The following is a 55,946-nucleotide window of genomic DNA, read 5'->3' as shown; positions in this document are numbered from 1 at the left end:
GGGGCCGGAGCGCACGTTCAGCCGGACGCCGGGTGCGACCGGGTAGCGCTTGACCGTGAAGGTCTCCACGGCCTCGGTCCCGGCCTGTTCGCCCTGCACTTCTTCAACAGCCATGGAGTTCTCCCCCGTTGACGCACGTCTGACGCACGTGTGGTGAAAGCGGCGTGACTTGCCGCGCGCAGGCTAGCAAGCCATGGCTGGATCGCACGCATCATCGACTAGGCTCCGAGCGTCGCGCGTGCGCACCATCAGACGGGGGTGGGAGATGCCACCGCTGCGCAGTACCGGGTCGTTCCCGGAAGCGGAGCATCCGGAGTATGCCGGGCAGTACCGCCTCGAGGCCTGCCTCGGCAACGGCGGCATGGGCGTCGTCCACCTCGCAACCTCCGCTTCGGGCCTGCGGCTCGCGGTCAAGGTCATCCACGCCGAGCACGCCTCGGACCCCGAGTTCAGAGCGCGTTTCCGTCAGGAGGTCGCCGCCGCGCGCCGGGTCAGCGGCGCCTTCACGGCACCGGTCGTGGACGCCGACCCCGAGGCCGAACGCCCCTGGATGGCCACGCTGTTCATCGACGGTCCCACGCTGTCGGACCGGGTCAAGCGGAACGGCCCCCTGGATGCGTCGGAGCTGCGCAGGGCCGGCGCGGGACTCGCCGAGGCGCTGCGCGACATCCATCGCGCCGGCGTGGTGCACCGGGACCTGAAACCCAGCAATGTGCTGCTGGCCCCGGATGGACCGAAAGTCATCGACTTCGGGATCTCCCGTCCGGCGGACAGCGATCTGCGCACGGAGACCGGCAAGCTGATCGGGACGCCGCCGTTCATGGCTCCCGAGCAGTTCCAGCGCCCGCGCGAGGTCGGGCCCGAGGCCGATGTGTTCGCCCTGGGCGCCGTGCTCGTGCACGCGGCGACCGGGCGCGGCCCGTTCGACTCCGACAGCCCCTACCTCGTGGCGTACCAGGTCGTGCACAACGAGCCCGATCTTGCGGGCGTGCCGGAGGATCTCGTACCGCTGCTGCGCAGGTGCCTGGCCAAGGACCCGCGCGAGCGGCCCACGCCGTACGAGCTGATGGTGGCGCTGCGCGCGTCGTCGCCGTCGTCCGGGTGCGACACCCAGGCCTACATACCGGCGCAGCGCGGACCGGAGCAGCGCGGACCGCGGCTCCCCGCGGCGGAGGATCCCGCCGGCGCCGGCGGGAAGGCCGGCGCGAGGCGCCGCGGCCGGGCCCGGTGGGCGGCGGTCGCCGCCGCCCTCGCCGTGCTGGCCACCGGTGCGGTCGTGGCTGTCGCGGCCCTGTCGGACGACCGGGGGCCGGACCGCGCGGCACCGCGCGCCGGGCAGTCCTTCCGCCCCTGGAGCGTGGCCCTGCACCGCGGCGACGGCGAGAACCGGACCCCTGTGTGCACCGGGGCCGGCCCTGCACTCTTCTGCACGGCTCCCGGCAGCGGGGCGGTCCGGCTCGACCCGGCCGACGGCAGCACCGACTGGTCCGCGCCCGTCGCGGAGCCCCGGACGGCCCGGGGACAGGGCGACACGGGTCGGGAGCCCGTGATCGCCGGTGGCCTGCTGCACGTCGTCACGGCGGGCGGCGACCGCTACGAGGCGCTCGACCCCGCGACCGGCGCGGTGCGGTGGGGCCTCGACATCTCCGCGTACGCCACGGTGCGCCCCCTCGGGGACATCGTGCTGCTGGTCGCCGAGGGCGGGCAGGTGCGGGCCGTCGACGCCGCGACGGGCGCGGACCGGTGGCGCAAGCGGCTCGGCGGGCCGGGCACGCAGTGGGTCCGGGCCGCGGGCGGCGAGGGTCCCGCGTTCGACGTGACGCTGTCCGCGGACGGAACGGCCACACGCGTCGGCGCGATCGATCCGACGAGCGGCCGGCGGCTGTGGAGCGAGCGGCTCCAGGGGTCGCTGACCCCGGCGGGGGCCGTGGACGGTTCGCTGTATCTGCTCTCGTCCGACGCGGACGGGTTCACCGACGCCGTGGTCCGTGTGGACACGGCGTCCAAGGACCGCGCCGTCGGCCGTGTCCCGCTGGCCGCCCCGGTCGACCAGGCGCAGGCCGCCGTCGCCGGGTCGGTCGTCTACCTGTCGGGTGCGGGCGGTTCGCTCCTCGCCGTCGACACGTCCCGGTCGCCCGGGGACGCGCAGCTGTGGCGCCTGGAGACGGCGGTGACCCACCTGTCCCGGCCGGCGGCCGACGACCGCTCCGTGTACGTGTCGGCCGGTGACGGGCGGCTGCTCGCCGTCGACGTCGCCCGCGGCACGCTGACCGGCCAGACCAGGCCCCGGATGGACGACGGACGGTTCACCTACGCGGCCATGCTGCCCGCCCCCGTCACAGCGCCCGGCACCGTCTTCGCCACCGCCCCCGACGGGTCCGTCTTCGCCGTCGACGCGAAGGACCCGGCGCGCTGGTGAGCGCGCCGGGTCTCCGGTGACTGCGATACGGGCGGGTCAGCCCAGCTTGGAGACGTCCCGCACCGCGCCCTTGTCCGCGCTCGTCGCCATGGCCGCGTAGGCGCGCAGCGCCGCCGAGACCTTGCGCTCGCGGGACTTCGGGGCGTACGCGCCGCCCAGCGCCTGCTCGCGGCGGGCCAGTTCGGCCTCGTCGACCAGCAGCTCGATGGAGCGGCCCGGGATGTCGATGCGGATGCGGTCGCCGTCCTCGACGAGGGCGATGGTGCCGCCGGACGCGGCCTCCGGGGAGGCGTGGCCGATCGACAGGCCGGACGTGCCGCCGGAGAAGCGGCCGTCGGTGATCAGGGCGCAGGTCTTGCCGAGCCCTCGGCCCTTCAGGAAGGACGTCGGATAGAGCATCTCCTGCATGCCGGGGCCGCCCTTGGGGCCCTCGTAGCGGATGACGACCACGTCGCCGTCCGTGACCTGCTTGTTGAGAATCTTCTCGACGGCCTCCTCCTGCGACTCGCAGACGACCGCAGGGCCCTCGAAGGTCCAGATGGACTCGTCGACGCCTGCCGTCTTCACGACGCAGCCGTCGACGGCCAGGTTGCCCTTCAGCACCGCCAGGCCGCCGTCCTTGGAGTACGCGTGCTCGACGGAGCGGATGCAGCCGCCCTCGGCGTCCGTGTCGAGGCTGTCCCAGCGCTCGGACTGGGAGAAGGCCTCGGCGGAGCGGACGCAGCCGGGGGCCGCGTGCCACAGCTCGACGGCCTCGGCGGACGGGGAGCCGCCGCGCACGTCCCAGGTCTTGAGCCAGTCGGCGAGGGACGGGCTGTGGACGGAGTACACGTCCTCGTTCAGCAGCCCGGCGCGGTGCAGCTCGCCCAGCAGGGCGGGGATGCCGCCGGCGCGGTGCACGTCCTCCATGTAGTACGTGCGGTCCTTCGCGACGTTGGGCGCGACCTTCGCCAGGCAGGGGACCCGGCGCGAGACGGTGTCGATCTCGTCCAGGCCGAAGGGGGCGCCCGCCTCCTGGGCCGCTGCCAGCAGGTGCAGGATCGTGTTGGTCGAGCCGCCCATCGCGATGTCCAGGGCCATCGCGTTCTCGAAGGCCGCGAACGAGGCGACGGAGCGGGGCAGGACCGTCTCGTCGTCCTGCTCGTAGTAGCGGCGGGTGATGTCCATGACGGTGCGGGCCGCGCGCTCGTACAGGCCCTTGCGGGCGGTGTGCGTGGCGAGCACCGAGCCGTTGCCGGGCAGGGAGAGCCCGATGGCCTCGGTCAGGCAGTTCATCGAGTTGGCGGTGAACATGCCGGAACAGGAGCCGCAGGTCGGGCAGGCGTTCTCCTCGATGCGGAGGATGTCCTCGTCCGAGATCTTGTCGTTCACCGCGTCCGAGATCGCGTCGACCAGGTCGAGCGTGCGGACGGTGCCGTCGACGAGCGTCGCGCGGCCGGACTCCATGGGGCCGCCGGAGACGAAGACCGTCGGGATGTTGAGGCGCAGGGCGGCCATCAGCATGCCGGGCGTGATCTTGTCGCAGTTGGAGATGCAGATCAGGGCATCGGCGCAGTGCGCCTCGACCATGTACTCCACGGAGTCGGCGATCAGGTCGCGCGAGGGCAGCGAGTAGAGCATGCCGCCGTGGCCCATGGCGATGCCGTCGTCGACGGCGATCGTGTTGAACTCGCGCGGGATGCCGCCCGCCTCCCTGATCGCCTCGGAGACGATCCGGCCGACCGGCTGCAGGTGGGTGTGGCCCGGCACGAACTCCGTGAAGGAGTTGGCGACGGCAATGATCGGCTTGCGGCCGATGTCCGCGCCCGGTACACCGGAGGCCCGCATAAGGGCGCGGGCGCCCGCCATGTTGCGGCCGTGGGTGACAGTGCGGGACCTCAGCTCGGGCATCGTCGCTCGCTCCTCGTCGTGATGGGTGTACCTGTCTCGAGCGTACGCCGCGGCTCCAAGATCTGGACAGCTTGTCCGGAATGCGGGACACGCGGCTCAGTCCTCGGTCGGCTCGGTGTCCTGCTCCGCGCAGAGATCGTCTCCTGGCCCGCTCAGACGCCGGGCGGGCCGGGGTCCGTGAGGTAGCGCTGCAGGGTGGGTGCGACCATCCGCACGATCTCCTCCGTGTCCACCGAGGCCAGCGGCTCGGCCTTGATCACGTAACGCAGGATCGCGATACCGATCATGTGGGACGCGGCGAGCTCGGCGCGGAAGGTGGGGTCCGGTACGTCGAGGTCGCCCGCGACCCGCTCCAGCAGCCGCCGCAGGACGAACCCGCGCAGCACCTTCGCCGCGGCCTCGTGGGTCAGCGCGGAACGGAGGATGGCGAGCAGCGGGGCGCGGGTCGCCGGGTTCTCCCAGACGCCGATGAGGTAGCGGGCGAGCCGCTCGCCGATGCCCTCGGTGCCCGCGCCGAGGATCACGGGGATGGCCAGCGCGGGCTCGAAGGAGACCTCGATCGCCGCGGCGAAGACGTCGTCCTTGGTGCCGAAGTAGTGGTGCACGAGCGCCGCGTCGACCCCGGCCGCCCGCGCGATGCCGCGCATCGTCGTCTTGTCGTAGCCGCGCTCGGCGAACTCGGTGCGCGCCGCCTCGAGGATCCGCTCGCGCGCGCCGGGCCCCTCGTCGGCCGCCTTGCGGGCCGGCCGCCCGCGCCGCCGGGGTGCCGCGTCGGTCATCGGGCCCTGCCGGTCATCACGTCGTACCCGTCATCGCGTCGTATGCGTCATCGCGTGGTACCGGTCCCGCCGCGGACGCGCGACGAGGCCGCCGAGGCCAGGTGCAGTCGCGTGAAGGCCAGCGCCTCCGCCAGGTCGGCCTCGCGTTCGGCGGCGGACATGGCGCGCCGCGTGTTGACCTCGATGACGACGTGGCCGTCGAAGCCGTTGCCGGCCAGGCGCTCCAGCAGTTCGGCGCAGGGCTGGTCGCCACGGCCGGGCACCAGGTGCTCGTCCTTGGCGGACCCCTTGCCGTCGGCCAGGTGCACGTGGCCGAGCCGGTCGCCCATCCGGTCCACCATCGCCATCGTGTCGGTCCGCGAGGTCGCCGTGTGCGACAGGTCGATGGTGAAGTGCCGGTAGTCGTCCTTGGTGACGTCCCAGTCGGGGGCGTACGCGAGCATCTCCCGGTCCCGGTAGCGCCAGGGGTACATGTTCTCCACGGCGAACCGGACGTCCGTCTCGTCCGCCATGCGCCAGATGCCGCGGACGAAGTCGCGCGCGTACTGCCGCTGCCAGCGGAACGGCGGGTGCACGACCACCGTGGAGGCCCCCAGTTTCTCCGCGGCGGCCTGCGCCCGCTGGAGCTTGACCCACGGATCGGTGGACCAGACCCGCTGGGTGATCAGCAGGCACGGGGCGTGGACGGCGTGGATGGGGACCTGGTGGTAGTCGGAGAGCCTGCGCAGCGCCTCGATGTCCTGGCTGACGGGGTCCGTCCAGACCATGATCTCGACCCCGTCGTAGCCGAGGCGCGCGGCGACCTCGAAGGCGGTCGCCGTCGACTCCGGATAGACGGAAGCCGTCGACAGGACAACCTTCGCATCCGGGATGCGCACCACTGGTTCTGCCACGGAGACAGCCTAAAGGCACGCGCTAGGCGGTCGGCAGATGGTCGAGGCGCCGCAGGATGACGCCCTCGCGCAGCGCCCAGGGACAGATCTCCAGTTCCTCGGCGTCGAACAGGTCCATCGCACCCTCCGCGACCAGGGCTCCTGCCAGCAGCTGACGGGCCCGGCCCGGGGAGACGCCGGGCAGGCCGGCGCGCTGCTCCACGGTCATGGCGGCGAGCTTGGGCACCCAGCCGACGAGTGACGCACGACTCAGCACCCGCTGGACGTACAGGCCCTCGGCGGAGCGGGCCGCACCCGCGATACGGGCCAGCTGCTTGAAGGTCTTGGAGGTGGCGACGATGTGGTCAGGCGGGCCCAGCCGGCTGAATTCGCCGACGACGCGGGCGATCTCGGCGCGCACATGACGCCGCAGCGACTTCACGTCCTGGGGGTCAGGCGGGTCGCCCGGCAGCAGTCCCGCGGTCAGCCGGCTCGCGCCGAGCGGCAGGGAGACGGCGGCGTCGGGCTCCTCGTCGATGCCGAACGCGATCTCCAGCGAGCCGCCGCCGATGTCCAGGACCAGCAGCTTCCCGGCCGACCAGCCGAACCAGCGGCGGGCCGCGAGGAACGTGAGACGCGCCTCCTCCTCACCGGTGAGGACCGTCAGCTCGACCCCCGTATCGGCCTTGACGCGGGACAGGACCTTGTCCGCGTTGGTCGCCTCGCGCACGGCGGAGGTGGCGAAGGAGAGGACCTCTTCGCAGCCCTTGTCCTCGGCGGCCTGCAACGCGTCGGCAACGGTGTGGACCAGCCGCTCGATGCCCTCCTCGCCGATGGCGCCACCCTCGTCGAGCAGCTCGGCGAGACGCAGCTCCGCCTTGTGGGAGTGCGCGGGAAGGGGGCGGGCGCCGGGGTGGGCGTCCACCGCCAGGAGGTGCACCGTGTTCGAACCGACGTCGAGGACTCCGAGTCTCATGGAGGGAACGCTACTGCGGTCGCCCGCATACGCTGGAGCCGTGCCAAAGACGAAAAAGGCGAAGCAGGGCAAAGCAGTGCCCGTCACGAGGTCCGAGCGGCCCGACAACCCCGACAAGCGCTCAGCCAAGAAGAGCGAGCCCGACGAGAAGGGCCTGGACTTCCCCCGGGCCTGGGTGGAGTTCCCGGACCCCGCCGACGACGAACAGGTCTTCCGGTGCGACCTGACGTGGCTCACCTCACGCTGGAGCTGCATCTTCGGCAGCGGGTGCCAGGGAATCCAGGCCGGGCGGGCGGATGACGGCTGCTGCACGCTGGGCGCGCACTTCTCCGACGAGGAGGACGAACAGCGCGTGGCGCAGCACGTGGCACGCCTGACGCCGGACCTGTGGCAGTTCCACGACGTCGGCACCCGGACCGGCTGGGTGCAGCAGGACGAGGACGGTGAGCGCCAGACGCGCCGCTGGGAGGGCTCCTGCATCTTCCAGAACCGTCCGGGCTTCGCGGGCGGCGCTGGCTGCTCGCTGCACATCCTCGCGCTGCGCGAGGGCCGGGAGCCGCTGGAGACCAAGCCGGACGTGTGCTGGCAGCTGCCGGTGCGGCGTACGTACGAATGGGTCGACCGGCCGGACGACACCCGCGTGCTGCAGGTGTCGATCGGCGAGTACGACCGCCGGGGCTGGGGCCCGGGCGGGCACGACCTGCACTGGTGGTGCACGTCGGCGACGTCGGCGCACGGCGCGGGCGAGCCTGTGTACGTGACCTACCGCCCGGAGTTGACGGAGCTGATGGGCAAGGCGGCGTACGACGTGCTCGTGGAGCTGTGCGAGGCGCGTATGGCGTCGTCGCTTCCGCTGGTGGCGCCGCACCCGGCGGACCCGAAGCCCCGCTGACGGGCTGGCCACCGGCCGGACCGCGGCCCGGCAGGCCCGCCCGGCACGCCCCTCGTGCGGGGAATGCCGGGCGGACGCCACGGTGAGCGTGTCGGCCGGGTCAGTCCGAGGGCGGCGGGGGCGCCGGCTCGGTCGGCGGTTCCGACGCGGGCGGTGACGTGGGCGGGTCGGCCGGGGCGGGCGAGGACGGCGGCGGCGAGGTCGGCGGCGTCGGGTCCGGCGAGGACGGCGGCGGGCTGGAGGGCGGTGTGCTCGACGGCGGTGCGGGAATCGGGTCGGGCCGGGAGGGCGGCGGGCCGGCCTCCCCGCGGCCGCGGATCGCCACGACCGCGCCGGCCGGCTCGATGCCGACCTGCGCGCGCCAGTAGCCGGACGGTTCCCGCGAGGAGTCGACGGTGATGTAGAGAGTGATCGTTTCGCCGGGGTACAGGGTTCCGGACGAGCGCGTGGTGCGCAGCCAGGGCACGTCCGTCCACAGCGACCAGTCGACCGGGGCGCCGCCGGACGCGATGAGCGTGATGACGGTGGTGTCCCCGGCGGGCTGCGCCTCGACGGTGAGCCTGCCCGGGCCCCGCCCGGGAGCGGAGGGCGGGACGGGGGTGCCCGTGCTGATCACCTCGACGGAGACGTCGGGCGTGTGCCGGTCGGCCGTGAAACGGGGGTCGGGCTTCGTGCTCGCGTTGCCCGCGTTCTCGTAGTGGCCGTACGGATCGCCCTCGCCCGCGCCGTCCCGGTCGCCGGCGCTGATGACCGGCCCGCGATGACCCTCACCGGTCAACGGCGCCCCCCGGTACGCAGCCCACAGGGCGAGCACCGGCGCGGCCACGACCGTGGCCACGACCGTGGTCGTCACCGCGCGGGCGCGCATCCGGTCGCGCCGGGCGGCGTGGTCCTTGGGGTCGAGCGGGAAGCCCCCCGGGCCGAAGCGGGGGCCGCCGGCCCGGGCGCGCGGGACGTGCCGCATCGCGACGTACACGGCGGCGCGCGGCGCCTCGACCAGGGGCAGCGCGGCCGGTGTGACGGCCGAGCCGGGCCAGGGCCCCCGCGCGCCGGCGCGCTCGGCGGCTCTGCGGCAGCGGGGGCAGTCGTCCACGTGGCGCACGAGCTCGCGGCGCAGCGCGGCCGAGAGCAGGACGCGGCTGTCGCCGGTGAGCCGGGAGACCGCCGGGCAGTTGCCGGTCTCGACGACGGCGAGCGCGGCCCGGGTGCGCTCCACCTCGCAGGCCGCCGCTGCCAGCAGCTCGCGGGCCGCGACCTCGCCGAGACCGAGGACCGAGGCGACGGCGGCCGGGCCGAGGCCGTGCCGCACGGCCAGTTCGAGGGCCTCGCGCTGCTCGGGGGTGGTGCCGGCGGCCTCGGGCCAGGCCAGCAGGGCCAGTTCGGCGCGGCGGCGCTCGGCGGCCTCGGGGGCGACGCCTGGCGCGGGATCGTCGCCCGCGGGGGGCCGTCCGGTGTGGGCGCCCTGGCGCCTGCGGCGCTGCTCGCCGAGCCGGCGCAGACAGGCCCAGCGCGCGAGCGCGTACATCCAGGCCCTCCGCTCGGACTCGCCGGACGGGCAGCGGCCGTGGTGCCGTTCGGCGATGGCGAGGACGTCACCGAGGACCGCCGTCGCCGCGTCGTGGTCGCACAGCACGGAGAGGCAGTAGGTGAACAGGCCGTCGAGATGCGGCTCGTAGCGCGCGGGCGGTCGCTCGGCGGACGGACGGGGCGCGCGACGGTGCGCGCGGTGTGCGCCGGTGATGTGGGTAGGGGGCTCCAGCCTGCTGCTCGTCACTCCGTGACCGTAGGGGCAGCACCGGACCCCGTTCGTACCGCTTGAGCACTTTTACTCCCTACGGGTGAACCGTTTCTTGAAGGAGGACAGGGGGACAGATTCCGCGCCCGGGGGCACGCGCCGTTTCGCGCCGTGCGCCGGGCAGCGCGCCCTCCACGAGCGGGCGCCGGGCAGAGCTGTCAGTGGGCCCCGCTACGGTTTGCGCATGGCTGCCCGTACGAAATCCGCGAAGGACCGGCCGTCCTACCGCTGCACCGAATGCGGCTGGACCACCGCGAAGTGGCTCGGTCGCTGCCCCGAGTGCCAGGCGTGGGGCACGGTCGAGGAGTACGGCGCGCCCGCCGTCCGCACCACGGCCGCCGGCCGGGTCTCCACCGCCGCGCTGCCCATCGGTCAGGTCGACGGCCGGCAGGCGGCCGCGCGCACCACGGGCGTGGACGAGCTCGACCGGGTCCTCGGCGGCGGTCTCGTGCCGGGTGCGGTCGTGCTGCTCGCGGGCGAGCCGGGCGTCGGCAAGTCGACGCTGCTGCTCGACGTCGCGGCCAAGGCGGCGAGCGACGACCACCGCACGCTGTACGTGACGGGCGAGGAGTCCGCGAGTCAGGTCAGGCTGCGGGCCGACCGGATCAGAGCCCTGCACGACCACCTCTATCTGGCGGCGGAGACGGACCTGTCGGCGGTCCTCGGCCATCTGGACGCGGTCAAGCCTTCCCTGCTGATCCTCGACTCCGTGCAGACGGTGGCCTCCCCCGAGATCGACGGCGCGCCCGGCGGCATGGCCCAGGTCCGCGAGGTCGCCGGCGCCCTGATCCGCGCCTCCAAGGAGCGCGGCATGTCCACGCTGCTGGTGGGCCATGTGACGAAGGACGGCGCGATCGCGGGTCCCCGGCTGCTGGAGCATCTCGTCGATGTGGTGCTCCACTTCGAGGGCGACCGGCACGCCCGCCTGCGCCTCGTGCGCGGCGTGAAGAACAGGTACGGGGCGACGGACGAGGTCGGCTGCTTCGAGCTGCACGACGAGGGCATCACCGGCCTGGCCGATCCCTCGGGCCTCTTCCTCACCCGCCGCGACGAGCCCGTTCCCGGCACCTGCCTGACGGTCACGCTGGAAGGCCGCCGTCCGCTCGTCGCCGAGGTGCAGGCCCTGACCGTCGACTCGCAGATCCCCTCTCCCCGGCGCACTACCTCCGGTCTGGAGACCTCGCGGGTGTCGATGATGCTCGCGGTCCTGGAGCAGCGGGGCCGGATCTCGGCGCTCGGCAAGCGCGACATCTACAGCGCGACGGTCGGCGGCGTGAAGCTCTCCGAGCCCGCCGCCGACCTCGCGATCGCCCTCGCGCTGGCGTCGGCGGCGAGCGACACCCCGCTGCCGAAGAACCTGGTCGCGATCGGCGAGGTGGGACTCGCCGGCGAGGTCAGACGGGTGACGGGCGTCCAGCGGCGGCTCGCCGAGGCGCACCGTCTCGGCTTCACCCACGCCCTTGTTCCCTGCGACCCGGGCAAGATCCCGGCGGGCATGAGGGTCACGGAGGTCGCCGACATGGGGGATGCTCTGCGGGTGCTCCCGCGCGTCCGCCGGAAGGCTCCGGACGGCGCCTGAGGCGTACGCCCCCCAGGACGACGAGGCCCGCCGGTAGACTTTGCCCTGGTCTCGCCCACCCGTACGAGCCGGAGGAGTGCAGTGGCAGCCAAGGACGGGGCAGCAGCACCCGGAAAGTCCGGCCAAGGCACGGGCAACGAAGCGCTGATCCGCGCCGCCCTGAGCGCGGTCGCCCCGGGCACCGCCCTGCGCGACGGCCTGGAGCGCATCCTGAGGGGGAACACCGGTGGACTGATCGTTCTCGGCATGGACAAGACCGTCGAGTCGATGTGCACCGGCGGCTTCGTGCTGGACGTGGAGTTCACCGCGACCCGGCTGCGCGAGCTGTGCAAGCTGGACGGCGCGCTGATCCTCGACAAGGACATCTCCAAGATCCACCGGGCCGGTGTCCAGCTGGTCCCGGACGCCTCCATCCCGACCGAGGAGACCGGCACCCGGCACCGCACCGCGGACCGGGTCTCGCGCCAGTGCGGCTTCCCCGTGGTGTCCGTGTCCCAGTCGATGCGGCTGATCGCGCTCTACGTGGACGGTGAGCGCCGTGTCCTGGAGGAGTCCGCCGCGATCCTGTCGCGGGCCAACCAGGCGCTGGCCACCCTGGAGCGCTACAAGCTCCGCCTCGACGAGGTCGCGGGCACGCTGTCCGCGCTGGAGATCGAGGACCTCGTCACCGTCCGGGACGTCACGGCGGTCGCGCAGCGCCTGGAGATGGTGCGCCGGATCGCCACCGAGATCGCCGAGTACGTGGTGGAGCTGGGCACCGACGGCCGCCTCCTCGCGCTCCAGCTCGACGAGCTGATCGCGGGCGTGGAGCCGGAGCGCGAGCTGGTCGTCCGCGACTACGTGCCCGAGCCGACGGCCAAGCGCTCGCGCACGGTGGACGAGGCGCTGGCGGAGCTGGACGCCCTCACCCACACCGAGCTGCTCGAACTGCCTGTCGTGGCACGGGCCCTGGGTTACAGCGGCTCACCCGAGACCCTGGACTCCGCGGTCTCGCCGCGGGGTTACCGCCTGCTGGCGAAGGTCCCCCGGCTGCCGGGCGCGATCATCGAGCGGCTCGTGGAGCACTTCGGCGGGTTGCAGAAGCTGCTGGCCGCCAGCGTGGACGACCTCCAGGCCGTGGACGGCGTCGGCGAGGCACGGGCGCGCAGCGTGCGCGAGGGCCTGTCGCGGCTCGCGGAGTCGTCGATCCTCGAGCGGTACGTCTGAGACCTGTACGGGCGAGGGGCCTCACGACCTGGTCGTGAGGCCCCTCGCCCGTGTCCCGGTGGCTCTGCGGCCGGCCGGTTCGGTCCTTGTCGAGTCAGTCCTTGTCGAGGCGGAACGACGCGGGCAGCACCGTCTCGCCCGGGAACGTCACCTCGACCAGGTAGGTGCCCGGAGCCGCGCCGCCCGGTGACGTCGTCGGGCACTGCGGCGCGCTGCGCTTCCTGTCCCACTCGACGGTGTGCGTGATCGTCCCGTTGCCGGGGACGCTGAGGAACCGGGCCGGGGCCGTGCGCGGGCAGTGGCCCGAGGACCACACGTCCTTGTCCTCGCTGTCGGTGACGGTGAACACCGCGGCCTTCGGTCCGAAGTCCGCCTTGCACGTCGTGGGCGACGAGTTGGCGACGACGAGCCTGAACACGGGCTTCTCGCCCGGCGCATAGGAGACCTTCGTGGTGCTCAGGGTCAACCGCAGTGCGCTTGGCGCACAGTTGGGGAGTGCCGAACCGGCCGGGACCTGCACGCCGGGGGCACCTCCCGAGGTGCCGCCCGTGGCGCCGGGACCGCTCGTGGTGGCGCCGTCCCCGCCGCTCGCGCCGCCGGGGCTCGTGGCACCGTCGCCGGAGCCGCCCGCACCGCCGGAACCGCTCGCACCGTCGCCCGACTCGTCACGCCCGCCGGGCTGTTGGCTGATCGCGGGGCCGGAATGGTCGGGTCCGGGAGTGATCGAGTGTGCGGGGGCCGGGCCCTTGCCGTCCGCGGTGTTCTTGCCGTCGTCGTCCCCGCCGGACGTGACGGCCCACACGATCAGCACCGCGAGCAGCGCGACCAGTGACGCCGCGACTGCCCTCCGTCGCCAGTAGATGGAGGAGGGAAGCGGCCCGATCGGATTGCGCAGAGATCCCACGGACCGAACTCTACGAGAGATCGCGGCCAACTCCGGCCCCACCCGCCGCCTCGGGCAGAAGTTCTGCTGATCATCATCACGGACCACGTCCCGAAAGGCCGTTGCGGTCGCCGGGGCCGCTCCGGACGATCGCGATGGGTGACCGGACCGCCTGGGACGATACGGTCCGTGACCATGGACAGCAGCATCACCCGCGGTCTCTACCGCGACATCACCGACTTCGCCCACACCACGCCCTCCTGGGTGCGGCACCTCGCCGAACTCTGGACGGAAGCGGGGCTGTTGCTCTTCGGTGTGCTGTTCCTCCTCGCCTGGTGGCGCTCGCGCACCGGTGACCTGCGCGCGACAGCCCTCGCCGTCCTCGCACCGCTGGTGACGGCGGCCGGCTACGTGGTCAGTGAATCCCTCAAGTCCCTGGTGGACGAGGAGCGTCCGTGCCGCACGGTCACGGAGGCCGCCGCGCCGCTGGTGCCCTGTCCGCCGTACGGTGACTGGTCCTTCCCGAGCAACCACTCGGCCATCGCCGGGGCCGCGGCCGTGGCGCTCGTGATCGCGTGGCCGCGGATCGCGGTTCTGACGGTGCCGATGGCGCTGCTGATGGCCTTCTCCCGGGTCTTCGTCGGGGTGCACTACCCGCACGACGTGCTGACGGGCCTGGTGGTCGGCGCGCTCGTCGCAGCGGTCTGCTCGGTGGCACTGCTGCGCCCGGCCCGGTCGCTGCTCGGCGCCATGCGCGCGAGCCGGACCGGAATCGTGGGCTGGGTCACCGGCCCCGGCCCCGCCCCGCGGCCCGCCGATGAGACGGCCCACGCCGCCCGGGTGCCGTGACGCGGGGCGGGCGACCGGGCGGGCGGCCCCCCGCTCCCGCACATGGGCTTGGCACCCGCTCGCCGCGGACGACCCCTGCTCCCAGCACACAGGCCCGGCGCACGCGCGCCACAGGTGCCCCGGCTCCCGCGCACGGGTTGGCGCCGCTCGCCGCGGATGCCCCCGCTCCCGCGCACGGGCCGGGCGCACGCGCCACGGCGGCCCTCAGCCCCCGCTCACGCGCCACGGGCGCCGCGGGTCCCGCACGGGCCCGGCACCCGCTCGCCACGGCCGCCCCCACTCCCGCGCACGGCCCGGCACCCGCGCGCCACGGATGCCCCCGCTCCCCCGCACAGGCCCGGAGCACACGCGCCACGGGCGCCGCGGCTCCCGCACGGGCCCGGCACCCGCTCGCCACGGCCGCCCCCACTCCCGCGCACGGCCCGGCACCCGCGCGCCACGGCCGCCCCCGCTCCCCCGCACAGGCCCGGCGCACGCGCGCCACGGGCGCCGCGGGTCCCGCGCAGCCCGGCCCAAACGCGCGCCGTGGCCGCCCGGCCCGCACGCCCTCGCACGGCCCCGGCGCCGCCGCGCGGCCCCGCCCGGGGCGGGGTGCATGCGGCACACGGCCGCCGGGGCGTGCCAGGATCGTGCGTGCCATGACTGTCACTCATGATTCCCAGACGCCCGACGCCCTCGACCCCGAAGCCCTCCACGTCCCCGTCATCGCCTGGTTCGACCAGCACGCCCGCGACCTTCCCTGGCGCCGCCCGGAGGCCGGCGCGTGGGGCGTGATGGTCAGCGAGTTCATGCTGCAGCAGACCCCGGTCTCCCGGGTGCTCCCGGTGTACGAGGAGTGGCTGGCCCGCTGGCCGCGCCCGGCCGACCTCGCGGCGGAGGCTCCCGGCGAGGCCGTCCGCGCCTGGGGGCGGCTCGGCTACCCGCGCCGCGCGCTGCGGCTGCACGGCGCCGCACAGGCCATAACGGAGCGGCACGGCGGCGAGGTGCCGCGCCTCCACGCGCAGCTCCTCGCCCTGCCGGGCATCGGTGAATACACGGCGGCGGCGGTGGCCTCCTTCGCGTACGGCCAGCGGCACGCGGTGCTGGACACCAACGTGCGGCGGGTCTTCGCCCGCGCCGCGACCGGCGTCCAGTACCCGCCGAACGCGACGACCGCGGCCGAACGCCGCCTGGCCCGTGCTCTGCTCCCCGACGAGGAGAGCACCGCGGCCCGATGGGCGGCGGCGTCCATGGAGCTCGGCGCGCTGGTGTGCACCGCACGGAACGAGGACTGCGGCCGCTGTCCGATCGCCGCGCGGTGCGCCTGGCGGCTCGCGGGCAAGCCCGCGCACGACGGTCCCGCGCGCCGCGGGCAGACGTACGCCGGCACGGACCGGCAGGTACGCGGCCGGCTGCTGGCGGTCCTGCGCGAGGCCACGGCACCCGTACCGCAGTCGGCGCTGGACGCGGTCTGGGACGAACCCGTGCAGCGGGGCCGGGCACTCGACGGGCTGGTCGCCGACGGGCTCGTCGAGCCTCTGGACGGCGGCTTCTACCGGCTCCCCCTCGGCTGAACCAAGGGAACTACCCCGTCTCCACCGCATCTCAAACATCGGCTGTTACAGAACCGATGGACGGCCGTGCGCCGCCCGACGGCTGCTTCGCACAGCGCCGTGACAACCGCTCCGTAACTTCTGTCCCGCAACGACACACGGGGTTTCACGGGGACGGAGGCGGTTGGAATGGCGCACGGCGAGGTGCTGGAATTCGAGGAGTACGTACGCACCCGGCAGGAGGCGCTGCTGCGCAGCGCCCGGCGTCTCGTCCCCGACCCCGTCGAGGCCCAGGACCTCCTGCAGACCGCGCTGGTGCGCACGTACGGCCGCTGGGACGGAATCGCGGACAAGTCGCTCGCGGACGCGTACCTTCGCCGCGTGATGATCAATACGCGCACCGAGTGGTGGCGTGCCCGCAAGCTCGAAGAGGTCCCCACCGAGCAGCTCCCGGACGCGAGCGTCGACGACGGCAGCGAGCAGCGCGCGAACCGCGCCCTGCTGATGGACGTCCTCAAGGTGCTGGCCCCCAAGCAGCGCAGCGTGGTCGTGCTGCGGCACTGGGAGCAGATGAGCACCGAGGAGACCGCTGCCGCGCTGGGAATGTCGCCGGGTACGGTGAAGAGCACGCTGCACCGGGCGCTCGCCAAGCTCCGCCAGGAGCTTCAGTCGCGGGACCTCGACGCCCGCGCCCTGGAGCGCGACGAGTCGCGGCGTACCCACCAGCAGGGCGAACGGGAGCGGGAGCGGTGCGCGGCCTGACAGGCAGAGGCAGCGGGACACGGGTGGCGGGCAGCACGGCGACGGCCGGGCTGGTCGCCTTCGCCCTGTTGGCGGCCGGCTGTTCCACCGGGGGCTCGGGGCTGCAGGACGAGGGGGCCGCCCCGTCCGACCACGCGGCGAAGGCCACGCCCTCCCCGGCGGCGTCCGGGAGCGCCGGGCAGTTCGCGAAAGCGGTCGACGCGGTGGAGCTGCTCAAGAACGACCCGAAGGTCAGCGCCCGGGTCAAGGCGGACCTGCGGCCGTGCGCCAGGGACTCGTACCCCGTGGACACCTCGTACGGGGTCATCACCGGCAGCTCCGCGCCCGATGTCGTGGTGAACGTGATGACCTGCGCCGACGCCGTCGGACTCGGCACCTACGTGTACCGGCAGAACGGCGACGCGTACGAGAACGTCTTCGCGGTCGAGGAGCCCGCCGTGTACTCGGCGATCGACCGGGGCGACCTCGTGGTGACCAAGCAGGTGTACGCCAAGGGCGATCCGGTGGCCGAGCCGTCCGGCGAGGAGGTCACCACCTACCGCTGGTCCGGCGGGAAGTTCACCCAGCAGTTCTGGGTGCGCAACGAGTACAGCAGGTCGGTCGGCGAGGGCGAGGTCGTGGCCACGGACGCCCCCGCCCCGGGCGACAACTGACCACCCCGCCCGCTGAGACGTGCCCGCAGAGAAACGAACCCGAACGAGAGCTGAGAGCTGACGGATGGCCGAGACCCATGTCCTGTTCGTCGAAGACGACGATGTCATCCGCGAGGCCACCCAGCTCGCGCTGGAGCGCGTCGGCTTCACGGTCACGGCCGTGCCCGACGGGCTCCAGGGCCTGGAGGCGTTCCGGGCCGACCGGCCGGACATCGCGCTGCTCGACGTGATGGTGCCGGGCCTGGACGGCGTCAGCCTGTGCCGGCGCATCCGCGACGAGTCGACCGTCCCCGTGATCATGCTGTCGGCGCGCGCGGACTCCATCGACGTGGTGCTCGGCCTGGAGGCCGGCGCCGACGACTATGTGACGAAGCCCTTCGACGGCGCGGTGCTCGTGGCGCGCATCCGCGCGGTGCTGCGCCGCTTCGGACACGCCGGCGGCGGTGCGGCCGACACGTCCGCCGGGCAGCAGGAGCAGGGCAGCGTGCTCGTCTTCGGGGACCTGCAGATAGACACCGAGGGCATGGAGGTCCGCAGGGGCGGCAAGCAGGTCGGGCTGACCCCCACGGAGATGCGGCTGCTGCTGGAGTTCTCGTCGGCACCCGGCACGGTGCTCTCGCGCGACAAGCTGCTGGAGCGGGTCTGGGACTACGGCTGGGGCGGTGACACCCGCGTCGTGGACGTCCATGTGCAGCGGCTGCGGACCAAGATCGGCCAGGACCGCATCGAGACGGTCCGCGGCTTCGGTTACAAGCTGAGGGCGTGACACAGGCCGTATGAGCTCCGGACAGGACCCCGTCGGATGAGACGTCCCTCCCTGCGCACCGGGACCCTGCGCACCGGCGTCCGGTGGAAGATCAGCATCGCCATCGCCGCCGTCGGCGCGCTCATCGCCATGGCGCTGAGCCTCGTCGTGCACAACGCGGCGCGCGTCTCCATGCTCGACAACGCCCGTGACGTCCAGATGGACCGCATCCTGCTCGCCCAGCGCTGGTACGAGACCTCCAAGAACCGCGACCCGCGCTTCAACAGCAAGATCAACGACTCGGCCCTCCCCGACGAGCTGCAGAAACTGGTGCGCGAGAACCGGCGCGGCAGTTACGTCGACGACAGCGGCGAGACGCCGGAGATCTGGGCCGCCGTACCGCTGGCCAACGGTGACGTGCTGTCCCTGCACACCGAGTTCGCCGGCCGCAGCGCCACCGTGATGAAGGACCTCGACCGGGCGCTGATCATCGGCTCCGTGTCCGTCGTGCTGTGCGGCTCCGCGCTCGGCGTGCTCATCGGCGGTCAGCTCTCGCGCCGGCTGCGCAAGGCGGCCGCGGCCGCGGGAAACGTGGCGCAGGGCAACACCGACGTACGGGTGAGGGACGCCATCGGCGGGGTCGTACGCGACGAGACGGACGAGCTGGCCCGCGCCGTGGACGCCCTGACCGACGCGCTGCAGTCCCGCATCGAGGCGGAACGCCGGGTCACGGCGGACATCGCGCACGAGCTGCGCACGCCCGTGACGGGTCTGCTGACCGCGGCGGAGCTGCTGCCGCCCGGCCGCCCCACCGAGCTCGTCCGGGACAGGGCGCAGGCGATGCGCACACTGGTGGAGGACGTGCTGGAGGTGGCGCGGCTCGACAGCGCGTCGGAGCGGGCCGAGCTCCAGGAGATCCAGCTCGGGGAGTTCGTCGGCCGGCGGGTGGCCGCGCTGCACCCCGAGGCGGAGATCCGGGTCGTCCACGAGTCCTGGGTGAACACCGACCCGCGGCGCCTGGAGCGCATCCTGGGCAATCTGCTGACCAATGCCATGAAGTACGGCAAGGGCCCCGTCGAGGTGACCGTCGAGGGCCGTGTGGTGCGCGTACGGGACCACGGGCCCGGGTTCCCCGAGGCGCTGCTGCGCGAGGGGCCGAGCCGTTTCCGTACGGGCGCGAGCGACCGGGCGGGCACGGGCCACGGCCTGGGCCTGACGATCGCGGTCGGCCAGGCGCGGGTGCTGGGCGCCCGCCTGACCTTCCGCAACGCGGCCCCGGAGGGCTCGACGCCGCTGGGCGCTTCGGGCGGGGCGATCGCGGTGCTCTGGCTGCCGGAACACGCCCCGACGAACACGGGCAGTTTCCCGATGCTCCCCCTGGACGACTGACCTGCACGGATGGGCCGGGCGGGCACGCGGCGGACTCCCGGGGCCCCTGACGACGCCGAGGGCGACCCCGAGGAGCAGCGTGATGCCGCCCTCGAGGTCGCCCTCGATCCGATCGTCCCAGCCGCGCCATGCCCGGGGCCGAGCCCTTCGGGGGTGCGTCAGATGGTGACGCCGACGGTGCGCAGGAAGGACACCGGGTTGAGCGCCGAGCCGTAGTTCGGGGTCGTACGGATCTCGAAGTGCAGGTGGGGGCCGGACGAGTTTCCGGTGTTGCCGGACTTCGCGATCGTCTGGCCGGCCTTCACGGTCGAGCCGATGGAGACGTTGATCGTCGACAGGTGGGCGTACTGCGAGTACTTGCCGTTGGCGTGCTTGATCACGACGGCGTTGCCGTACGCGGGGCCGTCGCCGCCACCGTTCGGGCCGGCCTTGACGACCGTACCGGCGCCGGCGGCCTTGACCGGGGTGCCGACCGGAACGGCGAAGTCCTGGCCGGAGTGCTTGGCGGACCACATGGCGCCGCCCTGGGCGAAGCTCGCGGTCAGCGTGTACTTGGCGACGGGCTTGACCCACGCGGCCGGCTTCTTGGGCGCCTTCTTGGCCGTGGCCTTCTTCGCGGCCTCGGCCTTGGCCGTCGCGGCCTTCGCCTTCAGCTGCGCGGCGACTCCAGCCTGGGCGTCGGCCTGGGCGGCCACGGCGGACGCGGCGTCCACGACCGCCGGCTTGGCGGACTTGCCCGCATCGGCGGAGGCGACACCCGCACCGGCTCCGACGACCATCACGGCGCCCATTCCGGCGGCCACGACGGCGCCACGGGTACGGAGCACGGACGGGCGGAGACGGTTGATCACGGTGCGCTTCGACATACGGGAGAACCTCCGGGCATGAATGGACCCGGCGTGCTCGCCGGGCTGGCTCCACATTGGTAACCCGGCCCCTCAAGTCGCCTCAAATGCCTCAACTACGACATCACGTCGTAGCGAAGACCGTGTGAACGGGGTCTCTTGACGCCCTCGGGAACCACGCACGGGCAGGCGAAACAAGGTCGACAAACAGGGACAGGTCAGGGTTTAGCCGCATGTCGGGGCCCCGCCCGCGCGTTGCGCACCACACCTCGGGCGCCGCCGGCCGACCCAGGGCCGAAAGTCCCGCCCCACAGCGGGCCGAACACCTCGCCCCCGGCTCCGAGACGACACTATTCCGTCTAGTAGGTCCGATTTGCCCTGTGCCCCTTGTCACGGCCGGGGCCCACCCGGAGCCCCCGGATCGTGACCCAGGCCACGGACTCAGGGCCTCCGCGGGGTGGCGAAGAGCGCCCGAAATGCGGCATTCAACGGTGACCGGGGCCACACGACACGGCCCGAGGCGTCCTTCCGGAGCGAGTGTGCTTGCGGGATCCTCCCGTGGCATGAGCAGACCCGTGAATCCCGTGAACCGCCGCCCCGGTCTCCGCCGCGGCTGGATCTGGACCGCCGTCGCCGGACTCGCCTGCACTCTCACCCTGAGCTCCCCCGCCGGAGCCGGCCCCGCGGACTCCGGCCTGGGGAACGCGATCGACAGGATCCTCTCCGACGCCCGCCTCGACGGCGGGGCGGTGAGCGTCGTGATCGCCGACGCCGCCACCGGGGAGCGCCTCTACCGCCGCGACGCGGGCGACCGCCTGATGCCCGCCTCGAACACCAAACTCCCCACGTCCGTCGCCGCCATGGCCCTCCTCGGCCCGGACCACCGCTTCACCACCGATGTCCTGGCCACCGGCACCCGCATCGGCTCCACCCTGCACGGCGATCTCTACCTGCGCGGCACTGGCGACCCCACGACGCTCGCGAAGGACTACGACCGCCTCGCCGCCGATCTCGCCGCGAGCGGCATCCGGCGGGTCACCGGACGGCTCGTCGCCGACGACACCCGCTTCGACGACCAGCGCCTCGGCCGCTCCTGGGCGGCCGACGACGAGTCCTCGTACTACTCGGCGCAAATCTCCGCGCTCACCCTCGCGCCCGACACCGACTACGACTCCGGCACGGTCGTCGTCGAGGCCGCCCCGGGCGCTCGCCCCGGCGACCGGCCGACGGTGAGACTGACCCCGCCGAACGACTACGTACGCCTCGACGTCCAGGGCACGACCGTGGAGCAGGGCCGCCCCGACACCCTCACCGTGGAACGCCGCCACGGCACCAACACGATCACCGTCAGCGGCGACATCCCCCTCGGCGCGAATCCCACCAAGGAGTGGATCACCGTCTGGGAGCCCACCGGCTACGCCGCCGCCGTCTTCGCCGACGCGCTCGCCGCCCACGGCGTGCGGATCGCGGGCAGCCCGCGCCTGGGCCGCCCCACGCCGCCCGGCGCCCGCACGCTCGCCTCGCACCGCTCCATGCCGCTCAAGGAGCTGCTGCGGCCCTTCATGAAGCTCTCGAACAACATGCACGCCGAGGCCCTCACGAAGACGATGGGCCACCGGGCCTCCGGTCGCGGCACATGGGACGCGGGCCTGAAGGCCATCGGCGCCCACATGGCGAAGGAAGGCGTACGGACCGGCTCCCTGCGCCAGGCCGACGGATCCGGCCTGTCCCGGATGAACCTCTTCCCGGCCGAGGAACTCGCCGGCCTGCTGCTCGCCGTGCGCGACGAGCCCTGGTACGCGGACTGGTACGCGTCCCTGCCCCTGGCCTGCGCCCCGGACCGCTTGGTCGGCGGCACCCTGCGCTCCCGGATGTGCTCCACGCCCGCGGCGCTCAACGCCCGCGCCAAGACAGGCTCGCTCACCGGCGCATCGGCACTGTCGGGGTACGTCACCGACGCGGGCGGCCGCGAGCTCGTGTTCAGCGTGGTTCTGAACGACTACCTGGCGTCCTCGGTCAAGAGCATCGAGGACGCGGTCGTCGTGACGCTGGCGTCCTCGGACACCGCGAAGGGCACGATCACGACCGCCCGGCCCACCGGTGCCCGCGCGGGGGAACCGGACACCGCCCTGGAATGCTCCTGGCGCAAGCCCGCACGCTGCTGAACACGCGGATACGAAAAGGGCCCGGCCCCGGACCTGAGTCCGGGGCCGGGCCCCTCACGTCATCCGGCCCGCAGGGCCGTCACGAGTCCTTCGACAGGTTCGGCCCTGTTCCGCCGGCCGCCTGCTCGATGGGCGGGACGTCCGGCAGAGCCGACTTCTCCTCGCCGCGGAAGGTGAACTTCTTCTGCTCGCCCTCACCCTCGGTGTCCACGACCACGATGTGACCGGGGCGCAGCTCGCCGAAGAGGATCTTCTCCGACAGCACGTCCTCGATCTCGCGCTGGATGGTCCGGCGCAGCGGCCGGGCACCCAGGACGGGGTCGTAGCCCTTCTGGGCGAGGAGCGACTTGGCCGTGGAGCTGAGCTCGATGCCCATGTCCCGGTCCTTCAGACGCTCGTCCACCTTGGCGATCATGAGGTCGACGATCTGGATGATGTCTTCCTCGGTGAGCTGGTGGAAGACGACCGTGTCGTCGACACGGTTGAGGAACTCCGGCCGGAAGTGCTGCTTGAGCTCCTCGTTGACCTTCGCCTTCATCCGCTCGTAGCCGGTCTTGACGTCGCCCTGGGCGGCGAAGCCCAGGTTGAAGCCCTTGGAGATGTCCCGGGTCCCGAGGTTGGTCGTCATGATGATGACCGTGTTCTTGAAGTCCACGACGCGGCCCTGGGAGTCGGTCAGACGACCGTCCTCCAGGATCTGCAGAAGGGAATTGAAGATATCGGGGTGGGCCTTCTCGACCTCGTCGAAGAGGACGACGGAGAACGGCTTGCGGCGCACCTTCTCGGTGAGCTGGCCGCCCTCTTCGTAACCCACGTATCCGGGCGGGGAACCGAAGAGACGGGAAACCGTGTGCTTCTCGCTGAACTCCGACATGTCGAGGGAGATCAGCGCGTCCTCGTCGCCGAAGAGGAATTCGGCGAGCGTCTTGGAGAGCTCGGTCTTACCGACACCCGAGGGGCCGGCGAAGATGAACGAACCACCGGGGCGCTTCGGGTCCTTCAGACCGGCGCGGGTACGCCGGATCGCCTGGGACAGCGCCTTGATGGCGTCCTTCTGGCCGATGACGCGCTTGTGGAGCTCGTCCTCCATGCGCAGCAGACGCGAGGACTCCTCCTCGGTCAGCTTGAAGACCGGGATGCCCGTGGCCGTGGCGAGGACCTCGGCGATCAGCTCGCCGTCGACCTCGGCGACGACGTCCATGTCGCCGGCCTTCCACTCCTTCTCCCGCTTGGCCTTCGCCGCCAGCAGCTGCTTCTCCTTGTCGCGGAGGGAAGCCGCCTTCTCGAAGTCCTGGGAGTCGATCGCGGACTCCTTGTCCCGGCGCACGGCGGCGATCTTCTCGTCGAACTCGCGCAGGTCCGGCGGCGCGGTCATCCGGCGGATGCGCATCCGGGAACCGGCCTCGTCGATCAGGTCGATCGCCTTGTCCGGCAGGAAGCGGTCCGAGATGTACCGGTCGGCCAGGGTGGCGGCCTGGACCAGCGCCTCGTCCGTGATGGAGACCCGGTGGTGGGCCTCGTAACGGTCGCGCAGACCCTTGAGGATCTCGATCGTGTGCGGCAGCGACGGCTCCGCGACCTGGATGGGCTGGAAGCGGCGCTCCAGAGCGGCGTCCTTCTCCAGGTGCTTGCGGTACTCGTCGAGCGTGGTGGCGCCGATGGTCTGCAGCTCGCCTCGCGCCAGCATCGGCTTGAGGATGCTCGCGGCGTCGATCGCGCCCTCGGCGGCGCCCGCACCCACGAGGGTGTGGAGCTCGTCGATGAACAGGATGATGTCGCCCCGGGTGCGGATCTCCTTGAGGACCTTCTTCAGGCGCTCCTCGAAGTCACCGCGGTAGCGGGAGCCGGCGACCAGCGCACCCAGGTCGAGGGTGTAGAGGTGCTTGTCCTTGAGGGTCTCGGGCACCTCGCCCTTGACGATGGCCTGCGCCAGGCCCTCGACGACCGCCGTCTTGCCGACGCCGGGCTCGCCGATGAGCACGGGGTTGTTCTTGGTACGGCGGGACAGCACCTGCATGACCCGCTCGATCTCCTTTTCGCGCCCGATGACCGGGTCGAGCTTGGACTCACGAGCGGCCTGGGTGAGATTCCGGCCGAACTGGTCGAGGACCAGGGAGGTCGAGGGCGTGCCCTCGGCCGGACCGCCGGCCGTGGCGGCCTCCTTGCCCTGGTAACCGGAGAGCAGCTGGATGACCTGCTGCCGCACCCGGTTGAGGTCGGCACCGAGCTTCACGAGGACCTGGGCGGCGACGCCCTCGCCCTCGCGGATCAGGCCGAGCAGGATGTGCTCCGTGCCGATGTAGTTGTGGCCCAGCTGAAGAGCCTCTCGGAGCGACAGCTCCAGGACCTTCTTGGCACGGGGGGTGAAGGGAATGTGCCCGGACGGGGCCTGCTGGCCCTGGCCGATGATCTCCTCCACCTGCTGGCGGACCGCCTCGAGCGAAATCCCGAGGCTCTCCAGGGCCTTAGCGGCGACACCCTCACCCTCGTGGATAAGGCCCAGGAGGATGTGCTCGGTGCCGATGTAGTTGTGGTTGAGCATCCGGGCTTCTTCCTGAGCCAGGACGACAACCCGCCGCGCGCGGTCGGTGAACCTCTCGAACATCGTTAATCGCTCCTCAGAGCGGTCAGTCAGTTAGGGGTCGATCCCCTCCCTGTCCTTCCGCAGCTTAGTCCCGCAAGCGGGGACCGCTCATTCCAACTGCCGACACCCGTCTGTGGCCTCCTGACCCCTGAACGCCGACAACTGCTCCAACCCGATGGTGCGAGACGATGTTCCCGCAGGCCAGGCAGTTACCCCCACCGGCAGTACGCCGATGGCGAACGCGAGACGGCGCTGCGAGCGTGTCGCCCCTCCCCACTAGGAATGTCTTACCCGCTGGCACCGACAGTCCATGCGGCGCGCAGCCGTTCCCTCAGCTACGGGCGAACAACCTTGCTCCGGCGGGGACGTCCGGACAGCGCCGGTTCGCACACGCGGTGCGACGAGACGTCCACCCTGCGTAACCCGAGAAGCCGGTCCGCAGTTCCCCGGGCATGGTCCTCGCCGTCCCGCATCCCCGCGCGCCCCTCGAAGGCGGCACCGCCCACTGGTACCGCAGCACACTCGGCTGGGCGGTGGCCGACGGCTCACCCGTGGAGCTGCTGACGGGCCGGGATTTCGACGTGCTGGAGCTGCCGGCGGACGCCGGGGCCGCCGTGCTGCGGCGGACGGACCGCACCGGGCCGGTCGCCGTGCAGGGGCGCATGATGCGGCTGCTCGTGGCCGCCGGGAGCACCGAGGAGCTGCCGGGGCTGCTCGACTGGCTCGAATGGGGCGGGGTCGATCTCGACCTGACCGCCGTGGGCGAGGGCGGGCGGATGACCGCCCCGCCGCCGCCCGGACGCGACGACGTCCGGGGAGCCGCACGCTGGCTGCGCCCCCCGGGGCGCTGGGGCCGGCTGCCGGCTCTCGCCGGATTCGGGGACAGTGGGGATGCCCCCGATCTCGTACGGCTGGTGGCCACGGTGGCCACGGAGTGCCACCGCGTCCGACTTCTGCGTGCCGGACGCGCGCGGGTGCAGCCGACGGAAACTCAGCCGTTCGCCTTCTCGTAGGCCTCGCGGACGGTCGCCGGGACGCGGCCGCGGTCGTTGACCTCGAAGCCGTTCGCCTTGGCCCAGGCGCGGATCTCGGCGGTGTCCTTGTTGCCGCCGGACGCCGCACGGCCCTTGCCACGGCCGGTCGCCGCGCGGCCGCCGGTGCGCCGGCCGTTCTTCGCGTAGGGCTCGAGGAGGCTCCGGAGCTTGTCCGCATTGGCGGTGGTGAGGTCGATCTCGTAGGTCTTGCCGTCCAGAGCGAACGTCACCGTCTCGTCCGCCTCGCCGCCGTCGAGGTCGTCGACAAGAAGGACCTGAACCTTCTGTGCCACCGGATTTCCTTTCATCGAAAATGCAGTACGCGGAAAGGAAACCGCTTTTCCCTGGAAAACACAAACCCTTGGCAGAGGTTCAGAACCGCGAGAACGCGGGAAACGTGCGCGATTCGGACATAGAGATCCGGGCCCTTGCGGCGATCACAGGTGCAGAAGCATCCGGCTGTTGCCCAAGGTGTTCGGCTTCACTCGTTCGAGCCCCAGGAACTCGGCGACACCCTCGTCATAGGAGCGCAGCAGCTCGGCGTAGACATCCGTGTCCACCGGAGTCTGCGTCTCCCCGATCTCGACGAAGCCGTGCTTGGAGAAGAAGTCCACTTCGAAGGTGAGGCAGAAAACCCGGCGCACTCCCAGCCAGCGGGCGGTCTGCAACAGCTTGCCCAGCACCTGGTGACCGATGCCGTGCCCCTGGAAGGCCGGGTCCACGGCGAGTGTGCGCACTTCGGCGAGGTCTTCCCACATCACATGGAGGGCGCCGCAGCCGACAACCCTGGCGTCCGCGTCGCGTTCCGCGACCCAGAACTCCTGGATGGCTTCGTAAAGGGTGACCGTCGCTTTGTCGAGCAGGATGCCTTCGCTCACGTACGGATCCACGAGACGGCGGACGTCCGGCACATCGCTGGTCCGGGCCCGCCGGACGGTGATGGCATTTGCTGCGGCATAAGGCATGGCCCGACGCTATCGCCCCGCGGCCCCCGGGCCGTCGGCGGCCTCGCCGCCCTGAACGATGCGCAGGGCGGCTTGCAGCTGCTCGCGCTGCTCGGGCGACATCATCCCGAAGAAGGCGACGAGAGCGGCGGCGGGGTTGTCGCTCTGGGACCAGGCTTCGTTCATCAGTGCGGCCGAGTAGGCGGCCCGGGTCGAGACGGCCGTATATCGATAGGCGCGGCCGTCGACTTCCCTGCGCACCCAGCCCTTCTGATGGAGATTGTCCATTACCGTCATGACGGTGGTGTAGGCGATGGACCGTTCCTGCTGGAGGTCTTCCAGGACTTCCCTGACCGTGACCGGCCGGTTCCATTGCCAGACCCGGGTCATGACGGCGTCTTCGAGCTCTCCCAATTGACGGGGCACATTGCCACCATAGTGGGAGATACGGGAGTCATCGCCTATTGATGGAGCAAAAAGGACGTACGGCCACAAATCTGCCGTACGTCCTCGTTGCACTGCTCGGGTCAGGCGTCGGACCCCGTCTGCTTCACCGACTCGGTGCGGGCGAGCGCGGCGTCCACCGCCGCGTCCTCCTTGGCCTTGTTCGAACCGCCCTGGCTCTTGACGATCGTCACGACCAGACCGATGAAGAAGGCGGCCATCACCACCGGGGGCACGAGCGCGGAAACGTAGTCCATGCCCTCCAGAGTAGCTATCCGGCGGCGCGCTGCTCCGGCGGGGGCACCGGCTTGCGGCGCGGCGGGAAGACCTCCGAGGGCTTCGGCACCGGCCGCTCGCCCGGGGCGGGCGGCGTGGGTTTCGGCTGCTGCGGCTGTGGCTGTGGCTGTGGCTGCGGCTTGCTCTTCGGATCCTCGGCGGCACGTCCGCCGGGCAGCGCCATGAGCCGGGCACGGCGGACACCCGTCGGAGCCGGCACATGCACGGCCGGCGGGGGGACGGCCGCCCGGGCGAGCCGCGCCCGTACGGACTGCTCGGCGAGCGCCAGACAGCGCCGGAGCACGGCGGCGGCCACCGGATGGCCGCGCAGGGCGCGCAGGGCGGCGAGATCGTCGGTCAGGGGTTCGTGGCCGGCGGCCAGCGCCTCCTGGAGGAGCTCCAGATAGCCGGAGGCGGAGCCGGGCAGAGCAGCGCGGTAGCGGGCGAGATCGGCGACGAGGAAGTCCCGCAGCCGGCCCGCCTCGCGCACGGCCTCGTCGACGGAATCGGCCAGTCGCAGGCAGTCCCTGACGTCCTCGTCGGCGAGGGGGGCGGGGTGAAGGGCGGCGGCGAGGGCGCGTCGGAGCACTCGCAGCTCGTCAGCGCCGAACGCCATGCCGCCGTGGGATCCGTATGGCGTGGGCATGCCCCGACCATACGAGCCGACGGCACAAATTCCGTTTAATGGTACGAAAGCGGGCGTTGCGCCCAGGGTGGTGCCGTTTCCCGGCGACCGCCCCGGGCCGTCACAGGCGCGAGACGTTCCGCTCGTAGACCAGGCGCAGGCCGATCAGCGTCAGCCACGGCTCGTGCTCGTCGATCGCCGACGACTCGCCCAGCACCATCGGCGCCAGACCGCCCGTCGCGATCACCGTCACCTCGTCCGGGTCCTCCGCCAGCTCCCGCTTCATCCGGTGGACCACCCCGTCCACCTGGCCGGCGAAGCCGTAGACGATGCCCGCCTGCATCGCCTCGACCGTGTTCTTCCCGATCACGCTCCTGGGGCGGACGACCTCGATCTTGCGCAGCTGGGCGCCCTTGACGCCGAGCGCGTCGACGGAGATCTCGATGCCGGGGGCGATCACGCCGCCCACGTACTCGCCCCGCGCGCTCACCGCGTCGAACGTCGTCGCCGTGCCGAAGTCGACCACGATCGCCGGGCCCCCGTAGAGGTCGACCGCGGCGGCCGCGTTGATGATGCGGTCCGCGCCGACCTCCTTGGGGTTGTCCGTCAGGACCGGGACGCCGGTCTTGATGCCGGGCTCGACGAGCACCGCCGGGACGTCGCCGTAGTAACGGCGGGTGACCTCGCGCAGCTCGTGCAGAACCGAGGGGACGGTGGAGCAGATGGCGATGCCCTCGATCCCGTCGCCCAGCTCCTCGCCCAGCAGCGGGTGCATGCTCATCAGGCCCTGCAACAGGACGGCGAGCTCGTCCGCGGTGCGGCGCGAGTCGGTGGAGATGCGCCAGTGCTCGACGATCTCCTCGCCGTCGAAGAGGCCCAGCACGGTGTGGGTGTTGCCGACGTCGATGGTGAGCAGCATCAGGCGTCGACCTCGCGCAGGTCGAGACCGATGTCGAGGATCGGGGACGAGTGCGTGAGCGCGCCCACCGCGAGGTAGTCGACGCCCGTCTCGGCGTACGCGCGGGCGTTGGCCAGGGTGAGCCTGCCGGAGGACTCCAGGATCGCGCGGCCGGCCACCAGCGTGACGGCCTCCTCGGTCTCCGCCGGGGTGAAGTTGTCCAGCAGGATCAGGTCGGCGCCGGCGTCGATGACCTCGCGGACCTGGTGCAGCGTGTCGACCTCGACCTCGATCGGGAGGTCCGGGAAGCGCTCCCGCACGGCCTTGAACGCCGCGGCGACCCCGCCCGCCGCCACCACGTGGTTGTCCTTGACCAGCGCCGCGTCGGACAGCGACATCCGGTGGTTGACGCCGCCGCCGCAGCGCACCGCGTACTTCTCCAGGGCGCGCAGGCCGGGCGTCGTCTTGCGGGTGTCGCGCACCTTTGCCTTCGTGCCTTCGAGGGCGTCGGCCCAGGCGCGCGTCGCGGTCGCGATGCCGGAGAGGCGGCACAGGATGTTCAGTGCGCTGCGCTCGCCGGTGAGCAGGTCACGCGTGCCCGCGGTGACCGAGAGCAGCTTCTGGCCCGCCTCGACGCGGTCGCCGTCCTCGACGTGCCGCTCGACCTCGAAGTCGGAGGTGCACACGATCGACAGGACGGCCTCGGCGACCCTCAGGCCCGCGACCGTGCCGGCCTCACGGGCCGTGAAGTCACCGGTGGCCACGGCGTCCTGCGGGACGGTCGCCGCGCTGGTGACGTCCACGCCGCCGTCGAGGTCCTCCTCGATGGCGAGGTGGGCGATGTCCTCGACCTGCACGGGGTCCAGGCCGGCCGCTGCCAGCAGTTCCGCGAGCGCGGGGTCGAGGCCGCTCTCGTACGTCTCGTCCGCACAGCCGCAGCCGTCGCCGCAGCCCGTGCCGGCGGCGGGGGCGCCGATCTGGATCAGCGGTACGTCCACGGGCTCCGGACGTTCTTCGGGCGTGGTCACGGTTGCGGCTCCCTGGGGGCGATGGGGGTTACGGGCGGAAGGGCTTCACTGGCGGTACGCCGTGGGACGAGGCGGCGGTCGGGCGTGAGGCGCACCGTGATGTGACGGCGCCAGTCGGCGTCGTCGCGGTCGGGGTGGTCCTCGCGCCAGTGGCACCCGCGGGTCTCGGCGCGCTCGCGGGCCGCGGCGACGAGGACCCGGGAGACGAGGAGGAGGTTGGTGGCCTCCCAGGACTCGACGCCGGGCTCGGCCGCCTTGGGTCCGTCGGCGTCGTGGGCCGCGTTCAGCGACAGCGCCTCCAGGGCGTCGGCCGCGTCGTCGAGGCTGGCCGCCGTCCTGATCACACCGGCGCCGTGGGTCATGATCCGCTGGATCTCGTGGCGCTCCTCGGGCGCGAGCAGAGGGACGGTGTCGCCGGCCGCCTCGCGGGGCGCACCGGCGCGGGCGTCCGCGCGGGACGCGACGTCGGCCGCGATCCGCTCGGCGAAGACCAGGCCCTCCAGGAGGGAGTTGGACGCGAGCCGGTTGGCGCCGTGGACACCCGTGCAGGCCACCTCACCGCAGGCGTACAGGCCCGGGACGGTGGTCCGGCCGTGCAGGTCGGTGCGGACGCCGCCGGAGGCGTAGTGGGCCGCCGGGGCGACCGGGATCGGCTCGGTCACGGGGTCGATGCCATGGGCGCGGCATGCGGCCAGGATCGTGGGGAACCGGTGCTCCCACATCTGCGCGCCGAAGTGGCGGGCGTCCAGGTACATGTGCTCGGCGCCCTGCTCCTGCATCCGGCGCATGATGCCCTTCGCCACGATGTCGCGCGGGGCGAGCTCGGCCAGTTCGTGCTGCCCGGCCATGAAACGGATCCCGTCCGCGTCCACCAGGTGCGCGCCCTCGCCCCGTACCGCCTCGGACACCAGCGGCTGCTGGCCCTCGCTGTCCCGGCCGAGGAACAGCACAGTGGGGTGGAACTGCACGAACTCCAGGTCCGAGACCTCGGCTCCCGCGCGCAGCGCGAGCGCCACGCCGTCGCCGGTCGAGACGGCGGGGTTGGTGGTCGCGGAGAAGACCTGGCCCATGCCTCCGGTGGCGAGCACGACCGTGGGGGCGTGCACGGCGCCCACGCCGTCGTGCTGGCCCTCGCCCATGACGTGCAGCGTGATGCCGGCCGTGCGGCCCTCGGCGTCGGTGAGCAGGTCGAGGACCAGGGCGTTCTCGATGGTCCGCAGTCCCTGGTCGCGGACCGCGTCGACCAGGGCGCGGGAGATCTCGGCGCCGGTCGCGTCACCGCCCGCGTGGGCGATGCGCCGGCGGTGGTGGCCGCCCTCGCGGGTGAGCTCGATCTCGCCGGACCCCGGGTCGGTGTCGAAACGCGCGCCGGTGGCGATCAGCCGCCGCACGGCGCCGGGGCCCTCGGTGACCAGGGTGCGCACCGCCTCCTCGTCGCACAGGCCAGCGCCCGCGACGAGGGTGTCGTCGAGGTGCTGCTCGGGGGTGTCGCCCTCGCCGAGCGCCGCGGCGATGCCGCCCTGCGCCCAGCGGGTGGAGCCGTCGTCGAGGCGGGCCTTGGTGACCACGACGGTGGCCAGGCCGGACGCGGCGCACCGCAGGGCCGCCGTGAGGCCCGCGACCCCGGAGCCGACCACGACGACGTCGGCATCGATGGCCCAGCCGGGGGCGGGTGCGGTCAGCCGTATTCCGGTCACTGCTGGGCTCCGAAGGTCAGCGGAATGTTGTCGATCAGGCGGGTCGTGCCGACCTTGGCGGCGACGGCGAGGATCGCCTCACCGGTGTGGTCGTCCGGCACCTCGGTGAAGGTGGCGGGGTCGACGAGTGCCAGGTAGTCGAGCACGAGCGGCGGATCGGCCTGAGCGGCCTCGTCCAGCACGGTGCGGGCCGCGGCCCGCACGGCGTCCGCGCCGCCCGGCGGGGCGGCCTGCGCGACCGCGTGGGCGTCGGCGGCCGCCCGTGCCTCGCCCATCGCGGACAGGGCGGCGGCGCGGGCCGGGGCGGCGGGGACCGCCTCGGCACGCGCGTGCAGCGCCTGCTGTGCGGCGAGGCGGTCATGGGCGGCGAACAGCGCGCGGGACAGGGCGAGGGCGGTCCGCCGCTCGGCGGGCGAGAGGTAGGCGTTGCGGCTGGAGCGGGCGAGGCCGCTCTCCTCGCGGACGGTGGGCACGCCCACGACCTCCACGGGGAAGTTCAGGTCGCGGACCATGCGGCGGATCAGGGCGAGCTGCTGGGCGTCCTTCTGGCCGAAGAGCGCGACGTCCGGTGACGTGAGGTGCAGCAGCTTGGCGACGACGGTGAGCATGCCGTCGAAGTGGCCGGGGCGCGTCCTGCCCTCCAGCACACCGCCCATGGGGCCCGCGGTGATGCGCACCTGCGGCTCGCCGCCCGGGTAGACCTCGTCGACGGACGGGGCGAACACCACGTCGGCGCCCGCCTCCTGGGCCACGGCAAGGTCCGCGTCCAGCGTGCGCGGGTAGCGGTCGAGGTCCTCGCCCGCGCCGAACTGCAGCGGGTTGACGAAGACGGTGACGATGACGAAGCCCTTGTCGCCGACGTGCTCCCGGGCGGCCCGGATGAGCCCGGCGTGGCCCTCGTGGAGGGCGCCCATGGTCATCACGACGGCTGTGCGGCCGGGGACGGCGTGGTGATCGACCACGTACCGGAGGTCATCCCGCGTCGGCACCAGCTCGACGTCGCGCCTGGTCTTACGGCTCATCGCAGGTCCCCCTCCGCGAGGACGCCCAGCAGGTCTTCGGCGAGCTCCGGCTTGAGCATGCCGTGTGCGAGGGCCCGGTCCGCGGTCGTACGGGCCATGGCCAGATATCCGGCGACGGCGCCGGGAGCGTGCTTGCGCAGCTCGGCGACGTGCGCCGCGACGGTGCCCGCGTCGCCTCGGGCGACGGGGCCGGTCAGGGCGGCGTCCCCCGAGCGCAGCGCGTTGTCCAGGGCCGCGCCGAGGAGCGGGCCGAGCATACGGTCCGGGGCCGCGACCCCGGCGGCGCGCAGCAGCTCCATGGACTGGGCGACCAGGGTGACGAGGTGGTTCGCGCCGAGCGCGAGGGCCGCGTGGTACAGCGGGCGGGCCGCCTCCTCGATCCACTCGGGCTCGCCGCCCATCTCGATGACCAGCGCCTCGGCCGCGAGCCGCAGCTCCTCGGGCGCGGTCACTCCGAACGAGCAGCCCGCGAGCCGCTGCACGTCCACGGCCGTCCCCGTGAACGTCATCGCCGGGTGCAGGGCGAGCGGCAGCGCCCCGGCGCGGGTCGCCGGGTCGAGCACCTTGGCGCCGAACCGGCCCGAGGTGTGCACGAGCAGCTGCCCCGGCCTCACGGCGCCGGCGCCGGCCAGGCCGTCGACGAGGCCGGGCAGCGCGTCGTCGGGGACCGTGAGCAGCACGAGCTCGGCGCGGGCGAGGACTTCGGCGGGCGGCACGAGGGGCACGTCCGGGAGCAGCTCGGCGGCCCGGCGCACGGAGGCGTCCGAGACGCCCGAGACGGCCACCGGCCGGTGCCCGGCGAGCTGGAGCGAGGCGGCGAGGGCGGGTCCGACACGGCCCGCCCCGACCACGCCCACGGTCAGCCGGGCGGGGCGGTCCCGCGGGTCGAGCGGTTCCTGTGGTGGTGTGGCGTTCACGCGGCGGTGCCTTCCGTTCCAGTCCGCGGGGGGTACCGGACGATTTCTCGTCACGATGCTACGCCAGCGTCACCGCCGCCCCCGCAGTCGTCCACAGGCTGTGGGCGATGATCGGACGGTGACGGATACGAGCGAGCAGGACGAGCGCGATGAGCGGCGGCGCAGACTGGCAGCGTGGCGCACGTCGGAGCGCGCGTTGTGGCGGACCTCCGCCGAACTGCGCGTGCGGGACGGCCTTGCTGCGCTGACCTCGGGCGCCGCCGACGTCTACGACCTCGACGAGCCGGTCGACATGTACGGCGACGGGGTCGTGGCGGAGCTGGAGCGGCGAACGGCCGCCCTGCTGGGCCTTCCGGCGGCGGTGTACTTCCCGACCGGGACGATGGCGCAGCAGGCGGCCCTGCGCTGCTGGGCCGGCCGCACCGGCAACCGGACCGTGGCGCTGCATCCGCGGGCGCATCCGGAGGTGCACGAGCGCTCGGCGCTCTCGGTGGTCAGCGGCCTGCGCACGATCCATCCAACGAACCGGCCGAGGCTGCCGACGGCCGACGAGGTGGCCGAGTGCGACGAGCCCTTCGGCACGCTGATGCTCGAACTGCCGCTGCGGGACGCGGGATTCGTCCTGCCCTCCTGGGACGACCTGGTCGCCGTCGTGGAGGCGGCACGCGCACGTGATGCGGTGGTGCACTTCGACGGCGCGCGATTGTGGGAATGCGCCCCCCACTTCGGCCGCCCGCTGGACGACATCGCGGCGCTCGCCGACAGCGTGTACGTCTCCTTCTACAAGTCCCTGGGCGGCATGGCGGGTGCGGTGCTCGCGGGGCCCGAGTCGCTCGCGGACGAGGCGCGCGCCTGGCGCCACCGGTACGGCGGCCAGATGTTCCAGCAGTACCCGGCGGTGCTGTCGGCCCTCGTCGGCCTGGAGCGCGAGCTTCCGCGCCTGCCGTCGTACGTCGCCCACGCGAAGGTCGTCGCGGCGGCGCTGACGGACGCGCTCCGCGAGGCGGGCGTCCCCTGGGCGCGCGTCAGTCCCCCGGTCCCGCACACGCACCAGTTCCAGGTCTGGCTGCCGTACGAGGCGGACACGCTGAACAAGGCGGCGCTGGCGCAGTCGGAGGAGACGGGGGTGACGCTCTTCCGCCGCTGGTTCGCACAGGGTTGTCCGCCCGGGGTCTCGATGACGGAGATGACCGTGTCGTCGGAGGGTCTGGAGTGGACGGCCGGGGACGTGTCGGACGCGGTGGGCGAGTTCGTGCGCCGGCTGGGTGAGCGGACCGTGCTGCGCTGACCGGAGCCGGTGTTCAGACCCGTCCGCCGCCGCCCGCGCGCACGAGGCCCGTCTCGTACGCCAGCACCACGACCTGCACCCGGTCGCGCAGGCCGAGCTTGGTGAGGATGCGGCCCACATGGGTCTTCACAGTGGCCTCCGAGAGCACCAGCCGGGCCGCGATCTCGCCGTTCGACAGGCCCTGCGCGACAAGCATCATGACCTCGCGCTCACGGTCGGTCAGGCGCTGCAGTTCCTTGTGCTGCGGCTCCGCGCCGGAGCTCGGCAGCATCGGCGAGAACCGGTCGAGCAGCCGCCGCGTGGTGGACGGCGCGACGACCGCGTCGCCGCTGTGCACGGAGCGGATGGCGCCGAGCAGTTCGCCCGGCGGTACGTCCTTGAGCATGAAGCCGCTGGCACCCGCTTTGAGGCCGGAGAAGGCGTACTCGTCGAGGTCGAAGGTGGTCAGGATCAGCACCTTCGGCGCGTCCGGCTCGGCGCAGATGCGGCGGGTCGCCTCGACACCGTCGAGGCGCGGCATGCGGACGTCCATCAGGACGACGTCCACGGCGGTGGACCGCAGGTTCTCGATCGCCTCCGCGCCGTCCCCGGCCTCGGCGACGACCTCCATGTCCGGCTGGGCGGCGAGCACCATGCGGAATCCGGTGCGCAGGAGCACCTGGTCGTCGACGAGCATCACTCGGATGGGCATCAGGGTCGGCTCCTCGGCCTGTAGGGGGCTGTAGCGGGCTGGTCAGTGGGCGGGCTTGAGCGGCAGCAGAGCACTGATCCGGAAGCCGCCGCCCGGCCGCGGCCCGGCGTCCAGCGTGCCGCCGACCATACCGACGCGCTCCCGCATGCCGATCAGTCCGTGGCCGCGGCCGTCCGCGCCGCCGTCCTCGTACAGCTCGTGCGACGAGCCGCGTCCGTCGTCCTCGACGAGCAGGCCGAGCCCGTCGTCGAAGTAGACGAGCCGCACACTGGCGCCGGCCTCCGGGCCGCCGTGCTTGCGGGTGTTGGTGAGGGCTTCCTGCACGATGCGGTACGCGGTGAGTTCGACACCGCTCGGCAGCGGCCGCGGCGTGCCCTCGACCTTGAAGTCGACGGTCAGCCCGGCAGCGCGGACCTGCTCGACCAGTTCCTCGATCTGCTCGACGTCCGGTTGCGGAACGTACTCACCGCTCTCCGGGGCGTCCCCGGTGCGCAGCACGCCGAGCAGTCGCCGCATCTCGGCGAGCGCCTGCCTGCCGGTGGAGGAGATGGTCTCGAGCGCCTGCTTGGCCTGGTCGGGCGCGGCGTCGAGCACGTAGGCGGCGCCGTCCGCCTGGACGACCATGACGGAGACGTTGTGCGCGACGACGTCGTGGAGCTCACGGGCGATCCGGGCGCGTTCGGCCGCGACCGCGACCTTCGCCTGCGCCTCGCGCTCCTTCTCGAGCCGCCTCGCCCGCTCCTCCAGCTGCGCGAAGTAGGCGCGCCGGGTGCGTATCGAGTCGCCGAGGACCCAGGCCAGGGCGAACGGAAGGCTCATGACCACGGTGACGAAGATCCGGCCGAGCGTGCCCTGCTCCTCCGCCGGCCAGCGGATCTGCGCCAGCGTGGCGGCGGACAGGCCGCCGACCAGGGCGAGCCGGGAGGCCCAGCGGGGACCGTCGTGCGCGGCGACCGTGTAGATGATGACCATCATCGCGAAGTCGGCCGGGTTGACCTCGACGTCCAGCACCAGCTGCGCTACACCTGCGAGCGCCGCGAGGACCAGCATCCTCTCCGGCATGCGGCGGCGCAGGGCGACCACGACGCTCAGCACCAGGACGACCCCGACCGCCGTGATCCGGGGCCCGGCGCCCACGGGCTCCTGAACCGCCCACAGCATGGCGAACCCGAAGAGCACGACGGCCCAGGAGCAGTCGACGCCCGTCGGGTGTCTGCGGAGGAAGTCGTAGAGGCGCTGCACGTCACCAAGCGTAAGGAAGGGGGATAGGTGCCGGAGTCAACCGGAGGGGCGATCCGGTAGACGAAGGCGTACTCCGCAAGGTGGAGACTGGTGCGCGTGACGTATGAGACCTCTGCCGGGCCCCCTGCCGTGGGCTCCGGCCTGCGCGGGTGGCGGGCGGCGACCGAGGCCGCGCTCTACGGGCCGGACGGCTTCTACCTGCGGCCCGAAGGCCCGGCCGGGCACTTCCGTACGTCCGTGCACGCCTCCCCGCTGTTCGCCTCGGCCGTCGCGCGGCTGCTGCTCGACGTGGCGGACGCGTACGGCATCGACGAGCCCGCGCTCGTGGACATGGGCGCGGGCCGCGGCGAACTGCTCTCGGGTGTGCTGGCCGCCCTGCCCCCCGGTTACCCGGTGCGCGCCTGCGCCGTGGAGCGCGCGCCGCGGCCCGCCGGGCTCGATCCGCGCATCGTGTGGACGGACACGCCCCCGGACGGGGTGCACGGGCTGCTGTTCGCGAACGAGTGGCTGGACAACGTCCCCGTCGACGTCGCCGAGGCGGACGAGCGGGGCGTGGTGCGCAGGGTGCTGGTGGACGCCGCCGGCGAGGAGCGGCTCGGCGAGAAGGTCGACGGCGCCGACGCCGCGTGGCTGGCCCGCTGGTGGCCGCTGACCGAGCCGGGGTCCCGGGCGGAGATCGGCCGGCCGCGCGACGAGGCGTGGGCGCGGGCGTCCGGCCGGGTCGCGTCGGGCCTCGCGGTGGCCGTCGACTACGCGCACACGGCCGGCGCCAGACCGCCCTTCGGCACGCTGACGGGCTTCCGGGACGGCCGCGAGGTGCGCCCGGTCCCGGACGGAAGCTGCGACATCACGGCCCATGTGGCACTGGACGCGTGCGCCGCCGCGGTGCCGTCCGCCCGGCTGCTGACGCAGCGCGAGGCCCTGAACCGGCTGGGCGTGACGGCCGGACGGCCGCCGCTGGCGCTGGCGTCCTCCGATCCCGCGGCCTACGTCCGCGCCCTGTCGCGGACCGGCGAGGCGGCGGAGCTGACGGCGCGGGGCGGCCTCGGCGACTTCGCCTGGCTGGTGCGGCGGATCGGGCCGGGGCGGCCCGGCGGGCCTCTGTCAGACTGGTGAGCATGACGGAGACCACGGTCGGCATCGGCGGAGCGGCGGAGAGCACCGACATGGTGCTCAACATCGGTCCCCAGCATCCCTCCACCCACGGCGTGCTGCGGCTGCGACTCGTGCTGGACGGCGAGCGCATCCGGCACGCGGAGCCGGTCGTCGGCTACATGCACCGCGGCGCCGAGAAGCTCTTCGAGGCACGCGACTACCGCCAGATCGTGGTGCTCGCCAACCGCCACGACTGGCTCTCCGCCTTCTCCAACGAACTCGGCGTGGTGATGGCCGTCGAGCGCATGCTCGGCATGGAGGTGCCGGAGCGGGCGGTGTGGACCCGCACGCTGCTCGCCGAGCTCAACCGGGTCCTCAACCACCTGATGTTCCTCGGGTCGTATCCGCTCGAACTGGGCGGTATCACCCCGGTGTTCCACGCCTTCCGCGAGCGGGAGGAGCTCCAGCACGTCATGGAGGAGATCTCCGGCGGCCGGATGCACTACATGTTCAACCGCGTCGGCGGCCTCAAGGAGGACCTGCCCGCCGGCTGGCTCGGCCGGGCCAGGCACGCGGTGGCCGACGTCCGTTCGCGGATGGACGTCTACGACCGGCTGGTCCTGGGCAACGAGATCTTCCGCGGCCGCACCCGCGGCGTGGGCGTCCTGCCGGCCGAGGCCGTGCACGCGTACGGGGTGAGCGGACCCATCGCCCGGGCGTCGGGCGTCGACTTCGACCTGCGCCGGGACGAGCCGTACCTCGCGTACGGGGAGCTCCAGGACACCCTGACCGTCGTCACCCGCACCGACGGCGACTGCCTGGCCCGCTTCGAGGTGCTGCTGGAGCAGACGCACAACGCGCTCGACCTGGCGGACGCCTGCCTCGACCGGATCGCCGAGCTGCCGCCGGGGCCGATCAACCAGCGCCTGCCCAAGGTGCTCAAGGCGCCCGAGGGCCACACCTACGCCTGGACCGAGAACCCGCTCGGCATCAACGGCTACTACCTGGTGTCCAAGGGCGAGAAGACGCCGTACCGGCTCAAGCTCCGCTCGGCGTCCTACAACAACATCCAGGCGCTGACCGTGCTGCTGCCGGGAACGCTCGTCGCCGACATGGTGGCGATCCTGGGATCGCTGTTCTTCGTCGTCGGCGACATCGACAAGTAGACGCCGAAGGCCGCCCTGCGCGGGCGGCCTTCCGATCAGGGCCCTCGCCGTGCCCGTTCCTGTTCCTGTTCCCCGTCGCTAGGAGACGGCGTCGCGCAGCCGGGCCACGTCCAGCTGCTCCGTCTCGTCGTGGGCGGTCAGGTCGATGACCTTGCCGATCGCGCGGGGGTCCTTCATGCGCACGGCCGTGAGAGCCTCCTCGCCCACCACGTCGGCCAGGTCCTCGTGCTGCACGGCCTCGATCGCCTTCTGTGCGGGCCGCGGGTCCTCCGGCGCGGAGCCGGCGCCCGCCCCCGTGCCGAAGAAGTCGAAGCCGCCCTCGGGGCGCTTGGCGCGCGCACGCGAGGCGCCGTAGGGGACGACCGCCGACGCGGCGGGCACCGGACGGCGCGCGGGCAGGGCGGACGCCGGACGGGCCTGCTGCCCGGCCCCGGCGCCCGCCGCGTGCTTCCCCTGCGGTTCGTCCGCCTCCTGGGACCGCTCGGCCAGATCCCGGGCGCGTGCCTCTTCGACGGTGCGCCTCGCCTCCTGGGCGGCGGCGTTGCGCGACAGCTCGTCCAGTGCCTTGGCGGCCCGCAGGTACGTGGCCGCGGTGGGCGTCGAACCGGCCGGGGGCAGGGCCTTCGACGGCGCGGCCGCCTCGATCGCGAGCTGCCTGCGGCCCTCCAGGGCGCTGGCCCGCTCCGTCTCGGCGTTCGCGTACCGCCGCAGCAGGGCGGCGTGCTCGCCGCGCAGCCCGGCCAGCTCGACCCGCTTGGCACGCAGCTTGGCATCGAGCTTGATGCGCAGTTCGCGCGACTCCTCGATGTCCGCCTCGAGCTCCGCTATGCGCTCCTCGGTCTTCCACTGGTCGCTCGCGCGGGCCCGCGTGAGCTCCGCGACCCGGCGGCCTGCGCTGCGGTCCCAACTGCGCATGAGGACCGCGCCGGTGACCGCGGCGGCAGCCGCGGCCGCCACCAGGGTGCGCAGCACGACGGCGTCCTGGACGAACCACGCGCCGGCGGCGCACAGTACCGACGCTCCGGCCACGGCCGAGGGCGGCAGCAGCTTGTGCAGGGGCGGGGAATGGCGGTGGCGTCCTCGTGGCATGGCCCGAAATTTACCGTGCGTAGGCGGCGAATGGGGTGTCGGCCCGGCAAATCTCTGGTCGAGAACTCCGAGCCGGTGCGCCTCTACTTCTCGATCAGCCCCTTCGACAGGAGATACTCCTTCGCGGCGTCCTCGGGCTTCGCGCGCTCGGCGTCCACCGCACGGTTCAACTCGGCGAGATCCGCGGTGGTCAGCACCCCGGTGAGCGCGCCGAGGACTTCGGCGATCTCCTTGTCCCCGGCGTCCCGCGCATTGACCAGCGGAAGGACGTTGTCGGCGTTCTGGAGCTTCTTGTCGTCCTCCAGCAGGACCAGGCCGAAGCTCTCCAGCGTGGCGTCGGTGGTGGTGGTCAGGACGAGCTGGTCCTCACCGTCCTGGACGGCCTGCTTGGCCTGCGGCGTCCCGACCCCCTTGGGGTCCACGCCGGCGACGTCGATGCCGTACGTCTTCTTCAGACCGGGGGCGCAGAAAGGCCGGACCTCGCACTCGTCGCCCGCCGCGATCTTCACCTTCAGCTTCGACTTCCCAAGATCCGAAAGTGTCTTGAGGTTGTTCTTCTCGGCGAATTCCCGGGACACCGCGAACGCGTTCTGGTCGACGGCCTCGCCCGCGTCGAGCACCTTCAGTCCGCGCGGCTCGGCGAGCTCGGTGAGCGCGGCGACGGTGGCGTCGACATCGCTGGATGCGACGGGCTTCTCCTGCGGCGCCTTCGGCCCGTTCACCTTCGCGTTGAGGAATTCGGCGACGGTGGCCGCGTATTCCGGGACGACGTCGATCTCGCCGTTCTCCAGGGACGGTTCGTACAGCTCGCGGTTCTTCACCGTGGTGACCGACGTCTCGTATCCGGCGTCGGCCAGCAGCTGGGCGTAGAGCTCGGCGAGCACCTTGGACTCGGTGAAGGCCGCCGCGCCCACGACGAGCGTGCCCTTGTCCCCGGGTCCGCCGGCCGATGCGGCGCTGTCCTTCTCCTGCTCCAGGCTTTCACCGCCGCACGCGGCAAGAGAACCCGCGAGGGCCACCACACCGAGTACCGCGCCCGCGACGCGTGAGGTCTTGCTCATCAGGTTCTCCGTCCATGCGACCGACACATCGAACAAAAAGGGTCCATCCGCTCCGCCGCGTCAGCCGCCCGGTGCCGTCGCGGCCCTGCGCAGCGGGTTCAGCCGCCGGTCGACGGCGACCAGCAGCGCCTCCACGAGGAGCGCGAGCGCGGCGGCGAGCAGCGCGCCCGCGACGACCTGCGCGGTGTTGTACGTGGTGAAGCCGGCGGTGATGATCCGGCCCAGGCCGCCCTGGCCCACCATCGAGGCGATCGTCGCCGTGGCCACCACCTGGACGGCGGCCGAACGCACCCCGGTCATCAGCAGGGGGTAGGCGAGGGGCAGTTCCACCCGGAGGAAGAGCTGGCCGCCCGACATGCCCATCCCCCGCGCGGCCTCGACCACCGCCCGGTCCACCTCGCGCATCCCCACGTACGCGTTGGTCAGCAGCGGGGGCACGGCGAACAGCACCAGCGCGATGATCGTCGGCAGATAGCCGGCGCTGCGCAGCGGCGTGAGCATGAAGAGCGCGAGGACGGCGAAGACGGGGATCGCCCGGCCCGCGTTCGAGATGTTGACCGCCAGGGCGCCGCCCTTGCCGATGTGCCCCAGCCACAGGGCCACCGGGAGGGCTGTCGCGCAGGCCAGGGCGAGCGCCACACCGCTGACGTACACATGCTCGCCGAGCCGGTGCCAGGCACCGCTCTCGCCCGACCAGTTGGCCCCGGTGGTGAGCCAGGTCCACACGTCGGCCGGCACAGCCATCAGACCTTCCCCTCCGCCGCGCGCACACGGGTCCAGGGGGTGAGCAGCCGCTGCGCTCCGAGCAGCAGCAGGTCCGCGACCGCCGCCAGCAGCACGCACAGCACGGATGCCGTCAGCACCTGCGCCTTGAAGGTGGTCTGCACCCCGTCGTCGATGAGATTGCCCAGGCCGCCCTTGCCGACGAGGGCTCCGACCGTGGTCAGCGCGATCGTCGACACCGTGGCGATGCGCACGCCCGCCATCAACGCGGGCAGCGCCAGCGGCAGTTCCACCTCCCACAGCAGGCGGACCGGTCCGTAACCCATGCCCCGGGCGGCCTCACGCGCCTCGGCGGGCACCGCCGCGAGCCCCGCCAGGATGTTCCGCACGAGGATGGTGAGGGAGTAGAGCACGAGGCCCGTCACGACCAGTGCCGCGGACAGTCCGAGGAAGGGCAGCAGCAGCGAGAACATCGCGAGCGAGGGGATCGTGTAGAGGAGGGTCGTCAGGCCGAGGACCGGTCCGGCGAACCGCGGCCGGGCACGCACGAGCAGCGCGAGGGGCAGCGCCACCACGAGTCCGATCAGGACCGATGCCACCGTGATCCAGACGTGCTGGACCGTCGCCTCCGTCAGCTCCTCGCTGCGGCTGCGCAGATACTCCGCGCAGAACCAGTCGTTCGCCGCGAGGCAACTGCTCGCGGCCCGCTCCCCACTCATCCCTCCCCACCTCCCCCGGAACGCCGGATCAATGCCGGCGGTCGACGGTTTCGACCCTAACCCCCGCCACTGACAATCCCCGGGGACCGGCACATTGCAGCAACATGGCTTTCACACATGCGCCGTCACAATGGGGAGCCATGATCCGTTTCGACAACGTCACCAAGCGGTACGCCGACGGCACGACCGCCGTGGACGACCTCTCCTTCGAGGTCGCCGAGGGTGAACTGGTCACGCTGGTGGGTCCCTCGGGCTGCGGCAAGACGACCACGATGAAGATGGTCAACCGCCTCATCGAGCCGAGCAGCGGCCGCATCTTCGTGGACGGACAGGACATCTCCACCGTCGACCCCGTCGCGCTGCGGCGCCGCATCGGCTACGTGATCCAGCAGGTGGGCCTCTTCCCGCACCGGACCGTCCTCGACAACACGGCCACCGTTCCCCACCTGCTCGGCACCGGCCGCGCCAAGGCCCGTGCGCGCGCCGCCGAACTGCTCGACCTCGTCGGCCTCGACCCGTCCGTCCACGGCGACCGCTATCCCGAGCAGTTGTCCGGCGGCCAGCGCCAGCGCGTCGGCGTCGCCCGCGCACTCGCCGCCGACCCGCCCGTGCTGCTGATGGACGAGCCCTTCGGCGCGGTCGACCCCGTGGTGCGCGAGCACCTGCAGAACGAGTTCCTCAGGCTCCAGTCGCAGGTGCGCAAAACGGTCCTGTTCGTCACGCACGACATCGAGGAGGCCGTACGGCTCGGGGACCGCATCGCCGTCTACGGCCAGGGCAGGATCGAGCAGTTCGACGCTCCCGCCACCGTTCTGGGCGCGCCCGCCAACGACTACGTGGCCGACTTCGTCGGCGCCGACCGGGGGCTCAAGCGACTGTCGGTCACCCCCATCGAGGAAGGGGATCTGGAGCAGCCCCCCGTGGTGCACGTGGGCGATCCGCTCCCCCGCGAGCTCGGCTCGCGCTGGGCCGTGGTCCTGGACGCCGCGGACAACCTGCACGGCTGGATCTCCGCCGAACAGGCGCGGCGCAGCGGCGTCGTGCACGAGCACGCCCGCCGCATGGAGGCGTGGCTGCCGGTCGGCGCCTCGCTCAAGCAGGCGTTCGCCACGATGCTCCAGCACGACGCGGGCTGGATCGCGGTGATCGACGAGGAGGAGACCGGCCGCTTCCTCGGTGTGCTGACCCCGGCCCGGCTGCACGAGGCGCTGCGCCGCTCCGTCGACGCGGACGCCCGCGACGTGGCACGCGCGGACGTCACTGTGGAGTCGATCGGCACGGTCCCGCCGCCGGTGTCCGTGGACAAGCCCTGACGACGGCGGGCGGCGGAGCGCCTCCCGCGGGGGTCACGTCGCGCTGAGCCGTCCGCTCAGCCACTCCAGGGCCGGAGGGATCTCCCGCCGCCACGTGTTGAAGTTGTGACCGCCGCTGTCGAGCGTGATCGACGACACCCGCGCGGGTGCCTTCACCTTCTCGATGAAGGCGAGAGTCCCCTTCAGGTTGCCCTCGCCCTGCCGGGACGTCGTGACGAGGAACGAGGACCTGCCCTGCGGCAGATGGTCCAGGCTCCACAGCAGGTCCGCCCGCTGCCGCGCCCGGTTGTCGCCGTGGAAGAGGTCACCCGTGGTCGGGTCCTCCGCCGCCTTGTAGTACGCGGACAGACCGGCGCCCGCCGCGAACCGCCCGGGATGGTGCAGCGCGATCTTCAAAGCGCAGTAGCCGCCCGTGGAGTTGCCGATGAAGCCCCAGTTCCGCGCGGCCGTGCCCACCCGGTAGGTCTCCGAGACCGCCTGCGGCAGGTCCGTCGCGAAGAACGTCTCGGACTTCGGCCCGCCCGGCACGTCCACGCACTCGGTGTCCCTCGGCGGCGCGACGGTCGGCCGCAGCATCACCAGGATCATCGGCTGCATCCGGCCCTCTCCGGCCAACCGGTGTGCCGTGGCGGGGTACTTGAGGCCCTTGAGCAGATTCTCGGCCGTGCCCGGGTAGCCGGTGAGCACGACGGCCGCGGGGAAGGTGCGCGTGCGGTACTTCTCCTGGAAGTACTCCGGCGGCAGGTAGACGTACGCGGGGCTGTCGATCCCCGACGTCGCGCCCGACACGACGACCTTCTGGATCTGCCCACCCGTCACCGCGCGGGAGCCTCCCAGCACGTCCGGCGCGCGCCGCTCGACGACCTCGATGCTGCTGCCCGCCGCGTGGTCCTCGACCACGCCCATCTCCTGCTCCTGCCCGAAGAGGTCGGCCCAGGAGCCGTAGAAGAGGAAGGAGTTGTTGGCCGCGAGGGCGACGGCGGCGAAGAGCGCCAGCTGCGTGGCGAGCAGCAGCCCGATCCGCCCGGCCACCGGACGCAGCCCTTTGCGGGCCAGCCTGGGCCACAGCCACACGGTGGCGGCGAACAGCAGCACGGCTGCGGCTATGGCGAAGGCCAGGACTTTGTTGCTGGTCAGACCCATGAGTGGCGTGTGCTTTCTGCTACGGGCCGGCGTCGGTGACCCGCGCCCGGCCGGGGCCGGTCCGCCGAGAATTTCCCGGCGGCGGATGAACCCGCCTCCGTGAAGTGCCGTCCTAGAGAGCGCACATCGTCCGGGGCCGACCGACCTGTGGCCCGGACGCACGATCTCTCGCGAAGTCACGGGAAGCGATGTCTGCAACGGTAGATGGGGACAAATCAGCATTGGTTCCGAGACGGGTGACGCATCGGACGATGAACCGGGTGCGCCGCGTCCTGCGCGGGCCCCGTCCCGAGGCGGTACCCGCGCTCGTCGGCTCGGCCTGCACCCTCATCGGTCTGATCGACATCGCGGCCGGTGTCTTCCCGCGGTTCCGGCACAGCCGGATGCACACCCTCGCCGAGGTGCTGCCCGGAGCCCTCGGCCCGTTCGCCGCCGCGCTCTCGCTCAGCACCGGAGTCCTGCTGCTCCTGCTGGCACACGGCATCAAACGCCACAAGCGGCGCGCCTGGCGGGCCGCGGTGATCCTGCTGCCCGCCGGGGCCCTCGCCCAGTTCGTCTACCGCCACTCCGTCGTCGGCGTCCTGCTCTCCCTGGGCCTGCTCGCCCTCCTGCTGCGTCACCGGGACGAGTTCGCCGCCCTCCCCGACCCCCGCAGCCGGTGGCGCGCACTGGCCAACTTCGTCGTGATGGGCGCCGGTTCGCTCGGCCTCGGCCTGGTGATCGTGAGCGTCCACCCGGGCAGGATCGTCGGCAGCCCCGGCCTCACCGACCGCCTCGAACACGTCATGTACGGGCTGGTCGGCTTCGAGGGCCCCGTCGACTGGACCGGCAACGTCCCCTGGACCGTGGGCTACTCGCTCGGCTCCCTCGGCCTGCTGACCGCCGTCACCACGATCTATCTCGCCTTCCGTCCCGAGCACCCCGCCGCCCGCCTCACCGCCGACGACGAGCGCCGGCTGCGCGCCCTGCTGGCCGCGCACGGCGGCCGCGACTCGCTCGGCCACTTCGCGCTCCGCCGCGACAAGGGTGTCGTCTTCTCGCCCAGCGGCAAGGCCGCCGTCTGCTACCGCGTCGTCTCCGGCGTGATGCTGGCCAGCGGCGACCCGATCGGCGACGTGGAGGCATGGCCCGGGGCCATCGAGCGCTTCATGGACGAGGCGAGAGCCCACTCCTGGACGCCCGCCGTCATGGGCTGCTCGGAGACCGGCGGCGAGGTCTGGACGCGCGAGACGGGCCTCGACGCGCTGGAACTCGGGGACGAGGCGGTGGTGGACGTCGCGGATTTCTCCCTGACCGGGCGCGCGATGCGCAACGTACGCCAGATGGTCAAGCGCATCGAGCGAGGCGGCTACGAGACGCGCGTACGGCGCGCCCGTGACCTCACCGACGAGGAGCTGGAACGGATCCGCCGCGCCGCGGCCGACTGGCGCGGCACCGACACCGAGCGCGGCTTCTCGATGGCGCTCGGCCGGATAGGCGACCCGGCCGACGGCGACGCCGTGATCGCCACCGCCCACAAGGCGGACGAGCACGCTCCGTACGGCGATCTGAAGGCGATCATCCACTTCGTTCCCTGGGGGGACGACGGCATGTCCCTGGAGCTGATGCGCCGCGACCGCTCCGCCGATCCCGGCATGAACGAGCTGCTCATCGTCGCCGCCCTCCAGGCCGCCCCCGCCCTCGGCGTCGAACGGGTCTCCCTCAACTTCGCCATGTTCCGCTCGGCGCTCGCCCGCGGCGAGAAGATCGGCGCCGGCCCGGTGCTGCGACTGTGGCGCGGGCTGCTCGTCTTCCTCTCCCGCTGGTTCCAGATCGAGTCGCTGTACAAGTTCAACGCCAAGTTCCGGCCGCGCTGGGAACCGCGTTTCGTGGTCTTCCGCAGCACCCGCGACCTGCCCCGCATCGGCTTCGCCGCGATGCAGGCGGAGGGCTTCGTCACCCTCTCGCCGCCCCGCCCGTTCGCCCGCCGCCGCGCCGCCCGCGACCCACGCCCCTGCGCCCACCTCCCGCGGCGCTCCGAACAGCACGAGGTCCGCGCCGCCTGACCGCGCCCGGGCCCCCGATGCCTCCCCGGCGACGGGCCCCGGCCCGGATGTCTCCCCGGCGCCCTGCCCCGGCCACGATCCGCCGGGCAGGCCCTAGGCTGGCCACATGAGTACGTTGCGCGGACGGGGTACGGCCGACGGCCTGCCGGAGTGGGATCGCTGTGCGGTCATGGGGGTCGTCAATGTGACGCCCGACTCCTTCTCCGACGGAGGCCGCTGGTTCGACACCAAGGCCGCGATCAAGCGCGGCCTGGACCTGGTCGCCCAGGGCGCCGACCTGGTCGACGTCGGCGGCGAGTCCACCAGGCCCGGAGCGACCCGCGTCGACGAGGCCGAGGAACTGCGCCGGGTCGTCCCGGTCGTCCGCGGGCTAGCCGCCGAGGGCGTGGTCGTCTCCGTCGACACCATGCGCGCCTCCGTCGCCGAACAGGCGATCGCCGCCGGTGCCGTCCTGGTCAACGACGTCAGCGGCGGTCTCGCCGACCCCCGCATGGTCCCCGCCGTCGCCGACACCGGCGCCCCGTTCGTCGTCATGCACTGGCGCGGGTTCAGCGAGGACATGAACAGCCGCGCGGTGTACGGCGACGTCGTCGCCGAGGTGGTCGCCGAACTGCGGGAGCGCATGGAGGCCGTCGTCGCGGGAGGCATCGCGCCCGAGCGCATCGTCGTCGACCCCGGTCTCGGCTTCGCCAAGATGGCCGAGCACGACCTCGCGCTCGTGGCCCATCTCGAGGAGCTGCGCGCCCTGGGCCGCCCGGTCCTGGTCGCCGCCTCCCGCAAGCGGTTCCTCGGCCGGGTGCTCGCCAAGGAGGGCGCGACACCGCCGGCCAGGGAACGCGACGCGGCCACCGCCGCCGTCTCCGCCATCGCCGCCCACGAGGGCGCCTGGGCCGTACGGGTCCACGAGGTGCGCGCCACGGCCGACGCCGTGCGCGTCGCACGCGCCGTCGAGGGCGCCCGGTGAGCCCTACCGACACGGAGCTGGTCGAGAAGGCCAACACCGCCTTCTACGAGGCGATGGAGCAGGGCGACTTCGAGGAGCTGTCCGCGCTCTGGATGGACGAGGACATCTCCTGCGTCCATCCCGGCTGGCCCGTCCTCTCGGGCCGCGGCGAGGTCCTGCGCTCGTACGCGCTGATCATGGCGAACACCGAGTACATCCAGTTCTTCCTGACCGACGTGAAGGTGAGTGTGGCCGGCGACACGGCCCTCGTCACCTGCACCGAGAACATCCTCAGCGGCGGTCCCGCCGAGGAGGCCGGCGAACTCGGACCGCTCGTCGGCCAGCTCGTCGTCGCGACCAATGTGTTCCGCCGCACATCCGACGGCTGGAAGCTCTGGTCACATCACGGTTCCCCCGTACTGACGGAAACCGAGGGCGAAGAGGACGAGGACAGCCCCTCGTAAGTGGGTAAGCGCCCCACAGGAGGTTGATGGCCGGCCTCCCCCGGGTATACGCGGCTACCCCAGCCCACGCGGTTTCCCCCGGGACCCGTGGGCATGTCGTGTCGGTGCTCGCAGGTAGATTCGAATGCGGGTACCGCGCCGTCCGCACATGGCCGGGAGCCCGCATCCCGCTAGTACAGAAAGCAGGAGTGATTCGCGTGGATCGTGTCGCGCTGCGCGGCCTCAAGGCCCGCGGGCACCACGGCGTCTTCCCCCGGGAGCGGGAGGAGGGCCAGACCTTCATCGTCGACCTGGTGCTCGGCCTGGACACCCGCCCGGCGGCGGCCGACGACGACCTGGCGAAGACCGTGCACTACGGCGTGGTGGCGGAGGAGGTCGTGGCGGTCGTCGAGGGCGAGCCCGTCGACCTGATCGAGACGCTGGCCGAGCGCATCGCCCAGCAGTGTCTGAAGCACGACGGCGTCGAGGAGGTCGAGGTGGTGGTGCACAAGCCGGACGCCCCGATCACGGTGCCCTTCGACGACGTGACCATCACGATCACCCGGAGCCGAGTATGAACAAGGCCACGAGCGACCCCACCGTGCAGCCTGTGCCCACCTCCGTGGTGGCTCAGGTGGACGCCGCCGACATCACCCTGTCCAACCCCAAACAGGCGGTCATCTCGCTCGGCTCCAACCTGGGCAACCGACTGGAGACCCTCCAGGGCGCGATCGACGCCCTCGAGGACACCCCCGGCCTGCGGGTCAAGGCGGTCTCCCCGGTGTACGAGACGGAGCCGTGGGGCGTCGAGCCCGGCAGCCAGCCCTCCTACTTCAACGCGGTGGTCGTGATCAAGACGACCCTGCCGCCGTCCTCGCTCCTGGAGCGCGGCCAGGCCATCGAGGAGGCGTTCGACCGCGTCCGCGACGAGCGCTGGGGCCCCCGCACGATCGACGTCGACATCGTGGCGTACGCGGACGTCGTCTCCGACGACCCGGTCCTCACCCTCCCCCACCCGCGCGCCCACCAGCGCGCCTTCGTGCTCGCCCCCTGGCACGACGTCCAGCCCGAGGCCCAGCTGCCGGGCCGGGGAGCCGTCGCCGAACTGCTCGCGGGCATCGGCGTCGCCGGTGTGGAGCCCCGGGCCGACCTGGAACTGCGGCTGCCCGAGTAGTCGTTAGGCTCGTACGGGACGATCGCGTGCGGCGCGGTCCCGTGGCGATCGCGTGCGGCGCGGTCCCGTACGGGGATGTCCCGTACGACACCACAGCTGAAGGGCGGCTCTTAGCGGTGAAGCAACTACGGCTCGGTGTGCTGGCCGGACTCTTCGCCGCGGCAGGAGTCCTCTCCTGGGGCGGCGCCCGCCTGTGGGACTCCCTGGGCACCCTGCCGAGTGTGCCGCTGGCCGCGCCCATCGTGCTCGGGGTGATCGCCGCCGTCCTCGCCGCCACGGCCCTGTCGCTGCGCGCCCGGCTGAAGGCGCAGCGCGAGCGCCGGCCGGGGGCGAAGGGCGTCGAACCGCTGATGGCGGCGCGCGCCGTGGTCTTCGGCCAGGCGAGCGCGCTGGTCGCGGCGCTGGTGAGCGGGATGTACGGCGGCACGGGCGTGTTCCTGCTCGGCTCGCTCGACGTGCCCGCCCGCCGTGACCAGGCGATCTACGCCGGGCTCTCGGTGGTGGCGGGCATCGCCGTGATCGCGGCCGCGATGTTCCTGGAGCGCGTCTGCAAGCTGCCGGAGGACGGCGACGACGACACCAACCAGGCGGCCCGCGCGATGTGATCCGCGGCGCCGGTGGCGAGAGCCGTCAGTGCGCCATGATCAGGCTCATCGCCTCGTTGCGCGTCGCCGCGTCCCGCAGCTGGCCGCGCACCGCCGAGGTGATCGTCTTGGCTCCGGGCTTGCGGATGCCGCGCATCGACATGCACATGTGCTCGCACTCGACGACGACGATCACGCCCCGCGGCTCCAGGATGTCCATCAGCGAGTCGGCTATCTGGGTGGTCATCCGCTCCTGGACCTGCGGGCGGCGGGCGTAGACGTCCACCAGCCGGGCCAGCTTGGACAGGCCCGTGATCTTCCCTGTCGTCGAAGGGATGTAGCCGACGTGCGCCACGCCCCGGAAGGGCACCAGGTGGTGCTCACATGTCGAATACACCTCGATGTCCTTGACGAGGACCATCTCGTCGTGGCCGAGATCGAACGTCGTCGTCAACACGTCCTCCGGCCGCTGCCACAGCCCGGCGAAGATCTCCTTGTACGCCCGCGCCACCCGCGCCGGCGTCTCCTGCAGCCCCTCGCGGTCCGGGTCCTCGCCCACCGCCAGCAGCAGCTCGCGTACGGCGTTCTCCGCCCGCTTCTCGTCGAACTCGGCGATCACGCGCTCGCCGTTCAGCGTCACCGGGTCGGTCATCTGTGCCTCGTTCCTCTTGCTCGGGCTGCGGACATACCAAAATGCCGCGTCCCCCAGGCTAGAACCTGGGGGACGCGGCATTCATTCCGGGGCGGCGCCGAGCCGGGGGCTCAGGCCTCCGGGCGCTCCTCGGGGACCGCCTCGACGGTCTCCGTCGGGACCGCCTTGGTGACGTCCGCCACCGTCGGCGTGCTGCCGTTGGCGCCGTTCGTCAGGGCGAGCTCCTTGGGGGAGAGCACCGGCGGGCGGGTGGAGGGCGTACGGCGGGAGGAGCCGGTCCACGCCGGGCGGGCCGGGCGCTTCACGATCGGGGCGAAGATCTCCGCGATCTCCTCCTTGCCGAGGGTCTCCTTCTCCAGCAGCTGGAGGACCAGGTTGTCGAGGACGTCGCGGTTCTCGACGAGGATCTCCCACGCCTCGTTGTGCGCCGTCTCGATGAGCTTCTTGACCTCTTCGTCGACGAGCGCCGCGACCTCTTCCGAGTAGTCGCGCTGGTGCGCCATCTCGCGCCCCAGGAAGGGCTCGGTGTTGTCGCCGCCGAACTTGATCGCGCCGAGCCGCTCGGTCATGCCGTACTGCGTGACCATCGCGCGGGCGGTGGCCGTGGCCTTCTCGATGTCGTTCGCCGCGCCCGTGGTCGGGTCGTGGAAGACGAGCTCCTCGGCCGCGCGGCCGCCCAGCATGTACGCCAGCTGGTCGAGCATCTCGTTGCGCGTGGTGGAGTACTTGTCCTCGTCTGGGAGCACCATCGTGTAGCCGAGGGCCCGGCCGCGGGACAGGATCGTGATCTTGTGGACCGGGTCGGAGTTCGGTGAGGCCGCCGCGACCAGGGCGTGTCCGCCCTCGTGGTACGCGGTGATCTTCTTCTCCTTGTCGGACATGATCCGGGTCCGCTTCTGCGGGCCCGCCACGACGCGGTCGATCGCCTCGTCCAGCATGTGGTTGTCGATGAGCTTCTTGTCGCTGCGCGCGGTGAGCAGCGCGGCTTCGTTCAGCACGTTCGACAGGTCGGCGCCGGTGAAGCCCGGCGTACGGCGTGCCACGGCGGACAGGTCGACGTCCGGGGCGACCGGCTTGCCCTTCTGGTGGACCTTGAGGATCTCCAGCCGGCCCTGCATGTCGGGACGGTCGACGGCGATCTGCCGGTCGAAGCGGCCCGGACGCAGCAGCGCCGGGTCGAGGATGTCGGGCCGGTTGGTGGCGGCGATCAGGATGACGCCGCCCTTCACGTCGAAGCCGTCCATCTCGACGAGCAGCTGGTTGAGCGTCTGCTCGCGCTCGTCGTGCCCGCCGCCGAGGCCCGCGCCGCGGTGCCGGCCGACGGCGTCGATCTCGTCGACGAAGACGATCGCCGGGGCGTTCGCCTTGGCCTGCTCGAACAGGTCCCGGACACGGGAGGCACCGACACCGACGAACATCTCGACGAAGTCGGAACCGGAGATCGAGTAGAACGGGACGCCCGCCTCGCCCGCGACGGCGCGCGCGAGCAGCGTCTTGCCGGTGCCGGGCGGGCCGTAGAGCAGTACGCCCTTGGGGATCTTGGCGCCGACGGCCTGGAACTTGGCGGGCTCCTGGAGGAACTCCTTGATCTCGTGGAGCTCCTCGACCGCCTCGTCGGACCCGGCCACGTCGGCGAAGGTCGTCTTGGGGGTGTCCTTGGTGATGAGCTTGGCCTTGGACTTCCCGAAGTTCATGACCCGGGAGCCGCCGCCCTGCATCTGGTTCATCAGGAAGAGGAAGACCACGACGATCAGGACGAAGGGCAGGAGCGAGAGCAGCACCGAGACGAACGGGCTCTGCTTCGACGGCGAGACCGTGTAGCCCTTCTCGATCTCACCGGCCTCGAACTTCTCCTGCAGCTTGTCGGCCAGATCGGCGCCCTGGGTGCCGATGTAGCTGGCCTGCACCTTGGTGCCGCCGTCGACCTTCTGGCCCTTCTTGAGCTCGATCTTGATGATCTGCTCGTCGCCAGTGGTCAGCTTTGCCTGCTTGACCTGGTTCTTGTCGATCGCCTGGACGACCTCGCCGGTGTCCACCGTCTTGTAGCCGCCCGACGAGCCGACGACCTGCATCAGCACGACCACGGCGAGGACGGCCAGCACGATCCACATGACCGGCCCACGGAAGTATCGCTTCACGTCCATCCATACGGAGCGAATCCGCTCCGTCCCTCCTGCCCGTAGGTAAATGCTGCTGTGGGACTTGCTATGAGACTGCTATGAGAAAAGACAACTGTTCTTCGGACGGTACCTCAGCATTGTCACCGGAGACCGCCTTCCCATGCTCCAACGGCGGAAAGGCGGCCTGGGTTCCCCGGGACGTGCCGGTGCCTCAGCCCCCGTAGACGTGCGGCGCGAGCGTGCCGACGAAGGGGAGATTGCGGTACTTCTCCGCGTAGTCCAGGCCGTATCCGACGACGAACTCGTTCGGGATGTCGAAGCCGATCCACTTCACGTCGATCGCGACCTTCGCGGCGTCCGGCTTCCTCAGCAGGGTGCAGACCTCCAGGGAGGCCGGCTCGCGCGAGCCGAGGTTGGTCAGCAGCCACGACAGGGTCAGGCCCGAGTCGATGATGTCCTCGACGATCAGGACGTGCTTGCCCTTGATGTCGGTGTCCAGGTCCTTGAGGATCCGGACGACGCCGGACGACTGCGTGCCCGCGCCGTACGAGGACACGGCCATCCAGTCCATCGTGACGGGGGTGGCGAGCGCACGCGCCAGGTCCGCCATCACCATCACGGCGCCCTTGAGGACTCCGACGATGAGCAGGTCCTTGCCCGCGTACTCCGCGTCGATCTTGGCGGCAAGCTCGGCGAGCTTGGCGTCGATCTCTTCCTTGGTGATGAGCACCGACTGGAGGTCGTTGCCCATGTCCTTCTCGTTCACCCGCGTCGCTTTCTGTCTCGGCGGTTCAGCCTTGCCGAATGACCAGTCTGCCACCCTGGCGACGCGCCTCCACCCGGCCGGGCAGATTGATGGCCCGCTGACCGCGCCAGCCGGTGATCAGCCGGTCGACCTCTTCGACGTGCCGGGCGAAGAGGGAACCGGCCGGCGCACCGGCCTCGATGGCGGCCCGGCGCAGCACCCGCCGCCGTACGGCGGCCGGCAGGTCGAAGAGCTTGGCGCACTCCAGGGCGCCGCTCTCGTCCCGTACCCGGGCGGCCACGTCGGCGGCCCAGCGGTCGAGCGCGTCGGCGTCGTCGCGGGAGAGGCTCGCGGTACGGGCAAGGGCTTCGACGACGCCTTTGCCGAGCGCCTTCTCCAGGGCGGGCAGGCCCTCGTGGCGCAGCCGGGAGCGGGTGTAGGCGGGGTCGGCGTTGTGCGGGTCGTCCCAGACCGGCAGCGACTGGACCATGCAGGCCGTGCGGGCGGTCTGGCGGTCGATCTGGAGGAAGGGGCGGCGGTAGCGGCCGTCCGCCCCCGAGACGGCGGCCATACCGGACAGCGAGCGGATGCCGGATCCGCGGGCGAGACCGAGCAGAACGGTTTCCGCCTGGTCGTCACGCGTGTGGCCGAGCAGCACGGCCGAGGCGCCGAGGCGCTCGGCGGCCTCGTCGAGCGCGGCGTAGCGGGCGTCGCGGGCGGCGGCCTCGGGCCCTCCCTCGCGGCCGACGCGCACGGCGACGGCCTCGACGGGGTCGAGGTCCATGGCGGTGAGGCGGGCGACGACGTCGGCCGCGCGCTGCGCGGAACCGTCCTGGAGGCCGTGGTCGATGGTGATGCCGCCGGCGCGGACGGAGAGTTTGGGGGCCTCGAAGGCGAGGGCGGAGGCGAGCGCCATGGAGTCGGCGCCGCCGGAGCAGGCGACGAGGACGAGCGGGCACTCTCGCGTGGCGCGGGCGGCGGCTGCGGCGGTGTCGGTGTGCTCTGCGTGCTGTGTGTGCTCTGCGTGCTGTGTGAGGACTTCGTGGAGTACGCGGCGGACCGCCAGGCGTATCGCCGCGACCGCAGGATGGGGACCCATGTCCGGTGCCCTTCGTGAAGTTCGGGAGGGGTGTCTCGGTCCGAGGTGAACGAGAGCGACGGGAATTCAGTCACTCAGAGTGCGTCGATGGTGACAGAACCGAGCCAATACCCGAGCATTGCACGCCTGCCCAACGCCCACGGTCCCTCGGACGGGTGATTGGAGGGGCGCCGTTCTGCCGTCCCGGCCCGTCGTTCACGACACTGCTCTACGGTGCACCTTCCCACTGCTCTACGGTGCGCCCTCGCCCTTGCGGTGCACCCGCGCGACCCAGTCCGCCGGTGTGGCGATCTCCGCCTTGGTCGGGAGCGTGTTGGGGGACGTCCAGACCCGGTTGAACCCGTCCATCCCGACCTGGTCCACCACGGAGCGCACGAAACGCTCGCCGTCGCGGTACTGCCGCAGCTTGGCGTCCAGGCCGAGCAGCTTGCGCAGCGCGAGGTCGAGGCGGCTCGCGCCACGTGCCCTGCGCTGCTGGAACTTCTCCCGGATCTCGCTCACGGAGGGCACCACGTCCGGCCCGACGCCGTCCATCACGTAGTCCGCGTGGCCCTCCAGCAGGGACATGACGGCGGTCAGCCGGCCGAGGATCTCCCGCTGGGCGGGTGTCTGGACCAGCTCGACGATGGAGTGGCCGCCCTCGTCGTCCTCGCCCTCGGGGCGGGCCCCGACGAGCGACTGCGCGGCCTCCCGGAACCGTTCGAGAACGGTCATCGGGTCCATCTCGGTCTCGCCCAGGAATGACTGGATCTCGCCCTCGAGATGGTCCCGAAGCCACGGCACGCCGGTGAACTGGGTGCGGTGCGTCTCCTCGTGGAGGCAGACCCAGAGCCGGAAGTCGTGCGGGTCGACCTCCAGTTCGCGCTCGACGTGGACGATGTTGGGGGCGACCAGGAGCAGCCTGCCGCCGC

Annotated in this window: 53 protein-coding genes (2 of these 53 running past the window's edge); 22 read left to right on the top strand and 31 right to left on the bottom strand. The window is 72.2% G+C overall.

Annotated features, from left to right (window positions below; all coding sequences use genetic code 11):
- Positions 1–114, bottom strand: the 5' portion of a protein-coding gene (locus tag AB0K02_RS13785) for an SH3 domain-containing protein (protein ID WP_365992587.1). Its footprint begins 195 nt before the window's first position; only the first 114 of its 309 coding nucleotides appear in the window; the start codon lies at positions 112–114; its stop codon lies off the left edge, out of view.
- Positions 115–265: 151 nt separating this feature from the next.
- On the opposite strand from AB0K02_RS13785, the gene AB0K02_RS13780 reads away from it, so the two are divergent.
- A complete protein-coding gene (locus AB0K02_RS13780; protein ID WP_365992605.1) occupies positions 266–2,419 on the top strand; it encodes a serine/threonine-protein kinase in 2,154 nt (717 codons plus the stop codon).
- A gap of 36 nt (positions 2,420–2,455) precedes the next feature.
- On the opposite strand, the gene ilvD is transcribed toward AB0K02_RS13780, so the two are convergent.
- The 4 genes from ilvD to AB0K02_RS13760 form a co-directional block, all read right to left on the bottom strand.
- Entirely contained in the window at positions 2,456–4,309 is a 1,854-nt protein-coding gene (gene ilvD, locus AB0K02_RS13775) for a dihydroxy-acid dehydratase (protein ID WP_365992586.1), read from the bottom strand.
- A gap of 152 nt (positions 4,310–4,461) precedes the next feature.
- Positions 4,462–5,088, bottom strand: a complete 627-nt coding sequence (locus AB0K02_RS13770) for a TetR family transcriptional regulator (protein WP_365992585.1) — start codon at positions 5,086–5,088, stop codon at positions 4,462–4,464.
- Between the two features lie 47 nt (positions 5,089–5,135).
- Positions 5,136–5,981 (bottom strand): sugar phosphate isomerase/epimerase, encoded by an 846-nt coding sequence (locus AB0K02_RS13765; protein ID WP_365992584.1) that lies wholly within the window; start codon positions 5,979–5,981, stop codon positions 5,136–5,138.
- Positions 5,982–6,003: 22 nt separating this feature from the next.
- Entirely contained in the window at positions 6,004–6,936 is a 933-nt protein-coding gene (locus tag AB0K02_RS13760) for a Ppx/GppA phosphatase family protein (RefSeq protein WP_365992583.1), read from the bottom strand.
- A 40-nt stretch (positions 6,937–6,976) separates the two neighbouring features.
- On the opposite strand from AB0K02_RS13760, the gene AB0K02_RS13755 reads away from it, so the two are divergent.
- Positions 6,977–7,828 carry a hypothetical protein gene (locus AB0K02_RS13755; protein WP_365992582.1) on the top strand — a complete coding sequence of 284 codons (852 nt, stop codon included), beginning with the start codon at positions 6,977–6,979 and terminating at the stop codon, positions 7,826–7,828.
- A gap of 100 nt (positions 7,829–7,928) precedes the next feature.
- On the opposite strand, the gene AB0K02_RS13750 is transcribed toward AB0K02_RS13755, so the two are convergent.
- Positions 7,929–9,602, bottom strand: a complete 1,674-nt coding sequence (locus AB0K02_RS13750) for a hypothetical protein (protein WP_365992581.1) — start codon at positions 9,600–9,602, stop codon at positions 7,929–7,931.
- 205 nt (positions 9,603–9,807) lie between these two features.
- Between AB0K02_RS13750 and radA the strand changes: the two genes are divergently transcribed.
- Entirely contained in the window at positions 9,808–11,202 is a 1,395-nt protein-coding gene (radA, locus tag AB0K02_RS13745) for a DNA repair protein RadA (protein WP_365992580.1), read from the top strand.
- An 81-nt stretch (positions 11,203–11,283) separates the two neighbouring features.
- Positions 11,284–12,408, top strand: coding sequence for a DNA integrity scanning diadenylate cyclase DisA (gene disA, locus AB0K02_RS13740; RefSeq protein WP_365992579.1), 1,125 nt, complete (start codon positions 11,284–11,286; stop codon positions 12,406–12,408).
- 94 nt (positions 12,409–12,502) lie between these two features.
- Here disA and AB0K02_RS13735 read toward each other — a convergent pair whose 3' ends face one another.
- Entirely contained in the window at positions 12,503–13,312 is an 810-nt protein-coding gene (locus AB0K02_RS13735; RefSeq protein WP_365992578.1) for a hypothetical protein, read from the bottom strand.
- Positions 13,313–13,486: 174 nt separating this feature from the next.
- On the opposite strand from AB0K02_RS13735, the gene AB0K02_RS13730 reads away from it, so the two are divergent.
- The 6 genes from AB0K02_RS13730 (at position 13,487) to cseC (ending at position 19,221) form a co-directional block, all read left to right on the top strand.
- Positions 13,487–14,140, top strand: a complete 654-nt coding sequence (locus AB0K02_RS13730) for a phosphatase PAP2 family protein (protein ID WP_365992577.1) — start codon at positions 13,487–13,489, stop codon at positions 14,138–14,140.
- 638 nt (positions 14,141–14,778) lie between these two features.
- Positions 14,779–15,693, top strand: a complete 915-nt coding sequence (locus AB0K02_RS13725; RefSeq protein ID WP_365992576.1) for an A/G-specific adenine glycosylase — start codon at positions 14,779–14,781, stop codon at positions 15,691–15,693.
- A gap of 168 nt (positions 15,694–15,861) precedes the next feature.
- Positions 15,862–16,434 carry a SigE family RNA polymerase sigma factor gene (locus AB0K02_RS13720; protein WP_365992575.1) on the top strand — a complete coding sequence of 191 codons (573 nt, stop codon included), beginning with the start codon at positions 15,862–15,864 and terminating at the stop codon, positions 16,432–16,434.
- A gap of 23 nt (positions 16,435–16,457) precedes the next feature.
- Positions 16,458–17,087: a hypothetical protein gene (locus AB0K02_RS13715; protein ID WP_365992574.1), complete on the top strand. Its 630-nt coding sequence runs from the start codon at positions 16,458–16,460 to the stop codon at positions 17,085–17,087.
- A gap of 64 nt (positions 17,088–17,151) precedes the next feature.
- Positions 17,152–17,853, top strand: a complete 702-nt coding sequence (cseB, locus tag AB0K02_RS13710) for a two-component system response regulator CseB (RefSeq protein WP_365992573.1) — start codon at positions 17,152–17,154, stop codon at positions 17,851–17,853.
- Between the two features lie 36 nt (positions 17,854–17,889).
- A complete protein-coding gene (gene cseC / locus AB0K02_RS13705; RefSeq protein ID WP_365992572.1) occupies positions 17,890–19,221 on the top strand; it encodes a two-component system sensor histidine kinase CseC in 1,332 nt (443 codons plus the stop codon).
- Between the two features lie 158 nt (positions 19,222–19,379).
- On the opposite strand, the gene AB0K02_RS13700 is transcribed toward cseC, so the two are convergent.
- Entirely contained in the window at positions 19,380–20,087 is a 708-nt protein-coding gene (locus AB0K02_RS13700; protein ID WP_365992571.1) for a M23 family metallopeptidase, read from the bottom strand.
- A gap of 542 nt (positions 20,088–20,629) precedes the next feature.
- On the opposite strand from AB0K02_RS13700, the gene dacB reads away from it, so the two are divergent.
- Positions 20,630–22,231 carry a D-alanyl-D-alanine carboxypeptidase/D-alanyl-D-alanine-endopeptidase gene (gene dacB, locus AB0K02_RS13695; RefSeq protein ID WP_365992570.1) on the top strand — a complete coding sequence of 534 codons (1,602 nt, stop codon included), beginning with the start codon at positions 20,630–20,632 and terminating at the stop codon, positions 22,229–22,231.
- A gap of 79 nt (positions 22,232–22,310) precedes the next feature.
- Here the strand turns inward: dacB and AB0K02_RS13690 are convergent, their stop codons facing one another.
- The gene (locus AB0K02_RS13690) at positions 22,311–24,836 is read right to left on the bottom strand and encodes an ATP-dependent Clp protease ATP-binding subunit (RefSeq protein ID WP_365992569.1); all 2,526 of its coding nucleotides are present in this window, start codon (positions 24,834–24,836) and stop codon (positions 22,311–22,313) included.
- A gap of 431 nt (positions 24,837–25,267) precedes the next feature.
- Between AB0K02_RS13690 and AB0K02_RS13685 the strand changes: the two genes are divergently transcribed.
- On the top strand, positions 25,268–25,828 hold the full coding sequence (locus tag AB0K02_RS13685; RefSeq protein WP_365992568.1) for an SCO3374 family protein: 561 nt from the start codon (positions 25,268–25,270) through the stop codon (positions 25,826–25,828).
- Here AB0K02_RS13685 and AB0K02_RS13680 read toward each other — a convergent pair.
- The 10 genes from AB0K02_RS13680 to AB0K02_RS13635 form a co-directional block, all read right to left on the bottom strand.
- The gene (locus AB0K02_RS13680; RefSeq protein ID WP_307714162.1) at positions 25,807–26,142 is read right to left on the bottom strand and encodes an Lsr2 family protein; all 336 of its coding nucleotides are present in this window, start codon (positions 26,140–26,142) and stop codon (positions 25,807–25,809) included. The genes AB0K02_RS13685 and AB0K02_RS13680 overlap by 22 nt on opposite strands.
- A 144-nt stretch (positions 26,143–26,286) precedes the next feature.
- On the bottom strand, positions 26,287–26,814 hold the full coding sequence (locus AB0K02_RS13675; RefSeq protein WP_307714163.1) for an amino-acid N-acetyltransferase: 528 nt from the start codon (positions 26,812–26,814) through the stop codon (positions 26,287–26,289).
- Positions 26,815–26,823: 9 nt separating this feature from the next.
- Positions 26,824–27,219: a BlaI/MecI/CopY family transcriptional regulator gene (locus tag AB0K02_RS13670; RefSeq protein ID WP_365992567.1), complete on the bottom strand. Its 396-nt coding sequence runs from the start codon at positions 27,217–27,219 to the stop codon at positions 26,824–26,826.
- Between the two features lie 101 nt (positions 27,220–27,320).
- A complete protein-coding gene (locus AB0K02_RS13665; protein ID WP_365992566.1) occupies positions 27,321–27,494 on the bottom strand; it encodes a hypothetical protein in 174 nt (57 codons plus the stop codon).
- 14 nt (positions 27,495–27,508) lie between these two features.
- The gene (locus AB0K02_RS13660) at positions 27,509–28,159 is read right to left on the bottom strand and encodes a hypothetical protein (protein WP_365992565.1); all 651 of its coding nucleotides are present in this window, start codon (positions 28,157–28,159) and stop codon (positions 27,509–27,511) included.
- 100 nt (positions 28,160–28,259) lie between these two features.
- On the bottom strand, positions 28,260–29,057 hold the full coding sequence (locus tag AB0K02_RS13655; RefSeq protein ID WP_365992564.1) for a type III pantothenate kinase: 798 nt from the start codon (positions 29,055–29,057) through the stop codon (positions 28,260–28,262).
- A complete protein-coding gene (gene nadC, locus AB0K02_RS13650; protein ID WP_365992563.1) occupies positions 29,057–30,064 on the bottom strand; it encodes a carboxylating nicotinate-nucleotide diphosphorylase in 1,008 nt (335 codons plus the stop codon). The genes AB0K02_RS13655 and nadC overlap by 1 nt, the downstream gene beginning before the upstream one ends.
- Positions 30,061–31,761, bottom strand: coding sequence for an L-aspartate oxidase (locus AB0K02_RS13645; protein WP_365992562.1), 1,701 nt, complete (start codon positions 31,759–31,761; stop codon positions 30,061–30,063). The genes nadC and AB0K02_RS13645 overlap by 4 nt, the downstream gene beginning before the upstream one ends.
- Positions 31,758–32,783: a pantoate--beta-alanine ligase gene (panC, locus tag AB0K02_RS13640; RefSeq protein WP_365992561.1), complete on the bottom strand. Its 1,026-nt coding sequence runs from the start codon at positions 32,781–32,783 to the stop codon at positions 31,758–31,760. The genes AB0K02_RS13645 and panC overlap by 4 nt, the downstream gene beginning before the upstream one ends.
- Entirely contained in the window at positions 32,780–33,700 is a 921-nt protein-coding gene (locus AB0K02_RS13635) for a DUF2520 domain-containing protein (protein WP_365992560.1), read from the bottom strand. The genes panC and AB0K02_RS13635 overlap by 4 nt, the downstream gene beginning before the upstream one ends.
- Before the next feature lie 118 nt (positions 33,701–33,818).
- On the opposite strand from AB0K02_RS13635, the gene AB0K02_RS13630 reads away from it, so the two are divergent.
- Positions 33,819–34,988 carry a beta-eliminating lyase-related protein gene (locus tag AB0K02_RS13630; protein ID WP_365992559.1) on the top strand — a complete coding sequence of 390 codons (1,170 nt, stop codon included), beginning with the start codon at positions 33,819–33,821 and terminating at the stop codon, positions 34,986–34,988.
- Between the two features lie 13 nt (positions 34,989–35,001).
- Here AB0K02_RS13630 and AB0K02_RS13625 read toward each other — a convergent pair whose 3' ends face one another.
- Positions 35,002–35,679: a response regulator transcription factor gene (locus AB0K02_RS13625; RefSeq protein WP_365992558.1), complete on the bottom strand. Its 678-nt coding sequence runs from the start codon at positions 35,677–35,679 to the stop codon at positions 35,002–35,004.
- 42 nt (positions 35,680–35,721) lie between these two features.
- Positions 35,722–36,921, bottom strand: a complete 1,200-nt coding sequence (locus AB0K02_RS13620) for a sensor histidine kinase (RefSeq protein ID WP_365992557.1) — start codon at positions 36,919–36,921, stop codon at positions 35,722–35,724.
- A 96-nt stretch (positions 36,922–37,017) separates the two neighbouring features.
- On the opposite strand from AB0K02_RS13620, the gene AB0K02_RS13615 reads away from it, so the two are divergent.
- Together AB0K02_RS13615 and AB0K02_RS13610 are read left to right on the top strand one after the other, a co-directional pair.
- Positions 37,018–38,037, top strand: coding sequence for an SAM-dependent methyltransferase (locus tag AB0K02_RS13615; RefSeq protein ID WP_365992556.1), 1,020 nt, complete (start codon positions 37,018–37,020; stop codon positions 38,035–38,037).
- 2 nt (positions 38,038–38,039) lie between these two features.
- Positions 38,040–39,182 (top strand): NADH-quinone oxidoreductase subunit D, encoded by a 1,143-nt coding sequence (locus AB0K02_RS13610; protein WP_365992555.1) that lies wholly within the window; start codon positions 38,040–38,042, stop codon positions 39,180–39,182.
- A 78-nt stretch (positions 39,183–39,260) separates the two neighbouring features.
- Here AB0K02_RS13610 and AB0K02_RS13605 read toward each other — a convergent pair whose 3' ends face one another.
- The 4 genes from AB0K02_RS13605 to AB0K02_RS13590 all read right to left on the bottom strand — a co-directional run bounded on the left by AB0K02_RS13605 (position 39,261) and on the right by AB0K02_RS13590 (position 42,774).
- The gene (locus AB0K02_RS13605) at positions 39,261–40,271 is read right to left on the bottom strand and encodes a hypothetical protein (RefSeq protein WP_365992554.1); all 1,011 of its coding nucleotides are present in this window, start codon (positions 40,269–40,271) and stop codon (positions 39,261–39,263) included.
- A gap of 83 nt (positions 40,272–40,354) precedes the next feature.
- Positions 40,355–41,332: an ABC transporter substrate-binding protein gene (locus AB0K02_RS13600; protein WP_365992553.1), complete on the bottom strand. Its 978-nt coding sequence runs from the start codon at positions 41,330–41,332 to the stop codon at positions 40,355–40,357.
- A 60-nt stretch (positions 41,333–41,392) separates the two neighbouring features.
- Positions 41,393–42,076, bottom strand: coding sequence for an ABC transporter permease (locus tag AB0K02_RS13595; protein ID WP_365992552.1), 684 nt, complete (start codon positions 42,074–42,076; stop codon positions 41,393–41,395).
- Positions 42,076–42,774, bottom strand: a complete 699-nt coding sequence (locus tag AB0K02_RS13590; protein WP_365992551.1) for an ABC transporter permease — start codon at positions 42,772–42,774, stop codon at positions 42,076–42,078. The genes AB0K02_RS13595 and AB0K02_RS13590 overlap by 1 nt, the downstream gene beginning before the upstream one ends.
- Positions 42,775–42,914: 140 nt before the next feature.
- On the opposite strand from AB0K02_RS13590, the gene AB0K02_RS13585 reads away from it, so the two are divergent.
- A complete protein-coding gene (locus AB0K02_RS13585) occupies positions 42,915–44,087 on the top strand; it encodes a betaine/proline/choline family ABC transporter ATP-binding protein (protein ID WP_365992550.1) in 1,173 nt (390 codons plus the stop codon).
- 33 nt (positions 44,088–44,120) lie between these two features.
- Here AB0K02_RS13585 and AB0K02_RS13580 read toward each other — a convergent pair whose 3' ends face one another.
- Positions 44,121–45,230 (bottom strand): alpha/beta hydrolase-fold protein, encoded by a 1,110-nt coding sequence (locus AB0K02_RS13580; RefSeq protein WP_365992549.1) that lies wholly within the window; start codon positions 45,228–45,230, stop codon positions 44,121–44,123.
- A gap of 188 nt (positions 45,231–45,418) precedes the next feature.
- Between AB0K02_RS13580 and AB0K02_RS13575 the strand changes: the two genes are divergently transcribed.
- From AB0K02_RS13575 to AB0K02_RS13550, 6 genes are all read left to right on the top strand, one after another.
- Positions 45,419–47,275: a phosphatidylglycerol lysyltransferase domain-containing protein gene (locus tag AB0K02_RS13575; RefSeq protein ID WP_365992548.1), complete on the top strand. Its 1,857-nt coding sequence runs from the start codon at positions 45,419–45,421 to the stop codon at positions 47,273–47,275.
- A gap of 106 nt (positions 47,276–47,381) precedes the next feature.
- Positions 47,382–48,239 (top strand): dihydropteroate synthase, encoded by an 858-nt coding sequence (gene folP / locus AB0K02_RS13570; RefSeq protein WP_365992547.1) that lies wholly within the window; start codon positions 47,382–47,384, stop codon positions 48,237–48,239.
- Complete coding sequence (locus tag AB0K02_RS13565) at positions 48,236–48,682, top strand: nuclear transport factor 2 family protein (protein WP_365992546.1); 447 nt, start codon at positions 48,236–48,238, stop codon at positions 48,680–48,682. The genes folP and AB0K02_RS13565 overlap by 4 nt, the downstream gene beginning before the upstream one ends.
- 197 nt (positions 48,683–48,879) lie before the next feature.
- On the top strand, positions 48,880–49,239 hold the full coding sequence (gene folB / locus AB0K02_RS13560) for a dihydroneopterin aldolase (protein WP_177149541.1): 360 nt from the start codon (positions 48,880–48,882) through the stop codon (positions 49,237–49,239).
- On the top strand, positions 49,236–49,835 hold the full coding sequence (gene folK, locus AB0K02_RS13555; RefSeq protein WP_365992545.1) for a 2-amino-4-hydroxy-6-hydroxymethyldihydropteridine diphosphokinase: 600 nt from the start codon (positions 49,236–49,238) through the stop codon (positions 49,833–49,835). Before folB ends, folK begins: the two co-directional genes overlap by 4 nt.
- Positions 49,836–49,951: 116 nt before the next feature.
- A complete protein-coding gene (locus AB0K02_RS13550) occupies positions 49,952–50,440 on the top strand; it encodes a DUF3180 domain-containing protein (protein WP_365992603.1) in 489 nt (162 codons plus the stop codon).
- A gap of 25 nt (positions 50,441–50,465) precedes the next feature.
- Here the strand turns inward: AB0K02_RS13550 and folE are convergent, their stop codons facing one another.
- From folE to AB0K02_RS13525, 5 genes are all read right to left on the bottom strand, one after another.
- Positions 50,466–51,071 carry a GTP cyclohydrolase I FolE gene (gene folE / locus AB0K02_RS13545; RefSeq protein ID WP_365992544.1) on the bottom strand — a complete coding sequence of 202 codons (606 nt, stop codon included), beginning with the start codon at positions 51,069–51,071 and terminating at the stop codon, positions 50,466–50,468.
- A 110-nt stretch (positions 51,072–51,181) separates the two neighbouring features.
- Positions 51,182–53,215 carry an ATP-dependent zinc metalloprotease FtsH gene (gene ftsH, locus AB0K02_RS13540; protein WP_177149544.1) on the bottom strand — a complete coding sequence of 678 codons (2,034 nt, stop codon included), beginning with the start codon at positions 53,213–53,215 and terminating at the stop codon, positions 51,182–51,184.
- 187 nt (positions 53,216–53,402) lie between these two features.
- Positions 53,403–53,942 (bottom strand): hypoxanthine phosphoribosyltransferase, encoded by a 540-nt coding sequence (hpt, locus tag AB0K02_RS13535; RefSeq protein WP_365992602.1) that lies wholly within the window; start codon positions 53,940–53,942, stop codon positions 53,403–53,405.
- Positions 53,943–53,982: 40 nt separating this feature from the next.
- Positions 53,983–55,035, bottom strand: coding sequence for a tRNA lysidine(34) synthetase TilS (gene tilS / locus AB0K02_RS13530; RefSeq protein WP_365992543.1), 1,053 nt, complete (start codon positions 55,033–55,035; stop codon positions 53,983–53,985).
- A 231-nt stretch (positions 55,036–55,266) separates the two neighbouring features.
- Positions 55,267–55,946, bottom strand: the 3' portion of a protein-coding gene (locus AB0K02_RS13525; RefSeq protein WP_365992542.1) for a zinc-dependent metalloprotease. It continues 475 nt past the right edge of the window; the window shows 680 of its 1,155 coding nt (coding positions 476–1,155); its start codon lies off the right edge, out of view; its stop codon occupies positions 55,267–55,269.

It is taken from the genome of Streptomyces sp. NPDC049597, from assembly GCF_040675505.1.
In the GTDB taxonomy this organism is placed as follows: Bacteria; Actinomycetota; Actinomycetes; order Streptomycetales; family Streptomycetaceae; genus Streptomyces.
Note: the sequence above shows the minus strand (reverse complement) of the source record. Positions and strands in the feature narration are given on the sequence as shown.

What these genes read in the sequence shown, in the direction of transcription:
- AB0K02_RS13780 (WP_365992605.1), top strand. Translation starts at nt 266, where the DNA reads ATGCCACCGCTGCGCAGTACCGGGTCGTTCCCGGAAGCGGAGCATCCG.
- ilvD (WP_365992586.1), bottom strand. Translation starts at nt 4,309, where the DNA reads ATGCCCGAGCTGAGGTCCCGCACTGTCACCCACGGCCGCAACATGGCG.
- AB0K02_RS13770 (WP_365992585.1), bottom strand. Translation starts at nt 5,088, where the DNA reads ATGACCGACGCGGCACCCCGGCGGCGCGGGCGGCCGGCCCGCAAGGCG.
- AB0K02_RS13760 (WP_365992583.1), bottom strand. Translation starts at nt 6,936, where the DNA reads ATGAGACTCGGAGTCCTCGACGTCGGTTCGAACACGGTGCACCTCCTG.
- radA (WP_365992580.1), top strand. Translation starts at nt 9,808, where the DNA reads ATGGCTGCCCGTACGAAATCCGCGAAGGACCGGCCGTCCTACCGCTGC.
- AB0K02_RS13730 (WP_365992577.1), top strand. Translation starts at nt 13,487, where the DNA reads ATGGACAGCAGCATCACCCGCGGTCTCTACCGCGACATCACCGACTTC.
- AB0K02_RS13725 (WP_365992576.1), top strand. Translation starts at nt 14,779, where the DNA reads ATGACTGTCACTCATGATTCCCAGACGCCCGACGCCCTCGACCCCGAA.
- AB0K02_RS13720 (WP_365992575.1), top strand. Translation starts at nt 15,862, where the DNA reads ATGGCGCACGGCGAGGTGCTGGAATTCGAGGAGTACGTACGCACCCGG.
- cseB (WP_365992573.1), top strand. Translation starts at nt 17,152, where the DNA reads ATGGCCGAGACCCATGTCCTGTTCGTCGAAGACGACGATGTCATCCGC.
- cseC (WP_365992572.1), top strand. Translation starts at nt 17,890, where the DNA reads ATGAGACGTCCCTCCCTGCGCACCGGGACCCTGCGCACCGGCGTCCGG.
- AB0K02_RS13700 (WP_365992571.1), bottom strand. Translation starts at nt 20,087, where the DNA reads ATGTCGAAGCGCACCGTGATCAACCGTCTCCGCCCGTCCGTGCTCCGT.
- dacB (WP_365992570.1), top strand. Translation starts at nt 20,630, where the DNA reads ATGAGCAGACCCGTGAATCCCGTGAACCGCCGCCCCGGTCTCCGCCGC.
- AB0K02_RS13690 (WP_365992569.1), bottom strand. Translation starts at nt 24,836, where the DNA reads ATGTTCGAGAGGTTCACCGACCGCGCGCGGCGGGTTGTCGTCCTGGCT.
- AB0K02_RS13685 (WP_365992568.1), top strand. Translation starts at nt 25,268, where the DNA reads ATGGTCCTCGCCGTCCCGCATCCCCGCGCGCCCCTCGAAGGCGGCACC.
- AB0K02_RS13675 (WP_307714163.1), bottom strand. Translation starts at nt 26,814, where the DNA reads ATGCCTTATGCCGCAGCAAATGCCATCACCGTCCGGCGGGCCCGGACC.
- AB0K02_RS13665 (WP_365992566.1), bottom strand. Translation starts at nt 27,494, where the DNA reads ATGGACTACGTTTCCGCGCTCGTGCCCCCGGTGGTGATGGCCGCCTTC.
- AB0K02_RS13660 (WP_365992565.1), bottom strand. Translation starts at nt 28,159, where the DNA reads ATGCCCACGCCATACGGATCCCACGGCGGCATGGCGTTCGGCGCTGAC.
- AB0K02_RS13655 (WP_365992564.1), bottom strand. Translation starts at nt 29,057, where the DNA reads ATGCTGCTCACCATCGACGTCGGCAACACCCACACCGTGCTGGGCCTC.
- panC (WP_365992561.1), bottom strand. Translation starts at nt 32,783, where the DNA reads ATGAGCCGTAAGACCAGGCGCGACGTCGAGCTGGTGCCGACGCGGGAT.
- AB0K02_RS13625 (WP_365992558.1), bottom strand. Translation starts at nt 35,679, where the DNA reads ATGCCCATCCGAGTGATGCTCGTCGACGACCAGGTGCTCCTGCGCACC.
- AB0K02_RS13610 (WP_365992555.1), top strand. Translation starts at nt 38,040, where the DNA reads ATGACGGAGACCACGGTCGGCATCGGCGGAGCGGCGGAGAGCACCGAC.
- AB0K02_RS13605 (WP_365992554.1), bottom strand. Translation starts at nt 40,271, where the DNA reads ATGCCACGAGGACGCCACCGCCATTCCCCGCCCCTGCACAAGCTGCTG.
- AB0K02_RS13600 (WP_365992553.1), bottom strand. Translation starts at nt 41,332, where the DNA reads ATGAGCAAGACCTCACGCGTCGCGGGCGCGGTACTCGGTGTGGTGGCC.
- AB0K02_RS13595 (WP_365992552.1), bottom strand. Translation starts at nt 42,076, where the DNA reads ATGGCTGTGCCGGCCGACGTGTGGACCTGGCTCACCACCGGGGCCAAC.
- AB0K02_RS13590 (WP_365992551.1), bottom strand. Translation starts at nt 42,774, where the DNA reads ATGAGTGGGGAGCGGGCCGCGAGCAGTTGCCTCGCGGCGAACGACTGG.
- AB0K02_RS13585 (WP_365992550.1), top strand. Translation starts at nt 42,915, where the DNA reads ATGATCCGTTTCGACAACGTCACCAAGCGGTACGCCGACGGCACGACC.
- AB0K02_RS13580 (WP_365992549.1), bottom strand. Translation starts at nt 45,230, where the DNA reads ATGGGTCTGACCAGCAACAAAGTCCTGGCCTTCGCCATAGCCGCAGCC.
- AB0K02_RS13575 (WP_365992548.1), top strand. Translation starts at nt 45,419, where the DNA reads ATGTCTGCAACGGTAGATGGGGACAAATCAGCATTGGTTCCGAGACGG.
- folP (WP_365992547.1), top strand. Translation starts at nt 47,382, where the DNA reads ATGAGTACGTTGCGCGGACGGGGTACGGCCGACGGCCTGCCGGAGTGG.
- folK (WP_365992545.1), top strand. Translation starts at nt 49,236, where the DNA reads ATGAACAAGGCCACGAGCGACCCCACCGTGCAGCCTGTGCCCACCTCC.
- folE (WP_365992544.1), bottom strand. Translation starts at nt 51,071, where the DNA reads ATGACCGACCCGGTGACGCTGAACGGCGAGCGCGTGATCGCCGAGTTC.
- ftsH (WP_177149544.1), bottom strand. Translation starts at nt 53,215, where the DNA reads ATGGACGTGAAGCGATACTTCCGTGGGCCGGTCATGTGGATCGTGCTG.
- hpt (WP_365992602.1), bottom strand. Translation starts at nt 53,942, where the DNA reads ATGGGCAACGACCTCCAGTCGGTGCTCATCACCAAGGAAGAGATCGAC.
- tilS (WP_365992543.1), bottom strand. Translation starts at nt 55,035, where the DNA reads ATGGGTCCCCATCCTGCGGTCGCGGCGATACGCCTGGCGGTCCGCCGC.